The following is a 55992-nucleotide window of genomic DNA, read 5'->3' on the forward strand; positions in this document are numbered from 1 at the left end:
TATTCCCAACGAGGTCTACCACAGCTTACCTGCGCTCTCATCATCCGGTCTCAAGAAGTTTCGAGTGTCACCTGCACACTATTACCGCGAGTACATGTCAGATATCGAGCGGAAACGAACCACTGTACAGCAGCGCACACTGGATGCAGGCACCTATGGTCACGAGCTAGTACTTGAACCCGACGGATTTTATGACCGCTATTATCGCGGCATTGTCGAATCCCAAATGGAGAAAGGCGTTCTTTTTACTGCCGATGACTTAAAAAAGGAACTCATTGAGCTTGGTGCGCCACATTCGGGCAAAAAGGATGAGTTGGCCAAGCGACTACTCAAGCTTGCACCAGAGAAAAAGATCTTCACCGTCATGCAAGAGGAGCTTGCTAAGGCAAATCCTGACAAGCAACTGATTGATGGTGTGGTCTGGGATGATGCTCATCGCATTATGGATTCGGTTTACAAAAGCGTCGACGCCCCCGTCTTGCTTGAAGATGGCTTCTCGGAATTGACCGTGATCGCCACCTGCCCCATGACCGGTTTGATCCTCAAATGTCGTTTTGACCGCCTTCGCCGAGATGCTGTGGCATCGGATGTGAAAACCACCATGGATGCCTCACCCGAAGGGTTTCGCCGTCAGATTGAAAAGCTGGGGTATCACTTACAAGAAGCATTTTATACCCATGTTGCTCGCGCCGCCGGTATCCCTATCGAGCATTTTTGGTTCATTGCAGTGGAATATCAGCAAGCCGACATCTGCGAAGTTTACGAAATTGGCCCGAAGGGCAAACAAAAGTCGATGTTTCAATTCTTGCAGCATCTGAATGAGTTTAAGGCTGTGTCCGAAGATGAAGACTGGTACGGCTATTCGAAAGATCGCACAGCGAAAACCATTGAATTGTCACGCTGGGCATAACGGGAGAGAACAATGAATCAATCTATGGCACAAACCACAGCTCAACCGATGGCTATCATCGCTTCAGTACTTCGAGACAGTAAAGAGCGACACCTCGAAGCCAATGCCAGGCTCCCCATTCACTTGGACTACCGGCTTGAGGCAACCTACGCCCACCAACAAATTGAGCGTACGTTAGACCGGGGTCGCAACTCGTTGGTGAACGCAAATCCGGATTCCATTCGTTTTGCCTTTTTGGAGGCTGCAGGGTTCGGTTTGACACTGGAGCTTCGCAAGCAACGTGCGTTCTTAATTCCTCGCTGGGATAGCGCTGTCGGCGAACTTCGCTGCCACTTAGATGTCGGCTACCGCGGATTTCAATTTTTGGCTGCCAGAGCCGGTTTGACCCAGCTTTCAATTGAGTTGGTCTACGACAAAGATGAGTTCGAGTACAACGGCCCCGATCAACCTGTTGTTCACCGGTTCAAGTCCTTGAGCAGTGATCCCGAAAAACGCGGCGCATTGGCCGGAGGCTATGCCATGGCCCGATTTGGGAATACGTTGATCACGACACCGGTATCGCCGGAGCACCTCCTTAGCGTGCAACAAGATGCCATTCACAACGCCCGCGGATTCACGCCCTGGACAGGCCCTTATGTCAATGAAATGCTGCGCAAGACTATTTGCCGCAAAGCATGGAAGGACTGGGAACATCAACTGATGCAAAGTGACATCAAGGCCTGCTATGCCGATGTCATCAAGCACATCGATGAAGAGTCCCAATCAGCGCCATTGGATCACAATGCTGACCAGCTGACTCACGGTGCACAATCTTCGGCACCACAACAACGCGTGGAGGCTTAATATGTTGCCTGTTGCACACCAGCAAGTGATTGAAAAGACAGTTGGCCATTCCATTTCATCGGAGCTTTATAACCAGTTGAGCGCATGCTTTGCCCATGCGTTTGAGTCCAACAAGATGCCCGTGTCGCTGTGCGACGTGCCCTTAGACTCAGTGGCTTCTGTGTTACTCGAGCTCAAGAACATGGGTTGGTTATCAGAGCTAGGACGGATGTGGAGCCTCGGTGTCCGCCGTGCACCGAACGGTACCTTGACTGCAGTCGCGGAAGTGCGCGCCAACGGTCTCAGCTGGGCAATCGAACCTTGGCAGCAATGCAAAATGCAGGCTCGCTTGGTTTACTCCGACGACGAATTTGAATTCAAGGGCGCTGATCAGGTTCCAGATTTTACTGAAGGCCCCAAAAAAGGTTCTGTCGAAGGCGGGTTCGTTTCGATTTCTGTTGCCGATCGGGTAAATACCTACCAAATGAGTGCGGAGGAGATGACGGCAGCCCTGGCTGATACCATTGAGCAGAAATATGGCCATATCAAGCCCCCGATAGGTCGCCACGAGTATGCTATGTGCTGTCTAGTCCGCCGCGCACTAAAGTGGTTTGTGGAAACAATTCCCGAGCACCACACCGAAATCCGTCGCCGCATTTACGTTTTACTAGACTTGCAGAACCGCTACTTTGATGAGTTTCGGCGCCATCAAGATCGAATGGATAATTTGGCGTCAGCGCATGTATCGAGTCGGTCCATATCGCTTGATCAGGAAACGCCTGCTCAACTTCATCTCGCGAAACTAAGAGATGAGTACTACGAGACCCATGCCTATGGGAAGCGGACCCCATTAACTCAACCATCGACTACGCCGGTTATTGCCGTTGTCGAGGATCCAGTGCAAGCAGTCGAAATGATGGAATGTAATGTTCCTTCAGCTGTCGAGTTGTCGCCGGCCGAACAAACCATCGAGCCAGACCTGAACACTGGATTTGGAACATCTCTTTGAGACCTTTGGATGTCATATGGATCAGAACGCAGTATACAAACGATGGATTCTTCGACATGAAGGCAAGTCTCGACAATGCGAGGTGACCTTGCTCCGCAATGCGGAACGAGGAGGCTTCCAAGTGATACAACTCGCAGGCGAGATTGGTAAACCAATGCGTAAAGCACGGGACCGGCATTATGCACTGCTACCACATGCCTTGGTACTTGCTGAGGAAATCGTGGACGATTTGACCAGCAATCGCGGCTTTGAAGTGCATGACGAAATTGACGACCCTGCGGCGATCATTGAATTCGAGTGGTTGAACCGCTTGGACTGGCATCTGCGATCTAAACCGCCAAGTAACCAAACCCAATTTCACCGCTTCGACCTTCCGGTAGGCCATCGCGTGATGGTGGGTGTTGGTTTCCAACGCACCAATGCGGTCGATTGGTGGATGGAGCATGCCGATATTGGCTATCCCCCAGAGCCACTTGCAGCAGCAGTTCGCGCCTTGGCGGGTCAGCTCAACATACGTGACTTGGCACTCGAGGGGATCTGGGATGGCACCCAACTGCAAGTGTTTGACGTAGCTTGGTACAACGGCCAGCCCATGAAGCAAGGCGCATCCTTGCGCATGCAGCTACTAGACTCGCTGCGTATCGAAGAACATGGTTTGGGCAGGCTCAAGCCTTCACAGTCAGCAGAATCGTCTTCATCCATTGCGCTTTGGTTGCCAGAAGCCTACAAGACATCAGCCGACGGACCTAACCCAATCCTGTTGGTGTCGCCTTCTGAGATACATGTGCTCCAAGCGACCAGCGTCCCAGGCTCAACAATGATGGCATTCTCAACCTTCGATCAGTTTGGTCAGATCGTGGATTTAGGCCATTGGCCTCAATTCAATGGCGCCATCAAAAGTTGCATGGAGTACATCAAAGTCATAGGTTCACCGTTGACTGGACAATTTAAAGTGATAAAGCGTCATGAGCCGCGTCAAGCCATCCAGATCTATGTGGAAGATGCCTGTCCACCTCAACGCAAAGAAGTCAAAGTACCGAATGACTGGGGAGACCTGTAATCACGAACAGGTCAATTAAGCGTGAAAGCAGAGCCATAATTGACCTGCCCTTCTCAGCCATTGAGCTAGTCTGACTGGTGTCAGCTAGCTTCTGTGACACTCCCAATACTGCTTTCTTTTGGCCAGCCTCCCGGCTGGCTTTTTTTGTGACTTTGAAACAACGAGTTGCTATTCGAAGCTCGAAGTTTCTACGAGTAAAATTCCCGACAGAGGAAAGGTGAGTAAGAGATGCAAAGCGCTGTTGAGCGCGTTACATGTGATTATGCGTGATAACTGCTTAAGCTTCGGTAGAGGTGTTGAGCTGCGGATGCGAATTGCTGTGCCAACCGCTCATCTAAGGCTCCGATATGACATTCACTTCGAGCAATCTGCATTTGCTCAGCTATCCGCGCATATGCCTTATTTCTTGGTAATAAATTCTGCTTCCAAATCGGATCAAATACTTGATGGCAACGCTGCTTTGCTTTGCGTAGTTCGCTATTCGCCAGTCGACCAAGCGGCATGTGATCGTCTTGGTGAATACCTACGTAGCTGTCGCAACCTTTCCCATGGTTTTCACAAATGTACGCCAGCCCGAAGCTGCGGCCACCATACAACTGCGCACTGTCCTTCAAGTGTGCTTTCCCGTTGCAATAAGGGCACGTCAGGGTCAACTGAACAGGCACGGTCTTAAAGCCTGAACGGTAGTCATGCAGCAATCGCAACGAAAACCGGATATAAGCACGTTTTAAGCCGCGCCCAAAGGTGTGCTCAATCCATTGCTGAATAGCGGGAACATCCAATCGATAGAGCAGCATGCTTGGGTGCGCCTCACAAATGGCGCGGAGCGATTCGATGTACCGATAACGATCCACACGTTCCCATCCGCTGCGCTTGAGCTGCACGTTGATCACGTGCCAGATGTTCAATTCCCCAAGTTTCATACGCACCTCCGAAGTCAGTTTTCACGTTAACTCGGCTTTGATCTGCGGCAACCGGTTAATTCAACCGGCAACCTTTTGGAATAGACCAACTTGACGCTTGGCTTTGCAATTTTTGATTTGGGCTCAGTGGAAATATCCACCCACTCTTTTTCTCAATGTCGAGGACAGACACTCGATATAAATCTGCATGTCTAGCAACCGGCCGGTCGTCATTGGGCATCAGCCACGCTTGAGTTTGCCCGCCCTTTCGAACTAGCACCTTCCAAAGAAAGTCCGGCGTTGTGACACCATGACTTTCGATAAAGTGATCATTGCTCGTATCTGTTCCCCATATCACACCGGAGTAAACGGTGATGGAACCTTCTTCTCGATAGCATTCTGTGATTTTTTCCAAGTGCCGCCAGAGGCCACGTCGATTGAGTAGTGAGTTTTGCGGGACAATATTGGCCATCGTATTGCGCTCCCGCATTAACTCTTTGTTGTGATCAACAATATTCTGCTCTGCGAGATGGCCGCGATCATATTTCGGCGCAGCTGATGCAGGTCGTTTGTAGGATTTAGTTGAGAGCTGGCGACACCTTTCTGGTAGTCGAATTTCATGGTGGAATGGGCGATACCTTGGTTCATCACCAGCATCGGGCTCAGCACGAAAATGAACAAACTCTGCCCCTCGATGCTCGCAGTTATACCCTACTTCAAAGCTACCAAAGTCGAGGTAAATGATGTCGTCGCTTGGTCTAGCTACAGCACATGCGGCGAAAGCGGCTCCAGCAAGTACAATTAATTGGAAGCAATTCATCCGTAGAAGAACCGTTTCCTATCGGCGTAGCTAGCCGTCCAAAACAACACTCCGAGCACCAATGGAACAATCGCTGTACCGGCGCTACCTGACAAGCCAGCGTTTACCGCAACCGCAACAGCGGCAAACGCCAATATTTTTAGAATGAGCTGTAGACTTTCCATGAAGATCTCCTGCTTGTTGACAACCAGGCTACCGCGCTTTTGCTTCAGCGCAACGCATACGAAATCTGGGATGACTAACAACGCTCTCTCGCCAATCTGTAGCAACGAACGCAATTTCGTCTTCCTCGTAGTAAGTCGCACAGACATGGGCAGCAAACCCCAATAGTCCAATCATGCCCTGATCGGTTAACGCTTGGTGCCGAGCAATCAAAACCGTTCCAATTGGCACTTGCCAGAATAGGATTTCACCATCGATATCCTGAGTTGCGCAGGTCGCCTGATCTGGCCATCTTCCCACGGCAATATCTACCATGGATTCAAGCGTCATATCCTTGGTGCAGGCAGGCTCACTCGTTATGTCAAGGTTGATCAAAATATCGCCCATTAGAACTCCGAGAACATTAACTTTCTCGAACATCATACGGATCCGCCAACACCGAGTACGGTCAGTTATGGGCTTGATTTGGCGCAATAGTCAGCCGAACCCTTTTGGGGTTGCTAATCCATTCCGTCTGCTTGCCGAGAGAAATGAATTTTGGCGCAAAAAAGTAAGTGATCACTACATCGTCGTTCACTGACATTATTGACGTGACTAGATTGTAGCAAGGTTGCGGGGCTTCCTCGCCATAATACATTGAAACTCCTACTCGGAGGTTCATTTATGCTATCAACACTACTATCGAAGCCCGTCTGCCAACTGACTGATCCGCAACTAGTCAATGTAATTACCCAACTCAACATCTCCTATCGCCGTGGTCAGCCATTGGTGTCCGATGATGAATTTGACCAAACTTATCTCAGTGAGCTTCGCAGTCGAAATCCTGAGCATGTATTGCTCCGCACAGTCCAACCTGATGCCAGCGCAGCGGCATTGACCAGTAAAGGTCGTGTAGCCCACCCTGCCCCGATGCTTTCAACCAACAAGGCTTACACAGAAATGGAGTTGCGAGCATTCATTCAACGCTGTGAGCAGGCAGCAGGGCGATTAGCTATACAACCCAGCACATTACTCTATCGCATCACACCGAAGTTCGACGGTATTGCTATTCGCTTCAACGCCACTGAGAAAACGTTCACGACTCGCGGCGATGGCCTGCAAGGCAATGATGTTAGCCATTTGCTGAAACGCGGAGCAATCATTGTTGGTGATGCTTCACAAGACGGTGTGGGCGAGTTGGTTATCTCGACTGACTATTTTGAAAGCTCGGAGCTTTCGCAAATATTTGACCATCCTCGGAACATGGTCGCAGGTATGGCTGCATCCGACACGATGAATGAACATGCCCAAAAGGTTCTAGCCGATGGCAAGTTGCATCTAGTTCTCTATCGAGACTGGGACGCGCCCACCCTCACCGCAGAGCAATTGTTGGCAGACTTCGGCTCGATTGAGCAATCCATGTACGACCAAAGCCCTTACCCGCTCGACGGAATCATTATTGAGGCCATTGATCCTGCCTTAAAATCTCAAATGGGACACAGTAGCCACCACCACCACTGGCAATTGGCTTTTAAACGTCACTCCGAAACTGCCGAAGTTCAAGTACTGAACGTCACCTATCAGACGGGGCGCTCTGGTCGGGTATCTCCTGTGATTAACATTGAACCTACTGCATTATCGGGCTGCACCATCTCCAATGTCACAGGTCATCATGCCGGTCGAATCCGTAGCGAAGGCATTGGCCCTGGGGCAACTATCACTATTACGCGGCAAGGGCTGGTGATCCCCAAATTACTGCGGGTCAATAAGCCAGTGGAGCCTATGTTGGTCGATAACTGCCCCGCCTGCGGTAGTGAGGTGCATTGGGAAAATGATTTTCTGGTTTGCCAAGGCGACAGTTGCTGCGCTCAAAAGGCTCGCGTTCTTCAGCACTTTGCTAAGACGGTCATGCTTGAGTACATCGGCCCTACTGCTGCCGAGCAGTTAGTTGCCGCGGGGGTAGACTCGGTCGAAGCAATGCTCGACTGCAATGAGTCAACCTTGCTAAGAGCTGGCTTTGGTCACGGGCAAGCTGCAAACATATTGCAGGAGATCCAGCGATTGCTCAGCGAGCCGTTATCAGATCACTTGCTTTTAGCATCGTTGGGGATCAGTAAACTTGGTCGGGGGGCGAGCAAGAAGATATTGCTAGAGCATCCACTTGATCATATACCTGCTATCACCGCCAATGAAATCGTCGCGATCCGAGGGTTTGAGCAAAAGTCTGCCAATATCATCCTCAGCGGTCTTTCAGCCAAACGCGACACGCTACGTTACCTACTTAGCGCAGGATTCAATCGAGTCGCTGTCAGTGCGCCTGTAGCCTCATCACATGCACTTTGTGGTGTACATGTGGTATTCACTGGCAAAATGGAGTCTCCTCGTTCCGACATGGAAGCGCAGGCAGCTGCATTTGGTGCCATTGTGCAGAAGTCCGTCAATAAGAAAACACAGCTATTGGTGACTGGTGCGAATGTTGGTGCGGCTAAGTTGAATAAAGCCACGGAGCTTGGTATTGAGCAAGTTAGTGAACAGGCTTACCAAAAGAAATACGTAACAGCCCAATAATCCTGAGCTGCTCAAAAGATGGCTGCATCGCTAACTTGCTCTTTTCAATTAAGTTCGCGATTGCAGTCCCAGATTAAGCAGAGGTTATCCACAAAAATTGTGGATTAGTTTTTAACTGAAGGACGTTCGAATTACTATTCGCAGGATCTTAAATTCTGGTTGGGTTTGTTTGTCTTTTAAAACAAAAAACAAAAACCTTGCTTGGTGCTGTGGTCAACGTGGGTAACTGCGAAGCCGTTATCCACTTGTCCACAGTAACTATTAAGATTTATTTAACTATTGATCTATAAGTAAAGTATTAACCTATGTATCTATTAAAACTATAGGCGTGGTAACTGACTGGTTTTAATAGGTTTATTTTCATTTCCATTACACTATTACGGCATTCATGATCGTTGGCATGGCGTTGATGATCGCTGAGCTGGTTCTGCTGATCGATTTGCCGTTAACCTGATCGATTCAACGGTGTCGGTGATCGCTTTAGCGGTGATTAAACATCGGTATTACGGCATTGGGATAACACTTTTCCGGTGCATGGCCGTTAATTGGATCACGTCGATAATGGCTTTGTTAGCGCGGCATCTTGATTGGCCACCAAGAGTATATCTCAGAGCTGTTCAGAACGCAGAAGAGCTGCTTTTCACGCTGTTAGGAGGAAGATTCCAATCGTATGATCCCAATCCCGGCTCCGTGATCACTTTTGCGGTATCTCGCACCTCTAAATAATGAATTCCGGCATGGTGATCTCTATTCCGGTATAAGTCCCATCAAAATCGTGAATTCCGGCCAAGTGATCGACTTTACGGCCAATGGTTAAGTGACTTTACGCGAGTACGAACTGTACCTGTGTGCTTTTCTCGCTGATATCGAACGGTTTTATCTCTATCACTCATTGTATTCGACTGAAGCAAGCGTGCGATCTGGCCAGAAATTGTTATTTTCGCTCTTTATCAATGTGTTAGATGATGGTCAGCTCTTGGCAACAGCTGCGCATCAACTACCGAAGGCATGGCAATAGAGCAGTAATTATCATTAGTTACAGTAGGTTATGTGTCTCGTACAACAGCTGCTTTAGTAGGTTGTTCAGCGACATCTTGCTGTAGCAGTGATCATTATTCCGGTGTATGGCCGGAATAGTGATCAGCCGATGCGATATTTCTAGAGTGGTGCTGCGTTTCAAGTCATTATAGAGCCCTTAGTAGTAGAAAATTGACCCTTATTACAGTGAGATAGGTATCTCTCCCTCATTCCTGATCGCTTTTCCGGCCAAATGGCACAAGCTTCATCAGTAAATAACATTTTCCGTTATCCTGATCCATTTTACGGTATGAAATACACTATTCCGGTTTCATGATCGCTATTCCGTTGATAAATACAGTTTTCCGGCCTAATGATCTATTTGTCGGCCAAGGTGATTATTATTTGGCCGTTCGCTTTGCTGTTTTGGGGCGGTTTTTCGGTTTGACGAGCGGTTAACTGACTTGAAGCGCGTTTATTGGATGAAATTCATTCAAACTTGGCGTGGCGTGATCCCTTATCCGGCCATGTGATCATGTTTCCGGTATTAAAAACGCTCGAAATAATGAAATGCGGCCCGAAGATCGGTTTTCCGGTGAAATTAAGCCGGAAATAACAATTTCCGTTGCATGGATCGTTTTTACGGTAATTCTGCTTAATTAGCCGGTATTGCTGATCGCTTTACCGGCATTCTAAGGTTGAAGGCAAAAAAGGCGTGCGATTTTCGCGGGGGTTAATAGTCGTCTGCGTTGATGTCTTTTTGTAGCTCTGCAACTTTTTCCAAAAGCTTATCGACATCTTCAGTACTCGTGGTTTCTTCATTGGAAGCTTCTTCAGCCGTGCGCTTTGCAATAGCTTGTGTGATTGCTTCCACTTTGTCCTCTTTGCCCAGGTACTTATAGGCAGATAGCAGTTGCTCTAGTTCGTCTATCTCTAAACGCTCTTTCTTGAGTGTGCGTTTATTGATTTCAAGCTCTCTGATGAGTCTAAGCGCTTCCTCTTGGTTGAGGCCTGCCACTGGATCTTTGGCCAACCAACGGTATAAAAACTCAATTTCAATGATGGTGTTGCCATCTTTTCTAACTCGATACCCCACGTTGCCTGTCTCATCATCCTTTAGAAATAGGATTTCTTTGGATGTACGAGGGTTCGTGCTGATCTCGGTAATGCTGTCCCGAATACAACGGGCCATCACAACGCCATTATTGGCATATGACTTTTTCTTAAGGTTGCCCTGCTGATCGAGTAAACCAAACATACCGCGCAATTCGTTTAGCTTGACGGGCTTCATCGACGTGCCGCCAGTCTTGAAGCGACTGAGGATCTCATACAGCTTTTTGCTATGTTCGCGGTTTAGGCCAAAAAAGTTCTTGGCAGTAATAAGCGCAAAACCCTGCTGGTAGCTGACATATTCCTGCTTCAATTCATCGTTCGGTACCATCACCAGTTTGGCGTGCTTGTACTTAATTCGCTTAAAGTAACCGGCATAATCGAACTCGGTGACCCCGTTTTCACCTACATTACGGACACCAATACTACGTTTAGATAGTCTGTCAGCAACAGGACTCAGCGTATCGGCAACATGACTAGAGTCCATGTCAAACCAGTCTGCTAGCTGATGGCAACTAAATTCATACCGTGGCGTCCCTTGGGCCCAATCAGTCTCCTTCATGTGAGCCATCATCAAACCGAATACATCTTGTTCTTTAGCGCTGAGATCTTGTCGTGCAAAGACCAGTTGATGTCCTTTTTTGATGTGCGTCGGAAGGTTGCCAGATGTTTGGGCGACGATGCCGTCCATGGTTTGATCAGTGTCTTTCATTTTTCCGATTTCTTGTCTTGCCAAAGAAAGGTTCAAGCTATAACAAATTCCGGCGTATTCCTACTGGCAAATAACAAATAATTGTTGATTAGGTCGCGGAATTGTTATTTTTAGCCTTATTTGGGCCGGAATGCATTATTTCGGGCCGGAACGCGTTATTTTTATGCCGATAATGTGTATTTGTAGCGAGATAGCCGGAATACTGTGATTTGCCTCCCACTCTGGCCGGTTTTTGTTATTTCGTGGGGCCATAGAGGTGTTGCGGTCGCTGATAACTGTGGAAGCCTGTTATCAGTCAGAGTAGTGCCGGAGTATCTATGAGGCAGGCAACCCAATACACCATACCCTCTCAGTTGAAACGTTTGTTTGGCAATGATTACGTGGCTTCGTCGAGGTCACCTATTGTGTCGGGTGACGCTACGCGAATCGCATCGCTTCGTCCGCAATTGCCCAATGAGCGGCGCGTGCTTGTCGATATCTGCTTCAAACAGGGCTGGCGCTACTGCATCTCCGTGGCTAATACTGACACGAAACATGGTTTTACCCTGTGGATTGGTCCATCAAAAATGGCGACTGTATTAGCCTTGCGTGTGGCCTATGAGACTCGGCGTGGGACGATTAACTTGTACTCTACCTCACAATTCCCAATTCTTGGCTTTCGAAATCCATCAAACTCCATGGGATATGTTTTAGGCGGTTCATTGTCATTGTCTCAGCAACTCATGCATGCCAATAGCTGCGGCGACTTATTCTTGGCTGATGTCGTTGAATCGAAACATGTCGAAGTGCTCTTTATCTGTTAATTGCTGCGGCGTATCATGGCATGCAGCGGTGCCCGGACAGTTACCCGACTCTTCCGGCAAGCATATTTAGTCGTTGTAGTAAGGATGCTATGAACTCCCGTTTCGATGACAATGTCCGTTTGCCCTATGGCATTGATCCCCAGACTGACCAGTTGGTTCATGTTAGCGATAGTGTTAGTGGGTTGGGATGTGGTTTAGTTTGCCCTAGCTGTGGCAGCAAGCTTGTCGGCCGAAAAGGTGAGGAAAGGACTCACCATTTCGCACACCACGGGCAAGTTAGCTGCTCTACGTGGGGCGAGACGCTGCTTCACCTACTCATGAAACAATATCTTGCACGTTGTTTGCCTCTGAAACTCCCACCGCGGTCATTCAGCCATCCTTCCGATGACAATCTTCAGTGTGTTACACCGAGCGAGATCACGTTCCAGACTTGCCAGTTAGAGCAGATGATTGGCTCCTATCGCGTGGATGCACTGGTGCAAACCGAGGCATTTGGCGCCATTGCGATTGAAGTCTGTGTCTGCCATCCGACCGAGCAAGACAAAGCTGATTACTTCAAGGCTATTAACCACCCAATACTTGAAATCGATATCGCCGCATGGGGTCAACAAGAGTTAGATGCCCTGCCCCATTCGTTAGTTTCCCCAATAAAAGCGATTCGATGGTTGGTGCCCGTTTCAAGTGAGACCAAGCCAATTGTTCGGCGCAAGGCACGCAATGAACCATTGTTTGATGTTCGGAGTATCCCGCTTGATATCCGCCCGAGGCCGAGACCGTCATCATTTACATTCGAGCCCAATATTCTTGACGGGCAAGTTACCGTGGAGCGACAAATCTTGCGCACCGGTGGGATTGTTACTTTGCCATCGATCCACCACGAAGCTTCACACGAATTAGCGCAAGGGACGTACATCTGGCGCGAGCTCATATTGCATGAAGACTCGGCGAATTTTTCGTGTTGTAAACAGTACGGGTCGGCGGGCCGATTACAATGTTGGTGGATGAAGGCTAACGCGGGTGATCTTATTGTCTATTTCGCCCCGGCGACGCTCAATGATGATGATGAGCAGTTGTTGAACGCAATACTGTCACATCCTAGGCGCCCTGTTCTAGAAGCTCGTGAGCTTAGCCAAGCGCCGCAACGTTATGCGCTGCAATGGGCGCACAACCCCGCTGTCAGTCTGCGACGACAACGTTACGATGATTATGTGAGTGCAAGAATGGACGCACTTGATGATGCCATGCCATTGCTCACAGGCATGGCTATCCCTATCGCTGTCACTGCCAGTCAGCGACTGTCGATGCCGTCTGCCCTCTTACAACTACTCAGAGCTGATCCGCGCGCCTTTCTATTCGCTGTCCGCTTACTAGCGCTTTTGTATCGTCGTGACATATCTAGCCTTCAATTCAACGACATTTTCCAGTCACTGTGCCTCAATGAGCAAATCAGTTTATCTGTCGCTGAACAGGTGGTTGCGACGTTGGCGGGTTATCAGTGGCTTGAGCCCAGAACTGGCATCGCTCCTGACTTTGATGAGAAAGTACAACGGGTGAGTGAGCTGAACCCTGCCCTATTTACTTTCGAGTCCCATCAAGCAATCAAATGGTCCGGCTTCATTAACGAACACGTTGCACTTTTACGAGGTCTTTAATGGCGACTAATAATCCCGATGCTGCGATATACCAAGTGATGAGCCATGCCGAAATTGCGTATGCTCTGGCTCGTGTCACGCAGTGTCATTTGTCACGAATGCCTTTCTTATTTGATTATACGAAGCGCTTCATTGCGCAGGCTGCGGATAAAGATGCTCGTTATGTTGCTCGGCTATTGAAAAAACAACTGAACCTGAAGCGGTTGGACTTGTTCGAGTTGTCGTGGGAGCGGCGTTACAACTTGTATCGCGACTGGATCGACACAATGACCTTGTGCAAGAACAAAACCGACATCGAGCGCTTGGAGATCGCCTTTGGTGTTTATGAAAAAAGAGGGGCGCTGCTCACGTCCTTGTTTGGGCCCGATGAACTGGTCATCGACAAGGAGCAGGAATCACGATTCGAACGCTATGGACTGATATCGCTGCACAATAAAGAACTTGCACATTTTGATGACGATAGCTGGATGATCAGTCCTGTCACAGTGAACCTGCTTGTTCCAACTATCGATGTTATGCGCAATGTTGTTGCCGACTTATCTGGGTTTGGCTTTAGCGTGGATGCCCCTACTGTATTTCGGCGCGCTCCCCAAACCAATGCAATTCGCCTCAACAGCTCGCGTAACAACGCATTCATTCCATTCGAGCCGGCCTTTTCTCCTACTTAGTAACACTGTTACTAACGTCATCTTTGGGCGGTTGCGGCACCTCAATATCACGAGATACTCAAGTCGATGCTATGCAAGGTGAATGAACCGCTGCAACGTGTTTCTAATTGACCTGAATTCAGCTTGCACGAACGTTACAGTAAAGCCGACTTACTTAGGATGTATCTAATGCCCAAACAAGAACTTTTTGTGATTCGTACACCTGGAAAGCGAGATCCTGTCCGTGGGATTACCCCGCTGCTGACGGCTCTCAAGAAATGCTATCGTGGACATCATGTGTCTGTCGAACGCCAACAACCAAGTGGCATACGCCACATCACCTTCGTGTCCATCTCTGCGGATGGTCAGCTCATGGATACTTATAACGAAAGCGAAATCAATCGACATACTTTTGCCGACGAGGACTGCGCAAATGCATAGTCGTCCTATTCGAGCGGAAGGGTTACACCAACCGCTGCTTCTTCCTTGCTTACCGGCAGTCAAGGCTGTACCCGTCGCTCCGCTTCGCGAGTTAATCATGCTGATCCCGCGGCCTTTGTGGAGTGAATTTACGCAAGTCAATGTGAGTGAGTCGTTAGGTTTTTGCGGCCAGCATGTGTTCGGGAATCTGCATGAGTTAATGTTTTGGCTGGGCTATGGCCAGCCTCCCCATGGGAATCGAGCTTTGCCATTTCAACTGTATATGCGGCCACTGCATCGTTCACTGTTCATTGAAGACTTATTGAGTCAGTGCGTAACTATTCCTGCACGAACACAATTACACCAATACTTACCTGAACGAGTTTGGCGACGTTTTACGGCAGCAGCCGAATCTCGGCGATAAAATACTCGCGCCCACATTCCCAGGACAACGACCGTTGTGCCAAGAAACGCCTTTACTCCCAACCCATTGAGTCTCGGCGCACTATCAGTGCTCTGGAAAGGCATAGAGCGATCTATCTTAGTAACACTGTTACTGCACTTGATTTATCTCATTGGTAACGCGGATAGCACCCTAGATCTGCTGTCTTAGTAACACTGTTACTAATCGACAGAATAGTGTTTGTCCGGCCCCGACCCTTCTCCTGAGTATTCGGTGTGCGCGGTTGCGAGCCAATTCATTGGTATTAGGGTTTTCATCGACCAATGATGACAGGAGACCTCTAATGATTGAACAAATTTGCACCCTGCTTAATGATGCGCAGGCTAGCTCGATGCACATCGTGATCCGCCCCGATGGCCAAGGCAATGTGTCCTTGAGCTTCCTCGTGCAAGGCTGTGAATTGGCAACGGATGATGAAGCCAAGAAAAACGCCAAGGCATTTAATCTACGCGCTGCACTGGCTAAACCGCTGCTGCTCAATGGCGCGATAGGCGAAATGGACGTAGAGGCTATCTCGGCACTTATTCAGTACGCCGATTCCTACGTGCCAGCGCAACAAGCGTTTCATGCAGCGTCAACCAATCTTAATGAGGTCTTTAGTACGCACCGCGCTGCAACCCCTAAAGACAGCAAGAAGCCAGAGAGTCACGATACTGATGGCGGTACAGGGGCTTCTGCGGATAATGCAGCACCTGCCCAACCAGCTAGCGAGCAGGACTTCGATGACGAATCGCTATAGGAGTTGACCATGATTCAAATACAAACCGCGCAATCCTTGCCGATCAAATTTAAGCTTGGAGCGACCTTGCTCGATGATCCTGCTCCGCATGAGTCCTTAGCCAAGAAGCAAGAGCTACTGGCTCAGCAATTTCCGCAATTGCGGTTCACACACATTTATGAATCTGATGCGGTGATTGAAAGCGGCACAAAGGTTTATCCCATCCTTGTACCCCCCCCAAAAGTAAACGGCTAAGCTTAGTCCGCTGCTGTTCGGTTCGGCAGCGGCTACGTTTCCCAATTCACAGTACCCACCCTACCCTGTCGCGTACAGACAGCCATCGTATTCTTCACGATTGCACCAACCTAGTTTTCGATGATTCTGTTCGTAGTGAACACTACTAACGGAACTTAGCTATGAGCACATCAGTTAGGAGCAAGCTTGCAGCGTGGCAACAATCTGCCCAGTTACACGGTCGAGAAGCAGAGCATCGCGAGCAACAACAACGTGATTCAAATTATCAGTCGCAGCCACAACGCAAACGTTACTTGGAGAGTCAATTATGTCAGCAGCTCTATCGCCTCAGCCAGACGCATTCCCACTGCCATTTAGCGGCACACTTGATGCCGCCTATGTAGCTCCGGTTGCTGCGCCTTGGTATGAGGCAATGACGGGCGCAGCGATTCGAGCGCCTTCGAAGCGTGTTGCTCGTACTATGGGGATACGTTCAGAGAGCAGCGAACCTGTCGAGTTGGCGACGCCCTACCAAGAGCTGGCAGTGCTCAGACAATCCGAAGCTATCGCCAAACTATGTGTCGAGTTGCACCATGCATCACTGCTCGGTGATGCGGAAATAGATGCGGTTATTGACGCTGAAATGGGTACCGAAGCACAGCGATTGGCTGTATGTGAGGCTTTAAGCCTTGCTATGGAAATGCTGCAAACCAAGGTGGCCGAGGAACATGAAAAGGTGACATCTTTATGTTTGTCTCAGGACGTGTCGCTCTCTGACGATTATTCTCAATGGCTCAATCAGCAGCTCATGCCACACCTCATCATCGACAGTGAATCTTATGGCTCAGTTGAACACCTTGATTTACGGATTGTGCATCCTAACGTGCTGGCTGCTTGCGGTGTTGAGTTTTGTGGGTTGAGCGATGACCTCAAGTTACTTGTTTATCAGAGCTTGCAAGTGCTGCGGCGCTATAACTGCATGTCGATGGACACCGATCATGTTGGGTACTTCCTTGACTGTGACGAAATGAATGGTGTGGTTGAGGCATTGGGCGTGACGGGCTGTACGGCGATTGGTGACTCCGACGAGGATGAAACTCGAATTCTGGCTATTATCAACGACTATGCAGAGGATGAATATCGCGATCTGCTTGAGGCTGGTTACGATGATGAAGATATTGCTTACCGAGCGATTATGGCGAGTCAGTACTATTTAGAAGCCAACAAACCTTGGGCTATCGACATTGATCTGGCCAATCAAGACGAGCGAACTGCACTGCAAGGTTTGCAACAACGTTTGGAGCAGCACCAAACCCAAGCTGATGCTTCTGAGCGTGAGCAAGCCGCGATTGATGCTCTATCGAAAGTGTTAAAGACAGCCTTGATCGGTTTGACTGCCTCCAAAGCACATGACGCGATAGAAAGCGGTGCGTCTGATATCTGGCTAGGTGATGGTCGGATCATTGGTACAAGCGACTTGCCGGATATATTTGAATGGTTGAATGAGGGCATCATGCAGTCCGGCGAATACCCTGCGGCATCGCTGAATCTCGCACATCCGCAATGGCTCGAAGCAATTAACCACTTCATTTTGGCAGATGTGTTGGTTTGCTATCTGTCCGATACGATTGCGTGATTGTTGATGTGGGGTTTACTGATCATACAACGTCAACCCGTAGAGATAAGCCATGCAAGTTGCCACTCAAGTTGAAATTAATTCACAAACCCCTATTGGTGCGAATCGCAATATTCCAGATGACCCTACGCCCGAAAAAGCTTGGGTCTTTTATTCCGGCAACATCAATTATGATGTCAAATGCACAGGCATTGTTGAGCACTCGATTCGCAACGGCAAGTTAGGTGCTGCCAAGCCTTTGAACGAAGCGCAAATCCTAGAAGCCGTGAACCAGCTAGACGCTAGTTCGGCCTGTTCAACCAGCATGATTCCAGAGCAAGTATTGCTGAACACACCTACGCGCCTTGCTTGGTATTCGAAGCGCCGTGTTGGCGTGATGTGGATTCGTAATGGTGGAACGCACCACTTGATGGTGGAGTGGCCGCCGTTACTTTGGCGAGTGGATTTCCAGCGTCAGCCAGTACTCTATGTGCGAGCACTATTGCACAACACTCGCCCAAGCGAAAAAACGCGCACGTTTAAAGCGCCATTGATGAACATTTCAGACAATGGTGCCGTTTGCCAAGGCACGGCAACGCTGCCTCGCCAGATTGATATTGCTGCGATACCAGCGATAGAGGCGACTATCTACGAGTCTGTTTTTACGCATGTAAACGGTCGTGACACATTTGCAGGGATCGGCAATGACAATAGCCGCCATATCGCCAAGTGGCGCTCATTGGCGCAATCAACAGGGCGGGTACGCCGTGGCGATCTAACGCTTTGTGAAACTGTCGGGGAGTTCATTGGAGGTCGCGCATGAATCAGCATTTGTTTATGACTCCGCAGTCGTGGCTGATCCGAAAGGTGCCCATTGTGATCATTGGGGCAGGCGGTACAGGTAGCGAGTTAATTGCACAGCTTTATAAAATGCATTTCTTGCTCAAAAAATTAGGGCATGAAGGGCTTAATATTCATCTTATGGATGGTGATACAGTCTCGGCATCAAATGTCGGTCGACAATCATTTTGGCCCAATGACATTGGACTTCCGAAAAGCCAATGTCTGATTGAGCGTTTTAATCAATTTGGTCACACTCAATGGACATATTCGAACCAGTACGCAGAGGGTGACACTTTGAATTTGCGGGGCGATGATACGCTGCTGATCACTTGTGTTGACTCTGCTCCATTTCGTGTTCAGCTTTACGATGCTTTTCGAGACACTGACTGTAACCATTTGTGGATGGATTCAGGCAATGGTGCTCACGATGGTCAAGTGATCTTAGGCCACCTCGGACAGCCTAACTCCTGTCCCACACGGCTTCCTAACGTCATGGATTTGTATCCTAGTCTGCGTACCGTCAAAGATAATCCGATTGACAGTTGTTCACATGAAGAAGCGCTGGCCAAGCAAGATTTTGGCATCAATATTGATATGGCAAGTGCAATGCGTAGTCTGCTTTGGCAACTGATGCGCTATGGTAAAACCGCACATCATGGCGCATACGTGTCGCTGGCAGACGGACAAACGCAACCGCTGAAAATCGATCCATTTGTTTGGTCTACGTTCGGTTACGAGGACAAAAGCAGCGCATAATCGCGCCATCGGCCAATCCCTGTGTACAGTTAACCTATACATACCGACATTCACAAAACATGAGGGGTATGTATGTCTGTTATTACTGTTCTGCTCACTGGTGGCTTGGCTGGGGTGCTTGGCGCACTCGGTGGTTTTGCCGGTCGCTACGCCGCATTAAAATGCGCTCAATTGTCTCAATTCGATAGCCATCGCGTAACGAGCCGAACTCAACCACAGGCTCCAGGGCGCGATTGGATTTCAAACTACTTTGCTCGAACACTGCCAGCGCCTTTTGTGGCTGGCGCAATTTGTGCGTTGCTTTTTCACGATGCGAGTGAGTATGTCCGTATCGCGATGAGCATGACTTCTGGTGTGGTTGCTCCAACTGTCATGCGTCACTTGGCAACTGCGCCATTTAATGAGTTGGTTGGGTTGGTTGAGCTGCTCTATAAACTACGAAAGTGATGATATGTAGTGCCTAGTAACAGTGTTACTAGGCGCTCTCATACCGGCGTAGTAACACTGTTACTAACGTGAAATACCCGCTCTGTCCAGACCGGACAAATTCACCACACCATGTCTATTCGCCAGTTGCACCAACCTCAACCGCGCTGAAACTATCAGCGTAAACACACCCTTGGTTGTTGAGGAACTATGATGCTAGACACTGGAACACATTCAGAAGATACCGCGATTGGCATGAACGCGCACATTGCCACCCCAAGTGCTATTCAAAACGAGCAGGTTCAATCCGACGATTGCTCGATCTTGCGACTCGATTGCCTCATGCCATTCGCGCTAGGTAATACCCGAAAAGCACGAAATCCGGCAAAGTACGCCGAACTCAAGTCGTCCATTCGCCAACGTGGTGTCATCCAGTCTATCGTGGTACGCCCACATCCTGAAATGCATGGGATGTTTGAAGTGATTGCTGGCAATGGCCGCTACGAAGCATCATTGGAGTTAGAGCTAGAGACAATTCCGGCCTTGATCAAACACCTGTCCGATGCCGAAGCGATTGAAGTGCAACTCATTGAAAATTCGAATCGTGAAGATTTGAGTCTGATTGATGAAGCGGATGCTGCACAACGCTGGCTTGGGTTCTATGAAGGCGACCGACAAGCGGCGGCAGATCGGTTAGGGTGGGGCATCCGTAAGCTCTCAGAGCGGCTTGAACTGCTGCGTTGCTCAGACCCTGTCCAGCAAGCGCTGACAAATGGAGAGATCAAGCCTGCTCACGCGATTATCTTGGCTCCATTTTCCGAAAAACTCCAAAATGGAACGCTTGCGAAAATCATCGCCGAGAAATGGACAGTGAGCCAACTCAAACAGAAAGCCTCCACGCGGCAGCACTACTTGGTCAAAGCAAAGTTTGATACCGCGCAGTGCAGTGGTTGTCACAGCAATACCGAAGCGCAAGCCGGTCTGTTTGAACAAGACAATCATGCGAAGTGCTCCAACCCGCAATGTTGGGGGCAGAAAACGCAGGCTTGGCTAGACGAACAGCGAGCATTAGCTGAGGACAAGTATGGCAAGGTACTTTGGTTGAATGAGATTGCTGTGTCTGATCGCAATCCGGTTTCCGCATCCGAAGTCGGACAAGAGCAATTTCAAACAGGTTGTACGGGCTGCACTTCAAATGTTGCGCTGATGGACAACACTGACGGACGCGAGGGGATCATTGTTGCCAATCAATGTTTGGATAAGGGATGTTTTGCCAAGTGTGTCAAAGCGCAGCAGTCGGGTTCTGAACCAGACGCACCTACTAGTGCTATGACTCCGTCAACAGACAGTGCTTCAACCAGTACAACGAAATCATCATCAAGCGCAGCCACACAACCTGTCGTTACAAAGAAAGTTGCCAAAAAGGTCAATCGCAAGGTGCAGGAGATTCACCGTGGAGCTTTGCGTGACGCCGCAGTGGGTGTACTCACAACGGATGTCGGCTTTAATCAAGGTGTCGTTTTGGGGCTATTGTGCATTAAAAGCGGCTACAAACCTCCTTTTAAGGGCTGGCCAACCAACGCGCACGGTAGCGATTTGTTCAAGTTGGTACAGCTCACAATGGCTCAAGAGCCTACGCAAGTCCAAGCGCAGATCAAAGATGCCATTAAGCACCTCGCCGTAGAGTCGGAAAACAAAGACCGTTCGGGCGCTTCGGGCACAGTCAATCACCTCATGCTCAATTCACTGTCAGCATTGAACAATTGGCAGGAAACTGCGGTTGCAGCATGGACACCAACCAAGGAGCTATTTAGCGCTCATACAATTGGGGAATTGACCACGATTGCCACTGAATCTGGTTTCGTGGCGGCTTATAACACTGCCAATGGTGAGCGAGCATTTACAAAGCTTGCCGGAAAAGGTAAGGGCGGGTTAGTTAAGGTTATGCTTGAATTTGAGTTCGATTGGTCAGCCTACGCACCATCAACAGGTTACTTCGATTTGGTTTCACCTCCGGTCAAATAAGACGCGAACCACACCGCTTAAAATTGCGCCCAATAAGGGCGCTTTTTTGTTAGTAACACTGTTACTACATCGCACTACAGGCAATTGCGAGAGTCGTATTTCATGCAATTGTAACCCTACGATTCTCTTTGTAGACGCAATTATGGGTTACGAAACAGTGAATGCGTATGCCGGTATAGGCTCACGCAATACGCCAGATGACATCCTGTTGCTAATGCGCAAGCTTGGCAAGGCGTTGGCATTATCGGGCGTCATGCTTCGCTCTGGTGCCGCTCACGGTGCTGATTCAGCATTTGAATTGGGTTGCCATGATGCAGTGCCGGAAGGTGTCGCGAGTCTTGATCAGCTGATGGCGATTTATCTGCCATGGGAAGGGTTTAACCAACGTTCAAGTGCCGAATTGGGTGTTTACATTGGCAACGACAGTCAGGCTCGGACACTGGCTAGTCGCTATCATCCGGCATGGCGATACCTCGACCACCGTGGGCGTTTGCTCATGGCTCGAAATGGCTATCAGGTACTGGGTGATCACTTCAAATATCATGTTCGCTTTGTGTTGTGCTGGACACCAGATGGATCGCTAACAGGTCGCGAACGGACAAGCGGTGGAACAGGGCAGGCGCTTCGCATCGCAAAGGCGTACAGCGTTCCCGTTTTCAATCTCTATCGGGAGGAACATCAAGCCAAGGCTGAGCAGTGGTTGTCAGCGCTGGATGGTTGCGCGAACTCCAGGTCGATGCAACCTAGTGGCATCAACATTCAACGGAGCGCCTCATGAGTGAAGTGATTGAGTCCTGGTATTTAGAGCATCACAATTCAACTGCCAATAAACACAAGTTCTATCGAGTCAACATTTGCCGAGCATCTAATGACGCTTACGACGTCTACAAAGAATACGGTCGTATAGGCACGAAAGGGCAGTCTCGCTTACATGCCAGTTACGCCACTATCAACGCTGCTCGCTCAGCCGCGCACACGTTAGTCGATGCCAAAACGCAAAGTAGTCGCGACCGTTATGAGTTGTTGCAACATACCTCGCCGAAGTCCGCTCCCAGCAAACCAACACCAAAGTCCACTCCCAAGAAAGCCGTAGCCCGTCATTTAGTCGCCGTTCGCGTTACTCTGTCTCACGTTGAACTAGCGAGTGTTGATGCTGGTGATTTTCAACGCGCAATAACTGTTGTGCGGCCAGCTTTTAAGGTTGGGTTGTTCGATGTTGTATCTGTATCTGATGAGCCAGATTCGGAGATCATTGAGGTATTGGGAAAGTACCACGACCAGCCTGACTTGGTCGCGGATGGCGCTGCAGCTTAAGTCTGCCTAAGAGGATAATTCGAGATGAAAACAATGGAACAATTGGGCGATACAAAACCGCTAGAGTTGTGGCGAGAGGGGCAGAATGCCTACTTACAATGGCTGTCTGTGGAGGACTGCCCGCATCATTGCCCGAAGCAAAAACAGATTTGGATCGGCGGCTATGCCTGCCAAGCGGAGCAGGACAAAGCAAGGCAATACCTGCACTAGTCGGTTGCGCCATCTCTAAACCGTTAGACCATGACTTCACCCGTTCTATTGGAGGAGTCAATATGGCACACAAAGTTAATTGGTGTTGGGTTTTTATAGGGGAGTACTTGCATCAGCGGTTGACGGACAAGCTAGCCGATGAGCAAGACTCATTCGATTTTGAGCAAGCTATATGCGGGATGTCCGCAACGTTATTTTTAAAGGTCACACCAAAAGCGGCGGTACTTTCTGGCATTAGCGGTGTGTACTTGCAAGTGCCCACAAATGGGCAGCTTCATTGGCGAGCAGAGCGCCCGAAGTCCGTTACTGATGGTCAGCCTTCTCAGTCATATGGACTCGGTGAACACGGCTTTGGTGAATCCTACCGGCTCGCTGTTCATGCTCGTGCGGCCTGGCTAGGGATAAACCTGGACGAATTGCCTGCTATTAAGCCACCACCACGAGCGTCGGTGTTGGCTTACATTGAGCAGGTTCGGGGTAGGGAATGGTTGAAACGTAATACGGCGTTGGTTGATCGCCTATTGGGCGATTAGGAGAGCTTATGTTAACTGAAACTACACGGCGCCTGTTATGGCAAATCGGCATGCTCAAGAAAAACTCGTTGAGCGAACAATCTGCAGAGCAAGCCCGGATTGCAACCAACCGGCGTTATCGACGTAATACCGAGGCTAGAAAGCAATCCGTCTCGGAGTAAAATTGGACTGGTGTCAGATCAATCTGACACCAGTTTTTCTACATAAGCGAGCAGCTTGCTGCGTTGCTCAGCGCTTAAATTGGCCACTTTCAATTCTGTTTGTCCGTCTGCGACTCGAAAGCTCGCTCGGTTTGGCACCAGCTCTTTGAATGCCTTGTTATTTGGCTTGCTATCGGCCGGGGCTTGTTCAAGAAGTTCTTTGGTAATGCACTGAGTGACTTGGTCGGGTGTACCATACTCATCCAACTCAGCCATGGTTTTTGATGACCACTTGTTCGCTGTAGTCACAACGCGTTCGCGCTCGGCATCATCCAAACGCTCCCAGAGCGTCAACAACAGTTGAAGGCGAGGGCGCCCGAGTAAATTCAAATCAGGATACGCCTGCAGCAAGTCGTGAGGTAGATTCTCTGCTGCTCGCACTGCCACGTTGATGATGGGTTTTGATTTGTCGAAGATCACCACCAGCTCATCTTGAGTCAGTGGTGGTAGTGGGTTTCCTTCCTCATCTTTTCGTTGTTCATGAGCCGATTTGTGGCTAATGATGTCCGCGCCCAACTCAAGCAACGACAGCGGCTTGGAGTGGCGCGTAAATGTTTTGACGACATACCGTGCTTCTTCAGGCGTTAGTTCTCGCTCCGCCACCAGCACCTTGAACGTGCTTGCAAGAATATGCTGCCCTTCGCGGCGCCGAGAGCCGTCGAGCATATCAAAGTACTCAATACCGTCTTCGGTCACCGGGTGAGCATATGCCGCCTTGGTTTGGCCTACGTCACGTAGGTCGGGCAAAATATCTCTGAGCGAATATTCCGACAAGAATTCGTTTCGACGCGGGTTGTATTCAGATACCCGCGTTTTGCTCTTAATGTCCTCTGGCGCGACTTCAACCAGCCCGAACAATACTGGCCCGGTTGGTAATTCGAGTACTTCTGTATGGTCATAGGTTGGTTTGGTCGACATGCGACGGCCAATAGCTGCTTTTTTCATTGGGTTGCTCCTATTCGCTATCGCGGATGTATTCGATGCGGTCAAAGACTGACTTTGCAAACTCTTCAGCTGCTTCTTTCGCTTGTTTGAGCGCTTCTTTGGATCCTGGATAGTGCTTTGGATTGGCACTGATCACCGTGTCAAAGGATTCGCCACATCGCTCAAAAGCATCAAGTCGGGGTATCCACTTGTCGAGCATGTCGCCGCCAAACACTTCTTTGGCCATCGAATGCACCGTGACATGGTCAGGCTTTTTCTCGATGAGTTTGGACATAAAGCCCAGATTAATCAGAGGCCGGGGCTCAACACCATCTTCCTCTTGGATTTGAAACAACTCTGGAAGTCGCTCCAGGTATTTTAGCGTGCTGTGAAAGTCGACTTGAGCTGGCGGGATAGGGGTCATCAATAAGTCGGCTGCAGCTAGTGAGTTGTTTAGGAACGCATCTAAATGGGGGCCTGAATCAACAAAAATGAAATCATAGCGATCTCTGACGATATCAATGATTTTGTCTCTGAGAACCGTATGTGGGTTTTGGCCCGGCAAATGCTCTTTGCAGAGGTCTTCCCAGTCCGATGCCAAAAACGCATCTTCAATGCTCGCCGGCATGACATCTACACCTTCAATACCGGAAGAAAAAATGAAGTGACCGATCTCTTCTTCGGTTGGCTCACGAAGCATCGCTTGTGCCGCGGTGTATTCATTGGACTTCGAGGCGTAGAGGTGGTTGAGGAACATGGTGCCAGATGCTTGCGGATCGAGGTCGATAACAAGTGCGCGGATGTTTTCTTTGATAAGCATCGGGTGAACGCGAAAGGCATGAGCGACCGTGACGCTAGTGACCGTTTTGGTCACGCCGCCTTTGAGGTTGCCGATAAAGATAACGAATGCATCGCCAAATCGCTCTTTATAGGTCTCAATACCGCGATGTTTGTAGATGTCACGGACCTGATCAACGGTAATGCAGTAAACTTCGTTTTTGCCTGCCTGCCGCTTGCCAAACGTGTAGCCTTGCTCTTCCATCTCCCTGACTGCTTTCTCAACAATAGCCTTGGTAAATCCGGGTAAATCGTAGAGCTGAGACCGGCTAAAGGTTCGATAGTAGCCGGATTCACTGAATTCCTTGCGCTGAGCTTCAATGTCAGACGACAGTAGTTTGACCTTGCTTGCTGCACGGCGAGCGATTCGAGCAATTTGAGCATGTGGATGAGCCATGTCCGGTTTCCTTTGAATATGACGCTTTTGTGTTGTTATGCTCATAATGCGTCATGTTTTTGCGTTTGTCTACCTGTGTCGCTGAATGACACCTTCGGCATCACAATCCGTTCCTTTGTTTTCTTGCGTAATGACCGCTTTCTTGCCTTGAAGTGGATTTTTCCACAACCAACGCCTTGGTTTTACGGGTGGTTTGGGGTGGTTGCGCTTCATATTCGATTTATATCTGACCCTTTTGCTCCTGCTATCGCGGCAATAATGAGGCGGTGATAAGTAGAGTGAAGTCATGAATATACTGAACTATTCCCAAGAAATGTTTGAACTCGCCATTGAAGGACGAACTCAAGGGGTTTGGTATTGGGCCTCAGTCTATGCATTGGTCGTTTGCTCGTACTCGTTGTGGTTCCAAATTCGAACACGAAAGTGGCCAACCACGAAAGGAAAGCTAGTGCAGATGGGAGTGAAGAAATTCGGAGCAAACGTCGCGGTCAGGGCAAATCAGGATTATGTTGGCGATGCTTTGTATATCTATTCAGTTCTGAATAAACACTATGAGGGATCCAGAATTTCACCTTGGGTGTTTGTCGCCAGCCATAACGCGCGGTTCATTCTAGAAAAGCAACAAGCTCAAGTTCAAATAGGTGCTGATGGGGGAGTAAACGTTTACTACAACCCGAGGAACCCTAAAAAAAGCTATCTGATTGTAGCTGGAAAGACAGGCATGGTAATTACCATATTGTTGGGGGCATTGCCCTCAATTTCATATTGGATGAAATACTACGTGTAAGTTGCCTACAAACAAAGATGCTGGACAGTACCTGTTCAGTTAGGACTGCATGGCAAATGATGGGGAATTAGCGATGCCTAAATCTAAAACTAAGGGGAAAAATGGACGCAAGCGCGCCAAGGTTCAGCCGCAGGCCGCAACGAAGCGAATACCAGAGTTGAGCGAAAGAAAGCACGTTGGTGATGCAGGATTCTTTCAATCGTTCTTAAACGACAACATTTAGTTGGAAAATCAGATTGCCAATGATCACCTGTCCCGCGTGCGGCAAGCGAACCAATAGCGCGCTTATCGACCATGATCAGGATGGTAAATGCTTGGCGCTGTGGGAAGACGGTCGATATGTAAGAGGTTGCGGCTACGACAGCTGCGATGAACTAGGGAAAGTCTTTGCTAAGGTAAGGTAAGCCCTAATTACCCTCCCAAGCTAAACACTTTTGCATGTCTTAGCTAGACAACCGTCGTCCACTCGGCCGATGGGGTAATTGCGAGAATCAGCCCTCCACTTATGGTGTTACTTCGCTACTATCTTCGCGGAGATCGCCATGAATCAGTCTCTCTCATATGACTGCCATACTGATGCCCAGTTGTTACATCAAATCGCAAACGCGATGACCCATTCGCGCTTTTTGCCAATGTTTAATTCAAATCAAACACGGTTTGGCGAGCGCGCGGCGCTATTGAACAAGGTACGCTTCGATGTGTTGCTTCGATGGGTGAGTGCATTGCCCTACGATTATCTTCAAGACCGCAGACGTGCTGAAATACCTCCGGAAGTTGCAATTTCAGGTGCTGCTGAACAGCTTCGGATCTTCGCCAACCAACTAGCAACTGTACCCGTCTCAAAACGCAAATTCGCTATTCCACGAGGTCAGTCTTGGACTGGTGCTTTCACCACTATCCGGCAAGCATTACCTGAGCTGCGGCGGCGTATACTGCGCTTAGGCGATCCGTCGTCGCCCGTATTTAACATTCGCCTCAAAACAGGCGATGTAACCGAAGTGCTCTATGGCATTTTTGTGTTGAGCGAAAGTGTCGACACCCTGCAGGTGCCAACAGCGCATTCCCGTTTCGAGATGCTGCTCGCTAAGTTACTCGATGGCTCCGATGAGTACTTTCGACGTGGTTATCCGTTTGATCTGTTGGTACATGACAAACTCGATTTGCAAACTGAACCCTCCCAAGTCGAGGCCATCTATTACCCCGATGACTACATCGCATCAGAGCTCGTTCGAAAAGGCCACCCAGCATATATCGGGTATCGCAACCAAATGGCTATGAACTAAGCAAGCTATCCATCCAACCAACCAGGTCACATGGACGTGACCACCTTACTAACCATTGCTTACCGCAAAAGGAAGGTCTTGTGAGCAATAGGAGCATGCTATGTGGTTCAACATGTTGGGTCGCCTTACTGCAACTGCCCATTCGATTGGTCGGTGTAGGGTTGACTGTGATGGCATTGGATCGTGCCTGTCAGTTTTTGCGCGGGGCAGGCTTAGACGCGTGGGTTCCTTGGTTGATCATCGTTGTGTTGGCGCTTTGTGGGCTTCGATTGTTGCGATAGCTGGGTCGCAGCTGGACACCAGCGATGGGTGGGCAGCTTATGCCAGTTGCCGGAGTCAGGAACGCGCTTAACGTGTTCATACACCACAACGAATTGTACCAATGGAGTTATGTATGACCGGCATTCTCACCACCGAAGACTTCACCATAAATTCAGACAGCCAAGTGACTGATGGCTGCGATGTGTTTTGCGGCAACTATCAAAAAATTCATCGTATTGGCCATTTGATCATTGCAGGAACGGGTCGCCGCGTGACCAAGTTTGCGTTTCTTCACGCCTTAAAACAAGCGCTAGCCAAACGGGCTGAGGCAACAGACATATTCACTCTACTATCGGGCGTGGTTGTCTCGCTGGACTTGGGCAAGTGGGTTGCTTTAGTGCTGGATATGGATAGCAAAACGCTCTATCACGTTTCCAACGAAGGAATTGCACCGGTGATCCCGCCCATTGCTATCGGCAGTGGTGGCACCGAACTGATTAACGCCTATCGGGCTTTGAGTGCTGTCGAAAAGCGCGATGGTATTGAGATTGCTGACAAGGTTGCTGTCGCGTTTGAAGTGGCTTCAGCGGCCGATGTGCTAACAGGTGGCGAAGTGCAATCAGTCTCGCTGGAGCAGGCATTAGCGCTGCAAGAAGTCTCTTTCTGACGAGTTCTCTCTGGGGTTGTCACCCTTTGGGCAAGTAAGGTTGTTACCTTGCTTGCTCTTTTTTATTTGGTTGTGCAAATGCACGGTATTATCTATAATTGTGCGTGTGGACAATGTTGTTTAGGTGTGCATCATGAATTACGCGCATACAGTAGCGAAACCCGATCCAGCCGATGTGCTTGGGAAAAGTACCCTTAATGCTGGTCGTCATCTTGGATTATCTGCGGAACAAGTCGGCGAGATTATCGGTCGTGGACGGACAAGCATTACCCGTAATGGGATTGACCCAACATCAAAAGCAGGGGACTTGGCAATGCTACTGGTGCGACTGTATCGCTCGGTGCACACGCTCATGGGTGGTGATGATGCCAATATCCGACATTTTATGACGACCAATAACCGAGGTACGCAAGGTCGCCCTATCGACCAAATCTTTCGAGTTGATGGTCTGGTACGCGTGGTGTCATACTTGGACGCGATGCGCGGTCGTGCATGATCTTTCCTGCTATTGATCAAGAGCCATTAAATGGAACGCTCTGGCGCATTGTTGAATCGCAAGAGAGTGCGGCAACACTTAGCATTTCCGATAATTTGGCAGAGCAGGCGGTTTTAGAGGAGCTATTGGAGCAGCGCTCTAAACCACCGTATCCAGACGATTACAACCGCTATTCTTATCTGCTCTCAACCCCGTTTCGCTATCCACCACTCGACTATGGCAGTCGATTTGGCTCTACCACTGAGGCCAGCCTCTTCTATGGCTCAGCGAAGCCAAATACCGTTTTGGCGGAGTGCGCCTATTACCGGCTTTCCTTTTGGGATGACATGGAAACTCCGCCGCCAAACCCCATTGTTACGCAGCATTCTTTGTTCACCGCTGATTATGCAACAGAGCATGGTGCCAATTTGACTATCGCTAGTGCTGAGCACCGCGCTCTGATCAGCCATGCTAGTGATTATTCGTTCAGTCAGGCTCTGGGCTCTCATTTGAGAGATGCCGGTGTCAAATTACTTCAATTCTATTCTGCACGATGCCCGGATCAGGGAATGAACATCGCGCTTTTCGATCCATCTCCGTTCACTTGTTCATCGCCGACGAGCAAACAAGAATGGCTCTGCGAACTGACGGGTGACACCGTGTTCTTTAAACGTGTCCAGTACTTGGATTCGCACGCCTTCTTGCGCGACCAGTTCATCGTCGAGGGTGAACTACCTCGACCAGCGTAACTCACTGCTGACCGTGAAGCGGATCAGGCTAAGTCTTTAATAACTCTCTGTTGTCCGGCTTGGACACGGCTCATTTATCAGTCGTAGCGCTTGGTTGCGTGATCTGCCTTCTGCCATACGATGACCCTATCGATTTGGCAGGAGATTTATTATGACTCAACTAACCGGAACAGTTCGTCGCATCTGGCATGACCGTGGTTACGGCTTTATCTCCGTGAACGGCCAAGATCAAGATGTCTTTTTTCATCAGCATCAATGTGGTTTCTTCGGTTCACTGCACCCATCTGAGCTAGTGAAATTCATCGTTCGTAAGTCCCGCAAAGGTCTAGAAGCGGTCGACGTGCAGCGTGTTTCATTGGCTGGCCGTGAGCGAGTCATCGTGCCGCTTAAAGAGTTTGTTATGACGCGCTCTGAAACACCCCGTTATGGCGAGGTGGCCAAGCGTACTGCTTGGCAAAGCGGTTGGTATCGCGACCCGCAACAGGCTCGCGACGAACTCAAAGCCAAGGCCGAGGAGCTGGGTTATAACGCAGTGCTCAATCTTACGTGTCAGCGCAAGCCTAAGCATGTTGGTGGCAACTATTTCATCACCGTTCATCAGTTTACCGGTGATTTAGCGGTCGTTGGCCAACGTCAGTGGGTCAGCAAGGTTCGGGCTGCAATTTGCAGAAAAGCCTGCGAACCGGCAGAGCCAGTGGCCGAGGTCAACACCGCTTCTGTCGAAGGTGCATCGCCATCGGCGATCACGGCTATTTGCTGTGTAGCATTTGTTGGTATGGCCGTTGTGGCTGCGCTGGCAGGTGCATAACTTTGTCCGGCATGGACGCTGGGCCTCTTTCTACTCAATAGGTACTCACTATGGCAAACCATTTACACCAACGTTTCCCTGTCGGGGCAGTCGTCAAACTCGCAAAACCTTGCATGGGTAATCCTGCAGGTTCCCTTGCGTTCGTCTATGAAAACTATCGTTTAGGCGCATCGCGTCAAGGGATTAGTCTGCTGTTTGCAAACGGCAAGTACGATGGTTTTGGTCCAGAATGTGTCGCTTTGTTTGGCCTGACGTTAGTCCGCATAGAGTCGACCTTGCAAGACTATCAATTTAGCAATGTTGGCCAACTCGATATTGACCGCCAGCGAAAGGTGTTTGCGCCCGCTTTTGCTTAGCGACTACGTTGGGGCAGTTACCGGTGTAATTGTCCCGTTAACGCGCCTCTTTCGAGTGTTTGCTCCTTCTACCATGTCTAAGATTTCCCCAATCTTCAGGAGCTTGCATGCTACCTTCTTGCTTAGCATTTGATGTCACTCGATCTGCGCCAGGTTCGGCCGATATATTACAGCGTAAGGCCACACTTGAAGCTGCTATCCATAAGGCTAAGACCGCAGAGGCTGCGTTATTACTTGGCGCGATTTTACTGGTCGTTATCTACAGCCAATTGAGCGGGCCACAGCAGTGGTTTCTCGTTGGAGTGGGTATGATGTTGTATTGGCCGGGGCAATGGGTTGCTCGTAAAATTTCAGCATTAATGAGGCTGCGTGATTGGTGGTCGGGCAATGCTTTGGCCGGTATTGCCATCGGCGTCACTGTGACCACTATTCAGGCATGGAGTCGCTTCCCCCTCGAAGTTGTCATGTTGTTGGTCGTACTTTTGTTGTCTCTTCAGATCTTGCCGAGAGATGCACGCGTTGCTTTTCGCGATCAGCTTCATCTGTTTGAGACTGCGACGGACTCGCACTTGCTCCAGATCCGAGAGAGTCTCGCCAATCCAGTCATTGCTAATTACATTGGCTCGCTGAACCAGCAGCAGCGTCCAATGATTGTTGCCGAGTACCTCGCACTTGCAAAGCACCTGAGTCGCCAGCGCTCAGAGCAGGCTCGACAGCGACACGAACAAGACATCTACGCCGCCAAAGAGGCGCTTAATGCCGTACAGCATTCGGATGCCCAATGAACATCGGCTTTAACTTTCACGAGTTCAATGGGCACAGAGCTTTGGTGTTCTTCCTTACTATTTTTATCAAAGGCTGGTTGGTCGCCGCGGTGGCTATGGCGTGGTACCTAGGCAGCAACTTTAGAATCCAGCTCATGTTCTCACCCGTCATTTGGTTTATTCCATTGTTTGTCGCGATACCTGGCGCGGTGTATCAAGGGATTAGGTGCTCGCATCATCAAGGGATGGCCACCAATTGGCGCGCTCAGCCTCGCTGGTTTCAATACACCATGTATGTTGCAGGAGCATTGTTAGGGCTGGGTGTGTTTGTCGCGCCGATGATGGAGGCACCACCGCGAGCTGTCGCTGAGCTGCAGCAATCCATTAAAGCCGCAGGCACCAGCGACTTGCAGCAGTCATATAGTGATGCCATGGCCGATGGCGCTATTTCCCGATATGAGCTTGGCGTACTGCGTCGTGAGCTATTTCGAACAGCAGTGCGCGACGATCATGATAAACAGAGTGGCGTGAGACAGTCTGCTGAGTAACAGGCGCAGCGGTAATTCCATGTTTACCGATATCTCAGATTTAGAAGTTGAATTCCTTGAGGAAACAGAACGGTGACCTTATGAAAACGAGTGAATTTGAACAAGCTATCGCGTACGATCCGTCAACGTCGTACTGGCTAAAAGAGCAGCTTGATGTCACTAAGCAACGCGACCCAGTGGATGCGCTGAATGATGCCGAGGCGCTGGTAACAGCGTTAAAAGCGCGGTTGACGCTGCTGACAGAGGCTTCGTCACCTTGATGTCGTAGCCTGCACTGGCGTCTCTAACTTCGAGGGTTCATCAGATTGACCACAACTTGTTTTACTTGTTTGTTTAAGTTGCCACAGTCAAATGAGCAAGGCGCTTGCCATCAACTCCTGCCACTCCCCACGATCAACTGCAAACGGTATCAACCTGCCCGTGCTCGCTTGCTCCAAAAAAACTTCCGCGTCATATATGCGCTCCACAACCAATTTGGCAATGCGGCGGCAAATGCTTCATGCTTTTGTGATTGTGCACCGGGGTAGTGGATCAGCTAAGGTGTTCATTTCACCCGATCACCATTACCATCAAACCAAGGATGTCACTACGCGACAGTTGTACTAATCGCTCTGGGAAAGCATTGATGGATGTTCGTTTACCTGCCGCTCTTAGTCTCGACACCGGCCAACTGGTCGATGTCAATGATGTCCCACGAGGACGAAACTGCGGATGTATTTGCCCTTCATGTGGTCAAGGCTTGTTGGCACGGCAAGGCGAGTGGAAGGCTTGGCACTTTGCTCATGAGCACGATTCCCCCATCCCTCCTAAAAACCCTTGTATTATCTCATTTGATGTTGTGGCACGAGACTTAGCGGTGCAGCTGCTTTTATCGGGCAACATTAGCTCATTGCACCTGCCCGAACTCACCCTTGATCACCAACGAACCGGTTTGACCGAAAAAGTCGCCCCAAAATCAGAGCATCACGCGCTGCACTTTGAGAAGGGTGGGCCGCTCCAGTTGTTTACCAACATTAAAGGGCATCGCTTAGATATTGGGGTTGGTCAGTTGGATGATGGGATTAGCGATGCGATTTACCGCCCAGGACTAGCGGCCATTGGCATAGCTATTGATGTCGCCACTATCCGCTCTCAGTATTTTAGCCGTAACAACAAGACGACCTTCACCGAGCTTCTGGTAGGTCAGATCAGTGACGTGACAAACATCCGATGGTTGTGCCACCCGCGGCTTGAAGCAGCCCAGGATCGACTCAAGGCGCGCGTCCAAGAGCAACTTTCAACAAAAACAGGTAGTTTTCCCGGCCTGTTGTCTCCGAAGGATGATGATCGAAGTGCGGGGTTCTTGGGAACTTACACGTGTTCTGCTTGCGATCACCGATGGCCGGGACGACAACTCAGTCCGCGCGATTTTGAATGCCCAAAATGCGGGGCAGGGCTGGGTCAAACTATGTTCGATCACCGACGCATGGAGTAAAGTCGCCGTCGGGGTGCCGGCTTAGGTCGCGACATGACAGAGGTCTTCTGGTGTCGTCGACGATTCTCGTATGTGCCCCGTCATTTATTTGAGGAACATATCCGGTGAACACGCTGCCTTTTGCTCTTTACCATGGGACATCATCGCTCTTTCTAGAATCCATCATGACTCAAGGATTGGGCGCAGAGAGGCCGGTGTTGCAGCACTCTGTCATAGAAATGATTGCTAAAATGGTGGATGCGTTTGAAGCGCGGTTTCCAATGAACAAAGAGTGGATGGATTATTCTTGGTTCGCTAAACGTATGGTGGCCAATGAAGATGGCCAACGGTTCTCGTTTCGATACGGGGGAGGGGCGTATTATTCGGTTTGCCCCGGTCGAGCTTTGGGGTTCGCGAGAAAAAGACACGGATCGGAGGCCATTTCAGCTCTGGTTGAACTGCATGAGATCTTGCACCGGTTGGCGCCCGATCTGGCCGACTCCATCTATCCCTGTGATCACGATTTGCGCGAGTTTTTAGCTCAACCCGCCTCACCCGTGATCTTGAAGGTTTCCCGCATCGACAAGGGCGACCTTCGAGCCGAGAATGGTGGCCCCATAGGCGAGACTTTGGATTATATGACCGAAATTTTTTTCATGAAGTCTAAGGGAGTTCAAGCCGTGCAGCGGGAGCAAACGAACTTCGAGTGCTTGGCCGTGGTTCCTCCGGAGCACATTGAAGTGTTTCATGCTGATCGAATCGCAGAGTTATTCGTGTAACTCAGGCAGGTTTCTGCCAGTTCGGATCACCGAAGTTGATAACGAGTTAGCTACACGTTTCTGCTCGCAGTCGGAGTGGCTTTGTATGCACGAATGGTTCGCTCCATGAATGACTGTGTTTGTTCACTGACCCGATCTAAGCATTGATGAAGCGTGGCAACATACTCCTTCATAAACTCTGGTTTGATTTCCACCGCTGCTCCTTCGCGCCCGCTGAACCACTCGTATTTATTTACAATTGCTAAGATCTTTTTGTCTTTGATGGTTCCACCAGCGTGAACAATGATATTGCGGATCTCTTGGACGTCAGCAATAACAGATTGCTCTTTTTGCAAGGAAGAGAACTCAAAGTCCGCCACTTTCTTGAGGTAGCTCCATGCTCGCTTAATGCCTCTGTCGTTGAGATCGGTGAACTTTATTTTGCTCTGCATGGCATTTGCCACATCGCGGCATAGAGCATTAAGGCCATGTTCCAATTCGTTTTGCAGAACGATCAGCATCGCCTCTCGATGAAGCTGCTCTAGCTCCGCTATTCGCATGAAATCCATCGCGAACGACTCGTGCACGTCTTGCAGCCGCGACTCGGCATTTTTACTCACAGCAGGCGCCTCAAGTGCTTGTTGGTAGCCCTGTTCGATCTGGTTCGAGCGTTCATGCCATGTTTGCTCTACCACGGAGTAGGCGCTTAGCACGTCGCTCAATCGGTTTTTTACCTCATTACAACGCATACATAGGCCCGACCTGAAAAAATCGAGGTGCATCGGTAATAGTTGATTTGTTGATGACATATCCATCTCAAAAGTTGAAGGTTTGGTGCCTCCGATGCGATGTCGAATGCACGATCTTAGTCCGGAAAAGTGTCTAGTAATCCTTTGTCAGCTTACCTGTTGTGCCAACGGATTCGACGATCTGTGCATCATCTAGACCACAAAACCACTCACCCTTCAGTCGCTTCTTTTTAAACTGCTTGTGCAGACGCTGTTCGAGTTTGGCGGCGCTCCCTTCCACCTCAAACACAAGCGATAATTCCAAAGCCATTGCATTGGATGTTTGCAACGCTTTAAGGCGCTTCCTAGGTGACTTGCTTATTCCAATTTTGCATTGATCGGTCTGCTTGATACGGACCACATACAGGTGTTGCTCTTGGTGAAGCTGTCCTGCTCGTAAGTAACCCGAGGGCGTGATTTGTCCGCCCGAACGGCGCGTCAACACAAGGCCTGCTGACTTGAGTCCGTCGTACACTCGCTTGACGTCATCATCTGCAATCCCATGTTCAGATTGTTTTGATAGCTCTTTGAGAAATCGCCCGTCGCTTGGCCAAGCTCCATCGGCTGCATCAAAGATCAAGTCGATAGCGCTGTGAATTCCGAATTTGCGAATGGTCTGTATTCGACGCGCACTGACTGCTTGGCGCTTGGCATCCGACTTAAGCTTTTGCCGTTCCTTTTTAGTCAGTTTAATGCGTGGGGCTGCAGGTTGCGCTGGTATGGCTTCTTCGTCCACAACAGGCGGCTGAAGGGTGGGTAAAAAGGCTTGGATCTCTTCAAGGTATATCTTGTTTTTGCCTGCTTTCACAAACGCAATAAAGCGACGCAAGGTGATTTGTTTCCCCACCAACTTCTTAAGCCAGCCTTTTTCGGCAGGGTATACACCTAGTGCTTTTTGCTGAGCGGTCGTGTAACCGCCGCGGGGAGTCTTTGCTTTGTTGAGGCGCTCTTGGGTCAATACGATCAGTCGATTCAAAACCACTCCGATATCGATAGCGGTATGGGTTGCCAAAGTTGATGCGCGACAGATACTCATACTGCTCGGATTTGAGCCGGTTAGATTATCACAATCGTACTGGGCGCCGAAGCACCCGATTAGCCATTGCTTACCGCGAAACGAAGGATCAAACGATGACACGAAATCCCTCTCAATTTTTGGTCGAACAAATCAAATTGGCGGGCTATGACCGCATTCATCCTGGCTCAAGCTTGCGCTTTATTCGAGCATTGCTCCCACAGCTCCCGCGACAATGGCAGAGCCTCAATAGCGATGCATTGGTCAAAAAAGTGCGTCAACAGTGTGAGATGGCCGTCAGTGCGAATTTGCTCACCCGCAAGCGCATGAACGGCATCACAGGCTATGTCTATTTTGTGGTGGCGTAGCTTGGTAGTCCTTCTGTGTCGGTCTTGGACATTGGTGAAAATAGGGGGTAGCCCCGTTAGGAAGTCGTCATAGGATGAATTCATACTAAAAAACACCAGAGAAACCACCATGCCTATTCGCTTGATTGTCCTTGCAGCTAAAGAAGCCAACCGGATCACGTATACCGGCAAACTGAGTTATGCCGAATTGTCAGCCAACTTTGAGCAACTTCCAACCGAAGGAGTTCCGTCTGAGCTGAAGCAGCAGCGGGACTTAACCAGTGCTCGTGCTAACGCGATTCGCAAGTACCTCACTGACAATGACGACTACTCATTTCCTGGTGTAGTTGCCATCATCAAAGGCTTCACCTTCTCCCGTGCTGATTTGACAATGGCAGGTCAACCGTATGGTCAAGCCCATGTCCAAGTGGGTGAGATGGTGATCCCGGACGATGCAGTGCGCTTTCTTGCCGATGGACAAGGGCGACTTGGTGGCATTAGCAAAGCATTGCCTCAGAAGCCGGAGTTGGCCGATAGCTTCATTGATATCAAAATCATTGAAGGAACCACCATTGAGCAACACCAGCGCATCTTTGTGGATTACAACCGCAATGCGAAGAAAACATCCGAAGCCATCAACCTGACAATGGATACGCGTGAAGTGAAATCGCGCTTCACCAAGGCTGTACTCAATTCGTTTCCAGAAGCGCTTCGCTCGCGCTTTGACATGGAAAAAACCGGTGTTAGCGGTTCGACATCGTTCCTGTGGACGATCAATCAGCTGGCATCGTTCTTGGTCAACTATACCGGCTTAACCGCCAAGCAAATGGAAGAGGTATTGGCTGATGAGGCGGCAATGTCAGTTTACATTCGCCATATTGGCCAGTTCTTTGAAAAGCTCATTGCCAATCCTCAAATTGAGGCCGCACTGAGTGGAAAGATTAGCGCCGCTAGTGTCCGAGAGGATTACGTGTTTGGTACCGCGGTCATGCTCGAAGCGCTTGGTCAAGTCGGTCATGCGGTGTCAGCTTACTTTCTGATGAATGGTACCGAAGACTGGAGCCGATTGGATGGCTTGGCTCACGTCGACTTTCAGCGACTGGCCAAGCACTGGCAAGGTCGCTGTGTCGGTGCGGAGGGTGAAATGGTCAAGAACAAGCGCGCCAAATGCCTCTCGGCCGTTACCATCATCACAAGCTTGGGGTTACCACTCACGCCTGAACTCGCTGAAACACTGTCGGCCGCAGCATAAGGAGAGCGCTATGAATCCGGTACTGTTCAACGCCCTGCATTTAGTCTGCCCTGAGTTTCAAATCCAAATGCGCCGCCATCTGGCCAAGCAGCCGGTCGGCCAGCTGGTTCATATTCAGACCAAAGCACCCAATGCTGAGCGTGATGTCAGGCTCTATGCTGCGCATTCCAATCATAAAGTGGTCGCCTGTCAGAAGGAGCAGACGGTTACCCACATCATGGTGAAAATTGGCGCCTCGTAGGGGTACAGTGCGGCAGCAGCCGTACCGGGCGGCGATAAAATAAATGGGCCCAAACTCTCAAGAGTCGCGCGGCAGCTGACTGCAGACATCGTAGCGGTTACTCCATGACGCTCCGATGCCCTAACAAGTAATGCGCAGCCTGCGCTGCTCTGTTGTGTCCGGTCGCGACACTGCTGAGCATGGCTCCGATTGCCGCAACAACAACCGGACGTATCGTAATAGCTAAGCCAACTGACAACGCTAGAGCCAACGATGACCACTGCCATTCCTGAAACCTTTGCCGAGTTCTACAACGACCAAGAAGCGGTCACTACGATTGATGGTACTCAAGCGCAGCTCGATGCTGATAAGCAGCTCTACAGCATGTTCCGCACCATGGTGGATGACATCAAGCTGCTCAAAGGGCAGGGCTACCAAACGACCGTCGCTTGGTCGAAAGGCAAAGACTCGACCTGTGTTCTGTTGGCCGAGCTTCAAGCTCAACGTGAGTTTCTGAGCGAAAACCCTACTTTTGCGCCAGCCAACAACCCTGTGGTGGTCACCTCCATTGATACCGGTGTGGAAAATGTCTGGATCCAAATTCATGGCCGCTATGAGGAGCAGCGGCTCAAGCGCTACTGCAGACGTGTGGGATTAACTCTTGAGCTGCTGACTGCTCGACCTCCTTTGGCAGAGCGCTGGACCAGCTTGTTTCTGACTGCCCACAAGCTGCCATCCGTCGGCCGCTTAAACAATGATTGCTCCGTGATCTTAAAGATTGACCAAAGCGCACGGTTGCTCAAGACCATCAATGAACGTTTCGGCTCCGATCGTGTGGTGACTTTGCTGGGGTCGCGCATTGAAGAGAGTCTCTCTCGCGCTGAGTCGATTCGTCGACACAGCAACGATGTTGCTGTTGATGAGGTGATGGCAAACGGCAAAAGTAGCAAGGTATTCATGCCGATCCGAGATTGGACCTATGAAGATGTCATGGGCCTACTGAGCCGTGCCGGCAGCAATCCTCAAAGTCGTCCTTCACCCGAGTATGCCATTCCGGGCTACGGCGAAAACTTCCGGATCTTGCGCGTGATTTATGGCGATGCAGATTCTGGTAGCTGTCCTGTCTCTGCCCACAAGATCAAAGGGGCTAACAAGCAAGCCGGTTGTGGAGGCAGTCGCTTTGGCTGCGGTTTATGCCTGAAAGTGCCGCGTGACCGCTCCGTGGAAAATCAGAATCAGAAGGTGCGCTACAAACACTTGCAAGGGGATTTGAAAAAAGTCCGCGATTACATTTTCTCGGTATCGCAAGACGTCAGGCATCGCACGTACCATGCCCGGGCCATCGATACGGAAACTGGCCATGTGGTGCTTCAGCCAAACGTCCTGAACGCCATGACGATTGAACGGATTGCACTGTATTTGATGCAGCTGACCGATGACGACGCCAAACGTGCTGAGCACTTCAAAGGGTTGGTCGCTCAAGGTCACGCCGCATTAATGACCGATCCGGGCTATGCCGACATCATGACCGATCCTGAATTGTCGCTTGAAGACCGTGATGAACTACGCCAGGTCTATGTCGAAGGCGCTCAACAGCACCTGATCAACATTCTTGGCGTTGAAGAAGCGGTCTACTTGGATGCCATTCATTCACGGGATGGCGTGCGACTGCCTCCGTATCGAATGACTGCCTTATTGGCAGCAGTCCATGCCGGTAAGCGCCTGCCATACCCTCGTGTCGATCTATCCAAAGTGCGAGTTGATGCTATTCCTGATGCGCGAATGATGCCGATTGATGAATTGCCAGTGACCCCCATCTTCCGTCCGACCGATATTATTGAGGCAGATTTTCGGAGTGGCTGTGTGTCGGTGAACAACGATGCCAGCGAGTCGTATACGTTAGTGGTGCGTCAATCGAGCGAGAATACGCCAACATGGTCACTGTCGTTCAAGGGACGCATCGTGCCGCTGCATGCACTATTAGAAGAAGATCTGGCGGATATCAAAGCTGAGATGCTTGCAGCGTTGGCTTCGTCCGAACGGAGCGAAATAAAACGCGTGATCAAGCTGCGCCATCGTCGGGAATACGCACTGCCCCAGCAGGTCAATAGCTCCGGTGTAAAAGCCGAACCATATCGTAATTGGTCGCGCCGAAAAGCCACTGTGAAAAAAGGTGTGATCAGCAAAGGGCGCTCCTCGGTGTTGTTCTATCGCTTCGATAGTCGCAGCCTGTTGGAGCGCGCCCATGTTCAGGCCAGACCGTTTTGGTTGCCGAGCTGGACACGAACCGAAGCCCGAATTTACAGTGATGTCCGCGATGTGACCATGTTGCCCGAACATCAGTCCAACGTTGGGTACGCCATCAACCCCGAAGCACTGAGCGACTGGCTGCAGTTTAGTGCCGAGCATGCCTTTGATGCACATAATGACGCCGTGCTAAGTGCCCAGAAAAAACGATACAGTCGCTTTCGCTACGCTGGTGTCGGTGTCTTTGAAGAGCTGCTGCGACAAGGGGTGCTGTGTCTTAACAGTGGTACTGAAGCCACCAGCCAAGCAATCAGTGACCGCACCGCCATGTTTAATCGCATGGGTCTGTTCGAGCGCAAAGACAATCGAACCTTAGCGCAAGCTGGGATCTCCATGAGCGAGTATCGTCAAATCAAAGCCAAGCGGGTCGCAACATTACGCCAAGACCGAACGGCGTCACGTCGCCGCGCGGCACAAATGCTGGAGAACGTGAAGGACAGTCCGGCAGCCTATGCCGCGACAGCTCTATCGGATGCCGCGGCTGTCCTGATGCAGCACTACCAGTCCATCTATTCCGAGTGGCTGGCCTATGCACTAGGCGTCCATCTCGGTCAGACCGGGTTCGATGACGTCAACTTTCAAGCTCGGGCGAAGGTGAGCCGGATTTGGCTGGATGAAACAGAGACAATGCTGGCTGATGTGGATGTGCTGAGCAAAACCGTGCTGCTCGATGAGCACCGGGCCGCGCTCAACTCCGACTGGCAAATCAAAGCTGCCATGGTGCGCGACCTTGCACAATATCAGCAGCAGCTTGAAACACTCCGTACCCAGGCACAACAGCAGCTGCAAACCCGCGTGTTTTCTCAACAGGAAGTGGTGCCGTATTGGTTGTTGCTCGTTCAGATGGTGCTCGCAGGCTTGCCACAGGCCACTGAACTGAGCGGTTGGCATATCGCTCGAGTTGAGCAAGCTCAGCACGATGCCCGTGCGTTCTTTTCGAAGCTCCAAGGTTTGGATGCAGCTCCGGAGCAACCAAACGGCATTGCCATAATGCCTGCCGCGCTGGTGGGTCGTCATAGCAAATTGGCGATGGCGAATGCGTTGGTGCAGAGCGCACAGCCATAATAATTCCTGGCGAAGTCGTTACCGGACAGCTCTAAGACGCCGTGTTATTTGCCTTGTTGCGGTGGGTGAGCGCGGGTGCATCATGCTACTACACCCTCTTTAACGACAGGAATTACGCATGGCTGATTACTATTCAAGTGCAAGTTTTGTTGTGGCAATGACCGCTGAGCAAGCCGCTGTTGCGGCGACCATCTTACATCTTGTTCAAGATGAAGATCATCCTGATTTGCTCGCGCGTCGTCCTTCCAGAGCCTTGCGTCAGGAGTACGCGCCCGAAGTGCTCAGTCGAGCCCGTCGCATTCGTCGGCTACTTATTAACAATGGCGATATGGAGCTGGATTACTTGGCGCTAGAGTTTGACTTCGAACCCATGACATCTGAGGGGGCCACGGGGCTTTGGGTCAGCGATTGTGGCGAGCATATCAACGGAAACAAAGCGGCGACCTGCATTCAAGAGCTGCTGCGACACTTTGGCTTGGATCACCCCGTCGGTTTTGAAGTCGCGTACCACTGCTCGAAAGCTCGCCTTGATGCATTCGGTGGGTGTGCTTTTTTTATAACTCGTAAGTCAATTCGCTGGAACTCGACCATGTGCTGGCTTGAACAACAGTTCCAACGCCTAAAGGCTCGAACTTCTACGACGGATTAATTGGCCTAATTTGTCGCGAATCGACTGGCTAGTTGGCCTGACCCTCATTGGGTTGACTGGCACAGTCTTTTTATACATTCAGAAGGACTTTTTTATGCAATCTATTCATAACTATCGTCAGCACGTCTTGAGCGCTTGGAAAGAAGGGTATCAAGCACGGTTGATTGTTCAGGCTTGCCTGATCGTCACAAGCCTCGTTGTCGCGCTGATGGCTTCTCCAATCTTTTATGGCGTAGGTGGGCTGTTCGAAAAAACGGTAGAGCAATGGATGATTGGCTGGTTTCAGCTTCATGTTCTCGCCGCAGCGGTAGCACTCGTGGTGATGCATTTCGCATGGCTCTATCACCATGCTGCCAACCGTCAGCAGATGTAGCTAGCCGACAAGTCCCATAGCTAGTCTGTTGCGCCAAGTCTGTCGAGCGCCATGATGAGTGCATTGAATCCATTGGAGATCACCATGACCCACTCAATGCCAGCGGGCATCAAAACCACCCGCAAACAAGTCTTTGACTTCGATACAGCCATTCGCAATGGCGTTGCTTACGATCAACACCGTGATGAGCACGCCATTGTGGCACATGGCAAACAGCATTTGATCACTGAACATGACCAAATCGAATATTGCTTCGATGCCTCCGGCCGACAGTTCAGCTCATTCCCAAAAGTTCAGCTGCAGTTCCCGTCAGTCACTGAAATTAAGCTTTGGCCCTATCTTATCTACAACACGCGAACCATGACCGTGGTTGAGATGCATCAGTCGAGCAAAGGTTATGGCGCGGCCAAGCGTAACGATAAATGGGAATGCATCAATATCACGCACCCTGCGAGCAAAAAGACGCTTGCCGCACTGGGTATTCATCAAACTACTTGGCTTGAACCGAAGGGCGGTCAGTGAGTATTTGCTGGCTCGCGACAGAGCCGCAAGAACGAGTCCATTGCAAATAAAGGAAACCTCTATGTCCACCAATGCTCAACAAACACAGCGCGTTGCACGGCTTATTGCAACTCTGAAACTAATAATGATCGTTGGTGGCATTGCTGCTTATGTCTATTGGGATTCCGGCTTTGCGTGGTCTGTCGATCATGGACAGGCACTATCACGATTTTTGTCCACCATGATTTTCTCGATCCCATGGGTACTTGTTGTTTGTTGGTTCGCCAACAGGACGGTTTGCTTATTCGGCTCCGGTCTGCGCCGCACAACGCAATGATGCTCCGATTGCGCTGCTATGACTCAGTGATACGTTCAGATGGTCCATGACTTTTACTCAAACGGGAGCCCATCATGACGCTGAAAGACAGATTGCAAGCCAATGGCATTGAAGCCGACCACTTAGACAGCCTGGTGCATCAGATTGCCACTGAACATGCGCAAGGCATTAACAATAGTGGGATAGCCTCCCAACTGCGCTATTTGGAGTCCCAAGGCGTCAGTGAAACTGCGATTTGTAAGCATCTCGCTATTGCAGTAAGCGAACCGCAACGATGAGCAATCTAAAACATGGCTTTGACAGCCTAAATCCATCCATCAACCCTGATAGTGTGATGCTCAACCGGGCATTGCTCGGCAGTGCTGAGTTACAACAACTGGTGTCGCTCTTTGACGAACAGCGGTTGAACGTGGGTCATTTACATGTGGCATTCAACACCAACGCACCAGATCCACGGCCGGATGGCGTTGAGGACTTAAAAGGTTGGTTATGGTGGCTCTGTGTTCAGGTTGAGGAGCAGTTCTGCTACGAATCGCCGCAATCGAAGTACGCCAACATTGCAGCGCTCATCGGCTCTGCCATCAATGAATTTCAACTGGATACAAGCCTTCGCATTCAAGACTTCATTATTGACGGCTCATCAAAACCTTTTCCGCTTACTGACATGCAAGTCCATATGCATTCATTGGTTAGCAAGCTCAACGCTCTTCGAGCGAAGTTCTAACGCCCTACTGTGTCCAGTTAGGACACAGTAGGGTTCACTTTGTACTGCCATTGTGGATGACTGATTGCTGGACCGATAATAACGGTTAACGTGCTGGTTTCTATAAACGCGCGGAGCTAACTCATGATGACCTCTTCTCTCGAACTTCGTATTCCACATGCTAGTCAGATCCACAGGGGTAAAGTTACGTTGATTGCCGCCTATTTGGAGCGCGGTAGCAGTGCCAAAACCCAATATGCTTTGAGCATTGATGGCGATGAGCTGGTTGTTTCGCCCCCATTCCGCACAGAGCAAGCCTTTAAGCATGTTCAGAACGGCATTGGTGACATTTTGGCAATCGACTGTGATGAGCTGGATAACCAAGGAGACACGTGCAGCGAGCACTATAACTGCTGTGATTGTGGCGGTAATCAATGTGGCTGCAGGGGCTGCTTTTCATGTAATGCCTGCCACCTATGTACTGGCGAAGAGCCCAACTCAGAGTAAAAGACCATTGAGAGCAGTCCTGTCGTGCTGGCTTGATTCGCTGACAAGTCGCTCAACGACACCCTTGCTGAAACTCCCGTGCTTCCTGATGCCGCTTAAAATGGGCTCAGTTGCCCGGATCCGAATGCTTGTTACGGTGCTGATAGTTTTCAATGCACCGTGGCTAGCGATATGAGTGAACAAGTCGAACTCTTTGCACTTCCTTCTGAATCCAGACCTATGCAAACGATGGCGCCGCCCAGCGCCTTGTTTGATTGGCGAGCCGAGCTGACGCGCCGCAGCACCGAGAAGGCGCAGTTTGATTTTAACGATGCCCAAGGCTTCACCTTGTATCGTTCAGGTAGCAGTAACTATACCGACGCCCAGGCGTTGGTTGATGCTTGTGCCCCCATTGGTATTTGTATCATCGACAGCTCTGGGCCAACGCGGACCTTGCTCGCTGAATATGCCTCCGATGGTGGGAAAGTCTTCATCGATAGTGGTGCATTCCGGGTGTTTCGCCGCCATCTAGCTGGGCACGATGAGCACCTAGACTTCAATGCTGTGCTGGCGCGCTATGCCGAAATTGTCGCGCAGTGCACTGCGCCCGAGCAGCTCCTGCTGGTGGCTCCGGATATTGTGGGCGACCAACACGGTTCATTCGAAATCTTTTGTCGTTACTTACCAGAGGTGCAGGCATTAGCACGCGCCGGTGCTCGCATTGTCTTGCCGATGCAGGTGGGGAAGCTCGACATGCTCGAAAACTACCAACGCTACTTGGATGTGATCAATTTTGAGCCGGTCGTTGGACTACCTGCCAATGCCAAAAGCATCAGCGCCGACGATGCCCTATCATTTTTGCGCGCCGCTCAACCGTCTCACGTCCATTTCTTAGGTTGCTCTGAAACCTGCCTGCTCCATCAAGCTGCTCATGTCGTACCCCATACTGACATTAGCAGTGATGCAATGACGATACGAAAGCACATTGGAACCAATAAATTATTGACTGAAATGTGTCGCCAACAGACTGACGATACGGTCATCGACTACGTGCATGGCGGGCTGACCAAGTGGGATGAGACAGAGTTTGTTGGGTATATCGATGCGATTGTACTTGAGATGAGCAACGTTGAGTTGAAACGCTTTGCGAACAGCGTGTCCATGCCCGTCAATGCGGTCCTAGATGCTGCTCAACGGGAATCTCTAATGGACAATTTGGACGAACTGCACTTTGGCTACGGCTACGAAATGGTTTCCGCGTTCTGGCGCAGTGAATGTCGCCAAGCCATTAGTCCCGAGATACGTCGATGCTCCATCACGACTTTGTATCGAGCGAAGCTGATTTAGCACTGACCGATCACTGACACAAAAGGGTTGCTAGTTGCTTGTTGACCCGTTGCGCGCTTTGCCGGCCATTGTAGCCTAGCTTCATTATCACTAAGGAGTGCATTTCATGACCTGGCTTCACCAATCCCAACAAGTACTCAGCAAGGGTTTGACCACGAGCAAGGTCAAGCGGATGGCTGATTTAGCGTCTCGCCGACAGCAGACCCAAAGCCAGTTCTTTACCCCTGAGTGGGTCGCATCGGGCATGTGGTCGATTGCAGAGCCCGCAATGAACGCCGCTTCAGGGATGGTCGCCGTTATGGATAACTCGGTTGGCTCTGGTCGTCTGATGGCTCAAGCTTGCCCTAATAAGCATCTCCTTTATGGCTGTGATACCGATGAGCGCGTGATCGCAGCATTAAGCGAGGATGCAACCAACGCCCAGATCTCGCACGAATTTAGCGTCAGTGGTATGGAAGACATTGAGGCGGACAGCTTTGGCGTCGGTCTGATTAATCCGCCGTTTAGTTTGACGCTTTCAAGCCCCAACATGATGCCCTTCGACTCCGCTCATTATGGTGAGTTTGGTCCGATGACCAATGCGCTAAGCCATGAATACAGCTTAGATCATGCCCTCTATGCTTCTGATGTGGTGGTCGCGCTTTTACCGTTGTCGATGAAAGACCGCTGTCATGCCTCGGATAGATTATTTGCTGAGATCCGACTGCCTGGCACCACGTTTATCGCCGAAGGGGCAAATGTCAAAACGGCTGTGTTTGTCTTTGGTCAGCATTCGCGAACGCAAGCAAAGCTATCGTCGGTGCTTGAATTCGATCTTGAGCAGGGCGACGATTGGCCGGAGATCCCGGGATTACACGTTCAAAGCATTCGGCAGCGCCGCCCTCGCTGGAAAGTTGGAGGTGTTGACGAATCCACGCCTACGATCACTTTGCCGGTAACCGGCGACGACACGGTTGAGCTGCATCACCATAACCGTTCGCTAGTGATTAAGTATCGCTGTGGCTTGGTTCAAGCCAAAGTAGCCAACGCTCTGATGCAAGCCCCTGTCGAGATTGGCGAGCGCCACCGATACCCAACCAATATGCGCTATGTCGGCTCTGGACGTCTTTTGCTGGATGTTTACTTGCAGCAAGACGATCCGCTTGAAGCGTTTGAAAGTACCATCGCCATCATTCGCCAAGCAGGCGGCACACCGCAGATCTCGCCATCACTCCAAGGCTACTTCGCTAAGTTGGTCAAACGCCACGAGCGCAATATGGTTGCCTTTCGAAAAACGGTCAAGCAAGCCACGGTTCCCACCACCACGATCACCGCGAAGCGAGGCATGCTCTTGCGCCAAGGTGACGTTAACAGCCCTGTGATCCGCAAAGGAGAAGTGCTTGAAGCAGAGGTGTTGGGGGGTGTCTTCCTCGTTCAAAAAGCAGGTATGACGGTCGAGTATCGACGCGATGCAATGCAAAAACTATTCAGCATTGACGATGATGACCGCAATCATACCCAGTGGCGCGTTGTGTTTGAGGGTAAAAACGAAGCGTTCCCAGATATCGCCCAAAACAATCGCGCTTTGATGACCCAAAGCGGTGTCGACTTCTTATGGCCGCCGCAAATGGATAGTTTGTCTGAGTTGATGATGACCGATGGCGCTGTGGCTGGATGGCAGCAAGGAACCGGTAAAGCCCGCCTTGCTGTCGCACTGTGCCTCACCTCAACAGCAAAACACAACCTGATCGCCGTCGAGTCCGGCTTGGTCGATGAGATGGTCAAAGAGTTTAAAAAGATTGGTCTGCAACCTGAGCTGTATAACATCATCCTACAATCCGATGACATCAAGACGCTCAAGAAAATCAACCTGATCAGCTATAACCGCTTAAAGTCGGCCTATGGTATGGGCAAGCAAACACTTGCTCATCGCCTGCGCCGCCGCTTTGGGGTCATCGCGGCCGATGAAGGTGGCATTCTGGCCAACCCAACTAGCCAGCAATCCCGAGCTTTGATGCGGCTTGCGCCTCGAAAATTGTTCTTACTCGACGGCACTCCCATTGGCAGCTACCCAAGAGATCTTCTGAATCTGTGCTGCGCAGTCAGAGGAAGCTCACGAGCCGATCAACCGTATGCTTTGCGTAATCAGCCCTATATTGCCCCGCAATTGTTGAAAAGCGCGAGCTATGCTCCTCGTGGCGTGGCGCAATTCAAAGATGATTTTGTTGTGCTTGATTGGGCCAGTCATGAATTCGCCGATAACTTACGCGAAGGGGCGAAGCGGGAGATCCCCGCGATTCAAGATGTCGCTCTGTTTCGTCAGTGGGCTGGCCTTCATGTCCAGCGCCGACTGCGCAATGAACCCGAAATGGAGGCGTATTCAGGCTGTGCCGAGCCTGAGCGAGAAACCCATGCTATCGCCTTCGACAAAGCTCACTTTAAGCACTATCTCAAAACAGCTGTGGAATTTAGCGAATGGTACATGCGCCATAAGCAAGATCGAGAAAGCGAAGGTAAGGGCTCTAATCTGGTCGCGGTCTTGGCAAAAATCCAAGCGGTGGTGAGCGCTGCCAACTCTCCCCATGTATCGGAGTCTGGATCGGCCGGGTTCTATTCGCCGCTCACATCAAAGCAACGCTTTTTCCTCAAAGAGCTAGAGCGCATTCACGCCACTGGTGATAAGGCGATTCTGTATGCGTACTGTCCCGAAGTCCTAGAGCGTATGAAGGTCGAACTCGACAAGCGCGGGATTAAATCTGTCTTGTTCACCGGTAAGCAAAATATTGCTCGCCGCAATGCGGAGTTGGATCGCGAATTTCGCGAAGGTGAAGCAACCGTGCTGTTGTCTTCGTGGGTCGGTCAACGGGGTTTAAATCTGCCGCAAGCAAATCATGTTTTGCTCTACAATCGCGCATGGACAGGTGACGTTGAGGAGCAGGCAATTGCTCGCGTTACCCGCCCAGAGCAAGAAAAAGAGGTCTTTGTCAGCTATGGCCACTTAAAGGGAAGCATTGACGAGTACATGGGGCAAGTCGTCGAATGGAAAATCAAAGCGGCCGATGCTGGGTTGGATTTTGGCGATGACTGCAACTCGACTGAAGAATTTAGGCACATGGATTCAGTACTTGAAGAATTTTGCAGAAAAACGCTAAACATGAGCGCTTACGAAGCACATCGCGAGATGGCCGCGTAATGTATCTGCTGGAAATTGTCGTCAACAGACACGCCTGAGTCTTGTGGTTTTCTGGTTGGGGTAGAGCCTGTTGCGCTGCGGTTAAGTCGCTTTACTTTGGCTTCATCAACTCGTTTGGAGAACTAGCCAATGACCGCAATCGATACAGCCAGCAACTACCGACTTCGACTTGAAACCTCACTCAAAGGCGCGCTCAAAGCGTGGGTGGATTATCAAACGGCTTATAGCCTGCTGGTTAACGGCTTTGATATCTACGATAGCAACCGCTCCATAACAGGCCTTGACGTTGTTGAGCAGGCGCTTACAAAGTGGCTATCGGCTATCTGCAACACATTAAGCCAGTCATACCAGGGCGACACCGGTAAGAGTTTTGATGCGTCGGACCTGCCAAGTAAATTGCGGGAGATCCCAAGGTCTTTACGTCACACCATGGTTGATAGTTATCGTCAACCTGATTTGACGTTGTGGTTGTCGTTCGCAGATGCGTTGATCGAGCAGTATGACTTTGAACAGTTGGTGCAAAAAGTCACTGTGTTAGCCGAGGGGCTGGAGCAATCCGGCATGCGAGAAATTGCCGATCGGTTGGTGTGCAACTTTTGGTTGCGCAACCATGGCCGCGATAATCCAATCAAGCGAACCAAGCGCCATGTGGTGATTGAATCGAGTCTCTACTCGGACGCTTTCTTTGGTGGGTACAGCTACGACACCAAGCAAAAAATGAGCTTGATGCTTGAAGCAATTCGAGTGGCTGCAACCGAGTCCGGCGATAATCGATTGGTACCACCGTTTGAAGAATTAATTGAAGCAGTGAACAACACACCGGATCGCCAGCTTATCAAATCGGGTACGGCGTTTGGCAACAAGAGCACTGTTGAAATTAAGGTTTATCAAGGCAAGTTTAAATGCTTTTTTAACCCTGAAGTGTTGGATGCTTTGTTGTCCTTCATCATCATTCATCGCACCCAAGAAGGTGAGCTCCACAATCTGCCGGAGGCTGCGTAATGCGGATTTGCGATCTGAATGCGACGACTTTGCGCGACACCTTAATCGCCCTTTTGCTCAAAGCTGGTGTTGACTACCTGCAATACTGCCGCCTTGCGAAGCAGCTCAAATCGATAGGAGTTGGTTTGCATCAACGCGACTATGACTTTCAATTGCGCGGCGCATTGGTCGCCGTCGAACAACATTGGCTAGCTCAATTGCTCGCTAAGCTGACCGTCCACTACGCGCACGGCTCACGTGCTGAACTGTCGATGGATGACATGCCTTCTGGGCTAAACCGAGAATTCCCTTGGGGCAAATGCGCTCCAGAGGATTTGGAGGCGGGCGTTCGCTACTGGATGGGCTTATATGATTTCGACCAACTGATCGCTTACTTAACCGAGCGCTGCGGTGAACTTGAACAACAGGGTAAGGTGCTCGCCGCTCGCGATTTAGGAATTCATCTTGCACTTGATGAAGCCAAGCGAACCCCTCGGCACTTGGTGGCAAAGGTAAGGCTAGCCCTTAGTGGTTGCGGCTATTATCACGAGTCGTCCACTCGCGCTGTAAAATCGCTGTCGTGTGCCTTCAAAATAGCCGCCTCGGAAATGGGATTGCCTTCATTGGCTGCAGCGATGAATAGCTATTATGAGGCCGTTCACTCGATGGCCAAGCATGATGTTGGGCTCAAGCAGGGGCATGCATCAACGGTGCTGATCACCAACCGCAAGCAGCACATCGAGTTCAAGTTCGCAGCAGACCAAGCCGATGCGCTATTGGCTTTCGTCAAAATGTACGCCCCGGACATGCTGGAGTGTGTGGCCTGAGCCTTTGGCAAGGGCTGCGTCATCTCAAAACAAGGGCAACCTAAAGACCTGCAAGCATCGTAAGGAGCAAAACATGAGCACGATTACTGTGAGCGTCAGTGCCCACCTAAACCCGGAGAAAACCCAAGCCACGATTCATTTTTCTGGTCGGAGTCATCCGATAGTTTGTGGTTGCCTGGGCGCCGAAACGAACGAACAAGGTGTTATCGAGACGATCTATTTGGATAGTTTGGTTCACCGTCACTCATCAAGCGTGAGCTATCAAGGATGGCAACCCGAAGGTGCCGTTAGCACTATTTTGCGACGACTCACCGCAGCTTGAGATGACTCGATGGCAGTGTCTGTCTGCGACACTGCTTACTACTGCTTTTTACCACTCCAATGCGCCAATTCAACTCCGTGAAATAGTAAAGCTGTTCCTAACTCAACCCACCGGAGACTCAACATGGGATGGACATCAAGCTCGAACTGGCAACGCAAAGAAGAGATCGTCGCGCACGTAACAAGCTCTTACCTTTGGGGCAATAATTTCAATATCCTAGAGCACTCCGTACGCGGCTCTCGTGTATGGGTGTTGGCAGAGTACACCGATAACCATCCTGAGCGAGCAGGGGAGCGCTTTATCGCGCTATTTTTGCTCGATAAGTTCCCAGAGGGCTGGGCTTACAAAGATATGGATGAGTCGATGGGCCCGTTCCACCACGATTGCCCGATATCGTTTCTGACCCGCGCCGAAGAAGTCGCAGGCCGACTCAGTGACACAGCAAAGAAATGGCGCCAGCAGGTTCGCGATTACCACACCGCTCAGCGCCAGAAGCAAAAGGCATTAGCTCAGCTCTCGCCGGATACGATCGTTCGTTTTCAGAACGTCGACTACAAACTGCTTGAGAAACTCCCTCGACGCCTTGGCTGGAAAGCACGGTCGATGAAAGATGGCCAAATCTACCGGATGATGGCCAAGCAGGTCTCACAAGCCGTCGTGATCCCGCCACCACAAAACCCACCACCTGCAGCACGACAAGAGCAGCAGTTGGCGTTTGTCTACTAGTGCCGCTCCATCCATTTAAGCAACGACCGGTTCATTTGGGAGAGCCGGTTAAATGCTACCGCAATCTCAACAATGGTCGCTGGTCACTGGTGGCTATGACGGGCTCACTGAAGAATAAGGTGATTGGGCATGCTGATACGGTAGTGCTTCGCGACGTCTTCTTTGTGGTCGGTCTTGCTGGCCGGAAAAGGGCTGTATTGCAGCAGGTGCGCAATGTTCATGCTTTTGCATGTGGTTTGCTGGTGTCGGTCAATGACACAGAAACTCATAGCTCTACTTTCGTCACGTATCGACCATTTGAACGCGACTGTTTCTACAGATTGGACTCGAACACGCCTGTTGCTCGGGCGGATTGGCTTTGCCTTAAATCAGGACTGGCGTCAATTCGGGACATTTGACAGCGAAGGGCTGGCAGTGGTGTTGCGGCGCCTCGGCCCGTTGATACCTTGAGTCCATTGAGACGAATTGGAGAAACGATCATGAGCATATCTTGTGAAACATGCGCCCACTCCCGCCACTGCGAGGTGGACTTTGAGAATGAGCAGGATGGTGACTGTATTTATGAACCTGTCGAGCAGGTGACCGGACGTATGGCCGGATCCATTGCATGCACTGAACGTTTCTGATCAAGGGCTCCAAAAGATGAACATTCGTATTAGCGTTATCGCACCACGTAACAGCAACGACTATGAGCAATACAAGTTTGAAGAAGAAGCACAGGTCTATTCAAATCACACGAATATCCCGCTTCATACCATTCAACAAGCGCTCAAAGGCCAAATCATCGATCCGATCATTGGTAATTTTCCACATGTTGCAGGGCGTGATGCGCCTTCGCTCGAACACGAGCATGGAAAGGGTCGCCCAGTGCGAATATTCAAGGTCGGGCTGACGAATGATGAGGACAATACCGGCATCGATGTCTCGGAAATTCTTAACAAGTTGTAGGCGTTAATCAGCGTCTGGATGGGCATGCTGGTGTGGAAATAACTAGTACAGCTATCACTGGCTTAGATAGAGAGCGGAGATTAATTATGAAGTGTGCAGTAATTGAATACGCATCAGGCAAAAAGTCGATGTTCCGACACCCTGACGGTGTTGCTTCGGTTTCGGTTGGCTATGAAGGTCGAGAATTTCTCGCAAAAGTGGTTTGTGGTGATGGCTCAGTAAAGAGGTTCCATAGAATCAATACGGCGTATATCGACGACGATTTGGAAACAGTATGCCGCCATGCTGGTATCCCTCTTTAGCAAACCGAGCTAGGAGACGCCACCTCATTGTTTTTGCAGATGGTGGTACCGACCTATGCAATTAGGGGAACAACTATGCCAAACTACGCGTTCGGTTTGCATTGACGTTCTCAACCCTAGTGACTATGCGTGTACGTGAAATCATTTGTGCCTCAAGTGGCAGCTATTACTCCAATCCGTTGAGCGAAGCAGAGATAACGAACTATCGTGAGCGATTAACTCATCTCTCAAGAGAAAAGTCGCAGCTTTACGGACCACTGATCGCGCTGGTTGGTGCAGCTCTGGGCCTTGCGTGCTTTCCTCTGTACCTACTGTTGACTGGGCAATCGCTGGTGGGTGAATCGACTCTCGTTCAGCGATTGTGCATTTGCGTCTGTTTGATGCCTATTGCTGTTGGTATTAGTTCGCATAAGGCAAACATAAGAAGCTTTATGATGAAAAGGGCGGGATTGTCGCTAACGGTCGCTGGCGTTGATGTCATCTGTCTCCGAAACGTCACCCAGTCAATTGCGCAACTAAAGCCAACTGAATTCCCTTCGGCGTGGCACAACATACCGTATGCTAAAAATTTTCTATCCGGACTGAAAGGCCGTAGTCCTCTGGCTTTTGAGGTGCGCTGGTTAGAGTATGCGATGCGCAGTCGCAATTTACTCCCAAACGGTGGCTAGTCGGACATAGCTCATGGCTTCGCCGGTTGCCCGGTAACCCATGTTTGTTACGTTGAACGTGTCTGAACAACAGAGGCATGACAACATGAATGAACACGTCAACTTGTTAGAGCAGAGCGGCAGCGAGCCTAATGCAATCACTATTGATATCAAGTGGGATGAGGATGGCAACGAGGATGAAGGTCGTTATGTGGTCACATTAAGTGGCACTCCTGCCGATGAGTTTGCAATCGATGAAGAGGAGTTTGACCGCGATGTTGATGCACATGCATTTGCGGAAGAAGTCTCGGAAACCACGGGCATCGCAATCACGTGGGGCTGCGCAAAGCCTGCTTGGGCGTAAGCACCGTTAAGGCGTTGCCGGCGTCGCTATCGAACCAAGGTATTTAGATCGTATGGCAAAGAATGGTTGAACCCCGGAGCAAGCACAACTACTCCATGAGTTCACCCATTTAACGGGCTTAGGTCTCGTTGGGGTTGAGGCGTTTGAGCATGGCGAGCTGAGTTTCGCGGAGCTTTGGCAGATGCAACTCAACAGTTTTCAGGGTGTTGCTGACTCAGTTGATAGTCTCGACACTAAAGCTCAAAAGCTGAAATAAAAGGACATAATTCTTGTTGTCCCGCCACGCTCTGAGCGGCGCTCTTTGTGGCGGGACACGTTGGTCGTTACTTGGCGAGTGTCAGTTGTTTTAGTTCGGCTTCTTTATGTTCATCCCACAACTGTCGTGACTGTGCTATCCATTGCTCCTCATCGGCGCAGTCGACTGCTTCAGCAATCATCGGCTTTATTTCTGCTGCGGTATGCGGAGTTACCGACTCCAATGCTAACAAAAATGGGTACATCTGCTGTGTCGTGGCGTTCTCTCGTAGTGAGTCAATCGTAATTGGCTCACGGCAATGCTTGGCCCTTAGTTCGGCGACAAACATCAAGTTATCGGCACATAAAGGACAATTGTGGGCAACAGATTCCATAAACAGGTTCACCTGATTGCCGTTGTTCGACATATCTGGTGCTTCGAGTGCAAGACTCGACATGCTCACTGTTGCCATGGCGACTGCTAAAAATGCTCGATACATGGTACATCCTCTTCTGATATCAATAGATTAACGCGACGCGACGATTTGACTGTCTTGCTGCGGGGGTGTCTTCATGGGCGCGCGGATAATGATAGGCTCTGCCGATGACCACCAATTGAGATGGTTTGACCCCATTGTCGATGAGGTACCGACCAACACGCTGCGCTCGGCGCTCACCCAATCCCAAGTTGTAGTATTCAGTACCTTCGTCATCAGTATGTCCTTCGACGACAAGGGAGGTATCGGGGTGTTGCTTAAGGTAAGCTGCATGCGCTCGCAATATCGACAGATACTCCGGGCGTAGCTGAGAGCTATCAAAATCAAACAGCACAATGTGCGTTCGGCGCTCTTTGGTCTGTTGTTCCAGGAGCAATCGTGTTGCCACCTGCGCATCGGTTTCGACCACTACATCTGTGGTGTCATGATCTTGCACGGTGGAGGGCGCTTCTGTGGTGCTGCAGCCGACCACTACAAGAGCCGTTATGGGTATGAGTAGATGTTTCATTTCGGCTCCTCCGTTTTAGTGGATGGTAGGCACGGAGCTCGCTGCTTGTGCTGCCATTTCTGTGGTCATGCCTCGGA

Annotated in this window: 67 protein-coding genes and 1 pseudogene (2 of these 68 running past the window's edge); 56 read left to right on the forward strand and 12 right to left on the reverse strand. The window is 50.2% G+C overall.

The window, feature by feature from the left end; genetic code table 11:
- The 4 genes from IC617_RS08270 to IC617_RS08285 form a co-directional block, all read left to right on the forward strand.
- A protein-coding gene (locus IC617_RS08270; RefSeq protein ID WP_191144525.1) for a PD-(D/E)XK nuclease-like domain-containing protein crosses the window boundary here: on the forward strand, window positions 1-910 show its 3' portion. The gene continues 131 nt to the left of window position 1, outside the view; the window shows 910 of its 1041 coding nt (coding positions 132-1041); its start codon lies beyond the left edge, outside the window; its stop codon occupies window positions 908-910.
- A gap of 12 nt (window positions 911-922) precedes the next feature.
- Window positions 923-1753: a recombinase RecT gene (locus IC617_RS08275; RefSeq protein WP_191144526.1), complete on the forward strand. Its 831-nt coding sequence runs from the start codon at window positions 923-925 to the stop codon at window positions 1751-1753.
- Between the two features lies 1 nt (window position 1754).
- The gene (locus IC617_RS08280) at window positions 1755-2741 is read left to right on the forward strand and encodes a hypothetical protein (RefSeq protein WP_191144527.1); all 987 of its coding nucleotides are present in this window, start codon (window positions 1755-1757) and stop codon (window positions 2739-2741) included.
- Window positions 2742-2862: 121 nt separating this feature from the next.
- On the forward strand, window positions 2863-3801 hold the full coding sequence (locus IC617_RS08285; protein ID WP_191144528.1) for a hypothetical protein: 939 nt from the start codon (window positions 2863-2865) through the stop codon (window positions 3799-3801).
- 260 nt (window positions 3802-4061) lie between these two features.
- On the opposite strand, the gene IC617_RS08290 is transcribed toward IC617_RS08285, so the two are convergent.
- Genes IC617_RS08290 through IC617_RS08305 form a run of 4 tightly spaced genes read right to left on the reverse strand, consistent with a single transcriptional unit; the run spans window position 4062 to window position 6072 of the window.
- Entirely contained in the window at window positions 4062-4724 is a 663-nt protein-coding gene (locus tag IC617_RS08290) for a zinc-finger-containing protein (RefSeq protein WP_191144529.1), read from the reverse strand.
- Between the two features lie 55 nt (window positions 4725-4779).
- The gene (locus IC617_RS08295) at window positions 4780-5523 is read right to left on the reverse strand and encodes a DNA/RNA non-specific endonuclease (protein ID WP_191144530.1); all 744 of its coding nucleotides are present in this window, start codon (window positions 5521-5523) and stop codon (window positions 4780-4782) included.
- Window positions 5520-5687, reverse strand: coding sequence for a hypothetical protein (locus tag IC617_RS08300; RefSeq protein ID WP_191144531.1), 168 nt, complete (start codon window positions 5685-5687; stop codon window positions 5520-5522). The genes IC617_RS08295 and IC617_RS08300 overlap by 4 nt, the downstream gene beginning before the upstream one ends.
- A 28-nt stretch (window positions 5688-5715) precedes the next feature.
- Window positions 5716-6072, reverse strand: coding sequence for a hypothetical protein (locus IC617_RS08305; RefSeq protein WP_191144532.1), 357 nt, complete (start codon window positions 6070-6072; stop codon window positions 5716-5718).
- A 276-nt stretch (window positions 6073-6348) separates the two neighbouring features.
- Between IC617_RS08305 and IC617_RS08310 the strand changes: the two genes are divergently transcribed.
- A complete protein-coding gene (locus IC617_RS08310; protein ID WP_191144533.1) occupies window positions 6349-8232 on the forward strand; it encodes a BRCT domain-containing protein in 1884 nt (627 codons plus the stop codon).
- 1750 nt (window positions 8233-9982) lie between these two features.
- Here IC617_RS08310 and IC617_RS08315 read toward each other — a convergent pair.
- The gene (locus tag IC617_RS08315; RefSeq protein WP_224745893.1) at window positions 9983-11071 is read right to left on the reverse strand and encodes a replication initiation protein; all 1089 of its coding nucleotides are present in this window, start codon (window positions 11069-11071) and stop codon (window positions 9983-9985) included.
- Window positions 11072-11388: 317 nt separating this feature from the next.
- On the opposite strand from IC617_RS08315, the gene IC617_RS08320 reads away from it, so the two are divergent.
- From IC617_RS08320 to IC617_RS08400, 18 genes and pseudogenes are all read left to right on the forward strand, one after another.
- Complete coding sequence (locus tag IC617_RS08320) at window positions 11389-11874, forward strand: hypothetical protein (protein ID WP_191144534.1); 486 nt, start codon at window positions 11389-11391, stop codon at window positions 11872-11874.
- 89 nt (window positions 11875-11963) lie between these two features.
- Window positions 11964-12149, forward strand: a pseudogene (locus IC617_RS19060) (competence protein CoiA family protein); the annotation flags it as partial.
- Window positions 12150-12320: 171 nt separating this feature from the next.
- Window positions 12321-13526 (forward strand): hypothetical protein, encoded by a 1206-nt coding sequence (locus tag IC617_RS08325; protein WP_224745898.1) that lies wholly within the window; start codon window positions 12321-12323, stop codon window positions 13524-13526.
- On the forward strand, window positions 13526-14194 hold the full coding sequence (locus IC617_RS08330) for a hypothetical protein (RefSeq protein WP_191144536.1): 669 nt from the start codon (window positions 13526-13528) through the stop codon (window positions 14192-14194). Before IC617_RS08325 ends, IC617_RS08330 begins: the two co-directional genes overlap by 1 nt.
- Window positions 14195-14362: 168 nt before the next feature.
- Entirely contained in the window at window positions 14363-14614 is a 252-nt protein-coding gene (locus IC617_RS08335) for a hypothetical protein (RefSeq protein ID WP_191144537.1), read from the forward strand.
- Window positions 14607-15017: a hypothetical protein gene (locus IC617_RS08340; RefSeq protein WP_191144538.1), complete on the forward strand. Its 411-nt coding sequence runs from the start codon at window positions 14607-14609 to the stop codon at window positions 15015-15017. The genes IC617_RS08335 and IC617_RS08340 overlap by 8 nt, the downstream gene beginning before the upstream one ends.
- A gap of 322 nt (window positions 15018-15339) precedes the next feature.
- On the forward strand, window positions 15340-15795 hold the full coding sequence (locus IC617_RS08345; RefSeq protein WP_191144539.1) for a hypothetical protein: 456 nt from the start codon (window positions 15340-15342) through the stop codon (window positions 15793-15795).
- A 9-nt stretch (window positions 15796-15804) separates the two neighbouring features.
- Window positions 15805-16029: a hypothetical protein gene (locus IC617_RS08350; protein ID WP_191144540.1), complete on the forward strand. Its 225-nt coding sequence runs from the start codon at window positions 15805-15807 to the stop codon at window positions 16027-16029.
- A gap of 307 nt (window positions 16030-16336) precedes the next feature.
- Entirely contained in the window at window positions 16337-17644 is a 1308-nt protein-coding gene (locus IC617_RS08355) for a hypothetical protein (protein WP_191144541.1), read from the forward strand.
- Between the two features lie 52 nt (window positions 17645-17696).
- Complete coding sequence (locus tag IC617_RS08360) at window positions 17697-18446, forward strand: hypothetical protein (RefSeq protein WP_191144542.1); 750 nt, start codon at window positions 17697-17699, stop codon at window positions 18444-18446.
- Entirely contained in the window at window positions 18443-19222 is a 780-nt protein-coding gene (locus tag IC617_RS08365) for a PRTRC system ThiF family protein (protein ID WP_191144543.1), read from the forward strand. Before IC617_RS08360 ends, IC617_RS08365 begins: the two co-directional genes overlap by 4 nt.
- A 72-nt stretch (window positions 19223-19294) precedes the next feature.
- Complete coding sequence (locus tag IC617_RS08370; RefSeq protein ID WP_191144544.1) at window positions 19295-19669, forward strand: hypothetical protein; 375 nt, start codon at window positions 19295-19297, stop codon at window positions 19667-19669.
- Between the two features lie 189 nt (window positions 19670-19858).
- Window positions 19859-21673, forward strand: a complete 1815-nt coding sequence (locus IC617_RS08375) for a PRTRC system ParB family protein (protein ID WP_191144545.1) — start codon at window positions 19859-19861, stop codon at window positions 21671-21673.
- A 142-nt stretch (window positions 21674-21815) separates the two neighbouring features.
- Window positions 21816-22451: a hypothetical protein gene (locus IC617_RS08380; protein WP_191144546.1), complete on the forward strand. Its 636-nt coding sequence runs from the start codon at window positions 21816-21818 to the stop codon at window positions 22449-22451.
- Window positions 22448-22987, forward strand: coding sequence for a WGR domain-containing protein (locus IC617_RS08385; RefSeq protein ID WP_191144547.1), 540 nt, complete (start codon window positions 22448-22450; stop codon window positions 22985-22987). The genes IC617_RS08380 and IC617_RS08385 overlap by 4 nt, the downstream gene beginning before the upstream one ends.
- A gap of 24 nt (window positions 22988-23011) precedes the next feature.
- The gene (locus tag IC617_RS08390) at window positions 23012-23197 is read left to right on the forward strand and encodes a hypothetical protein (protein ID WP_191144548.1); all 186 of its coding nucleotides are present in this window, start codon (window positions 23012-23014) and stop codon (window positions 23195-23197) included.
- Window positions 23198-23259: 62 nt separating this feature from the next.
- Entirely contained in the window at window positions 23260-23730 is a 471-nt protein-coding gene (locus tag IC617_RS08395; protein ID WP_191144549.1) for a hypothetical protein, read from the forward strand.
- Between the two features lie 8 nt (window positions 23731-23738).
- On the forward strand, window positions 23739-23891 hold the full coding sequence (locus IC617_RS08400) for a hypothetical protein (protein WP_191144550.1): 153 nt from the start codon (window positions 23739-23741) through the stop codon (window positions 23889-23891).
- A gap of 18 nt (window positions 23892-23909) precedes the next feature.
- Here IC617_RS08400 and IC617_RS08405 read toward each other — a convergent pair whose 3' ends face one another.
- Window positions 23910-24875 (reverse strand): ParB N-terminal domain-containing protein, encoded by a 966-nt coding sequence (locus IC617_RS08405; protein WP_191144551.1) that lies wholly within the window; start codon window positions 24873-24875, stop codon window positions 23910-23912.
- 10 nt (window positions 24876-24885) lie between these two features.
- Entirely contained in the window at window positions 24886-26088 is a 1203-nt protein-coding gene (locus IC617_RS08410; protein ID WP_191144552.1) for an AAA family ATPase, read from the reverse strand.
- A 286-nt stretch (window positions 26089-26374) separates the two neighbouring features.
- Between IC617_RS08410 and IC617_RS08415 the strand changes: the two genes are divergently transcribed.
- The 13 genes from IC617_RS08415 (at window position 26375) to IC617_RS08475 (ending at window position 35018) form a co-directional block, all read left to right on the forward strand.
- On the forward strand, window positions 26375-26875 hold the full coding sequence (locus IC617_RS08415; protein ID WP_191144553.1) for a DUF3592 domain-containing protein: 501 nt from the start codon (window positions 26375-26377) through the stop codon (window positions 26873-26875).
- Window positions 26876-26948: 73 nt separating this feature from the next.
- A complete protein-coding gene (locus IC617_RS08420) occupies window positions 26949-27098 on the forward strand; it encodes a hypothetical protein (protein WP_191144554.1) in 150 nt (49 codons plus the stop codon).
- A gap of 319 nt (window positions 27099-27417) precedes the next feature.
- On the forward strand, window positions 27418-28158 hold the full coding sequence (locus IC617_RS08425) for a hypothetical protein (protein WP_191144555.1): 741 nt from the start codon (window positions 27418-27420) through the stop codon (window positions 28156-28158).
- A gap of 394 nt (window positions 28159-28552) precedes the next feature.
- Window positions 28553-29086 carry an Ntn hydrolase family protein gene (locus IC617_RS08430; protein ID WP_191144556.1) on the forward strand — a complete coding sequence of 178 codons (534 nt, stop codon included), beginning with the start codon at window positions 28553-28555 and terminating at the stop codon, window positions 29084-29086.
- 133 nt (window positions 29087-29219) lie between these two features.
- A complete protein-coding gene (locus tag IC617_RS08435; protein WP_191144557.1) occupies window positions 29220-29582 on the forward strand; it encodes an MbcA/ParS/Xre antitoxin family protein in 363 nt (120 codons plus the stop codon).
- Window positions 29579-30310, forward strand: a complete 732-nt coding sequence (locus tag IC617_RS08440) for an RES family NAD+ phosphorylase (RefSeq protein WP_191144558.1) — start codon at window positions 29579-29581, stop codon at window positions 30308-30310. The genes IC617_RS08435 and IC617_RS08440 overlap by 4 nt, the downstream gene beginning before the upstream one ends.
- Before the next feature lie 151 nt (window positions 30311-30461).
- Window positions 30462-31118: a cold shock domain-containing protein gene (locus tag IC617_RS08445; RefSeq protein ID WP_191144559.1), complete on the forward strand. Its 657-nt coding sequence runs from the start codon at window positions 30462-30464 to the stop codon at window positions 31116-31118.
- Between the two features lie 50 nt (window positions 31119-31168).
- Window positions 31169-31474 carry a hypothetical protein gene (locus IC617_RS08450; RefSeq protein ID WP_191144560.1) on the forward strand — a complete coding sequence of 102 codons (306 nt, stop codon included), beginning with the start codon at window positions 31169-31171 and terminating at the stop codon, window positions 31472-31474.
- A gap of 107 nt (window positions 31475-31581) precedes the next feature.
- The gene (locus IC617_RS08455) at window positions 31582-32259 is read left to right on the forward strand and encodes a hypothetical protein (RefSeq protein ID WP_191144561.1); all 678 of its coding nucleotides are present in this window, start codon (window positions 31582-31584) and stop codon (window positions 32257-32259) included.
- On the forward strand, window positions 32256-32786 hold the full coding sequence (locus tag IC617_RS08460; protein WP_191144562.1) for a hypothetical protein: 531 nt from the start codon (window positions 32256-32258) through the stop codon (window positions 32784-32786). Before IC617_RS08455 ends, IC617_RS08460 begins: the two co-directional genes overlap by 4 nt.
- 80 nt (window positions 32787-32866) lie before the next feature.
- A complete protein-coding gene (locus IC617_RS08465) occupies window positions 32867-33046 on the forward strand; it encodes a hypothetical protein (protein ID WP_191144563.1) in 180 nt (59 codons plus the stop codon).
- Window positions 33047-33411: 365 nt separating this feature from the next.
- Window positions 33412-34260, forward strand: coding sequence for a competence protein CoiA family protein (locus tag IC617_RS08470; RefSeq protein ID WP_191144564.1), 849 nt, complete (start codon window positions 33412-33414; stop codon window positions 34258-34260).
- 104 nt (window positions 34261-34364) lie between these two features.
- A complete protein-coding gene (locus IC617_RS08475; RefSeq protein ID WP_191144565.1) occupies window positions 34365-35018 on the forward strand; it encodes a hypothetical protein in 654 nt (217 codons plus the stop codon).
- 50 nt (window positions 35019-35068) lie between these two features.
- Here IC617_RS08475 and IC617_RS08480 read toward each other — a convergent pair whose 3' ends face one another.
- Together IC617_RS08480 and IC617_RS08485 are read right to left on the reverse strand one after the other, a co-directional pair.
- On the reverse strand, window positions 35069-35719 hold the full coding sequence (locus IC617_RS08480) for a hypothetical protein (protein WP_191144566.1): 651 nt from the start codon (window positions 35717-35719) through the stop codon (window positions 35069-35071).
- Window positions 35720-35879: 160 nt separating this feature from the next.
- Window positions 35880-36743, reverse strand: coding sequence for a GIY-YIG nuclease family protein (locus IC617_RS08485; RefSeq protein ID WP_191144567.1), 864 nt, complete (start codon window positions 36741-36743; stop codon window positions 35880-35882).
- Window positions 36744-36916: 173 nt separating this feature from the next.
- Between IC617_RS08485 and IC617_RS08490 the strand changes: the two genes are divergently transcribed.
- The 20 genes from IC617_RS08490 (at window position 36917) to IC617_RS08580 (ending at window position 54676) form a co-directional block, all read left to right on the forward strand.
- The gene (locus IC617_RS08490; protein WP_191144568.1) at window positions 36917-37168 is read left to right on the forward strand and encodes a hypothetical protein; all 252 of its coding nucleotides are present in this window, start codon (window positions 36917-36919) and stop codon (window positions 37166-37168) included.
- Between the two features lie 109 nt (window positions 37169-37277).
- Window positions 37278-38399 (forward strand): DNA sulfur modification protein DndB, encoded by a 1122-nt coding sequence (locus tag IC617_RS08495; RefSeq protein WP_191144569.1) that lies wholly within the window; start codon window positions 37278-37280, stop codon window positions 38397-38399.
- A gap of 10 nt (window positions 38400-38409) precedes the next feature.
- Window positions 38410-38640 carry a sulfurtransferase TusA family protein gene (locus tag IC617_RS08500; RefSeq protein WP_191144570.1) on the forward strand — a complete coding sequence of 77 codons (231 nt, stop codon included), beginning with the start codon at window positions 38410-38412 and terminating at the stop codon, window positions 38638-38640.
- Window positions 38641-38892: 252 nt separating this feature from the next.
- On the forward strand, window positions 38893-41991 hold the full coding sequence (locus tag IC617_RS08505; RefSeq protein ID WP_191144571.1) for an adenine nucleotide alpha hydrolase family protein: 3099 nt from the start codon (window positions 38893-38895) through the stop codon (window positions 41989-41991).
- A gap of 118 nt (window positions 41992-42109) precedes the next feature.
- Window positions 42110-42640, forward strand: a complete 531-nt coding sequence (locus IC617_RS08510; protein ID WP_191144572.1) for a hypothetical protein — start codon at window positions 42110-42112, stop codon at window positions 42638-42640.
- A gap of 94 nt (window positions 42641-42734) precedes the next feature.
- Complete coding sequence (locus tag IC617_RS08515) at window positions 42735-43013, forward strand: hypothetical protein (RefSeq protein ID WP_191144573.1); 279 nt, start codon at window positions 42735-42737, stop codon at window positions 43011-43013.
- Between the two features lie 84 nt (window positions 43014-43097).
- The gene (locus IC617_RS08520; protein ID WP_191144574.1) at window positions 43098-43535 is read left to right on the forward strand and encodes a hypothetical protein; all 438 of its coding nucleotides are present in this window, start codon (window positions 43098-43100) and stop codon (window positions 43533-43535) included.
- A gap of 61 nt (window positions 43536-43596) precedes the next feature.
- Window positions 43597-43851, forward strand: coding sequence for a hypothetical protein (locus IC617_RS08525; protein ID WP_191144575.1), 255 nt, complete (start codon window positions 43597-43599; stop codon window positions 43849-43851).
- Window positions 43852-43925: 74 nt separating this feature from the next.
- Window positions 43926-44129 (forward strand): hypothetical protein, encoded by a 204-nt coding sequence (locus IC617_RS08530; protein WP_191144576.1) that lies wholly within the window; start codon window positions 43926-43928, stop codon window positions 44127-44129.
- Complete coding sequence (locus tag IC617_RS08535) at window positions 44126-44575, forward strand: hypothetical protein (RefSeq protein ID WP_191144577.1); 450 nt, start codon at window positions 44126-44128, stop codon at window positions 44573-44575. Before IC617_RS08530 ends, IC617_RS08535 begins: the two co-directional genes overlap by 4 nt.
- 123 nt (window positions 44576-44698) lie before the next feature.
- Entirely contained in the window at window positions 44699-45061 is a 363-nt protein-coding gene (locus IC617_RS08540) for a hypothetical protein (RefSeq protein WP_191144578.1), read from the forward strand.
- Window positions 45062-45232: 171 nt separating this feature from the next.
- On the forward strand, window positions 45233-46387 hold the full coding sequence (locus IC617_RS08545; RefSeq protein WP_191144579.1) for a hypothetical protein: 1155 nt from the start codon (window positions 45233-45235) through the stop codon (window positions 46385-46387).
- Window positions 46388-46493: 106 nt separating this feature from the next.
- On the forward strand, window positions 46494-49559 hold the full coding sequence (locus IC617_RS08550) for a DEAD/DEAH box helicase (RefSeq protein WP_191144580.1): 3066 nt from the start codon (window positions 46494-46496) through the stop codon (window positions 49557-49559).
- A gap of 129 nt (window positions 49560-49688) precedes the next feature.
- Window positions 49689-50561, forward strand: a complete 873-nt coding sequence (locus IC617_RS08555) for a hypothetical protein (protein ID WP_191144581.1) — start codon at window positions 49689-49691, stop codon at window positions 50559-50561.
- On the forward strand, window positions 50561-51367 hold the full coding sequence (locus IC617_RS08560) for a hypothetical protein (RefSeq protein WP_191144582.1): 807 nt from the start codon (window positions 50561-50563) through the stop codon (window positions 51365-51367). Before IC617_RS08555 ends, IC617_RS08560 begins: the two co-directional genes overlap by 1 nt.
- Window positions 51368-51440: 73 nt before the next feature.
- Complete coding sequence (locus IC617_RS08565; RefSeq protein ID WP_191144583.1) at window positions 51441-51689, forward strand: hypothetical protein; 249 nt, start codon at window positions 51441-51443, stop codon at window positions 51687-51689.
- A 123-nt stretch (window positions 51690-51812) separates the two neighbouring features.
- A complete protein-coding gene (locus IC617_RS08570) occupies window positions 51813-52415 on the forward strand; it encodes a hypothetical protein (protein ID WP_191144584.1) in 603 nt (200 codons plus the stop codon).
- 95 nt (window positions 52416-52510) lie between these two features.
- Complete coding sequence (locus IC617_RS19155; RefSeq protein WP_500793315.1) at window positions 52511-52813, forward strand: L5-gp82 domain-containing phage-derived protein; 303 nt, start codon at window positions 52511-52513, stop codon at window positions 52811-52813.
- A gap of 244 nt (window positions 52814-53057) precedes the next feature.
- A complete protein-coding gene (locus IC617_RS08575) occupies window positions 53058-53363 on the forward strand; it encodes a hypothetical protein (RefSeq protein WP_191144585.1) in 306 nt (101 codons plus the stop codon).
- Between the two features lie 1055 nt (window positions 53364-54418).
- A complete protein-coding gene (locus IC617_RS08580; protein ID WP_191144586.1) occupies window positions 54419-54676 on the forward strand; it encodes a hypothetical protein in 258 nt (85 codons plus the stop codon).
- Window positions 54677-54999: 323 nt separating this feature from the next.
- Here the strand turns inward: IC617_RS08580 and IC617_RS08585 are convergent, their stop codons facing one another.
- The 3 genes in view from IC617_RS08585 to IC617_RS08595 are tightly spaced (at most 19 nt apart) and all read right to left on the reverse strand, a layout consistent with a single transcriptional unit that may run on beyond the window.
- A complete protein-coding gene (locus IC617_RS08585; protein ID WP_191144587.1) occupies window positions 55000-55410 on the reverse strand; it encodes a hypothetical protein in 411 nt (136 codons plus the stop codon).
- A 19-nt stretch (window positions 55411-55429) separates the two neighbouring features.
- Complete coding sequence (locus IC617_RS08590) at window positions 55430-55915, reverse strand: OmpA family protein (protein ID WP_191144588.1); 486 nt, start codon at window positions 55913-55915, stop codon at window positions 55430-55432.
- Between the two features lie 15 nt (window positions 55916-55930).
- Window positions 55931-55992 carry the end of a S49 family peptidase gene (locus IC617_RS08595; RefSeq protein WP_191144589.1) on the reverse strand. 961 nt of this gene lie beyond the right edge of the window, so 62 of the gene's 1023 nt are visible here — the last part of the coding sequence; the start codon falls outside the window, past its right edge; it ends in the stop codon at window positions 55931-55933.

It is taken from the genome of Neiella litorisoli (assembly GCF_014773395.1).
Lineage (GTDB): Bacteria > Pseudomonadota > Gammaproteobacteria > Enterobacterales > Neiellaceae > Neiella > Neiella litorisoli.

Coding starts and splice junctions, on each gene's coding strand:
- IC617_RS08280 (WP_191144527.1), top strand. CDS start 1,755: ATGTTGCCTGTTGCACACCAGCAAGTGATTGAAAAGACAGTTGGCCAT.
- IC617_RS08440 (WP_191144558.1), top strand. CDS start 29,579: ATGATCTTTCCTGCTATTGATCAAGAGCCATTAAATGGAACGCTCTGG.
- IC617_RS08495 (WP_191144569.1), top strand. CDS start 37,278: ATGCCTATTCGCTTGATTGTCCTTGCAGCTAAAGAAGCCAACCGGATC.
- IC617_RS08420 (WP_191144554.1), top strand. CDS start 26,949: ATGCCTAAATCTAAAACTAAGGGGAAAAATGGACGCAAGCGCGCCAAG.
- IC617_RS08515 (WP_191144573.1), top strand. CDS start 42,735: ATGCAATCTATTCATAACTATCGTCAGCACGTCTTGAGCGCTTGGAAA.
- IC617_RS08290 (WP_191144529.1), bottom strand. CDS start 4,724: ATGAAACTTGGGGAATTGAACATCTGGCACGTGATCAACGTGCAGCTC.
- IC617_RS08385 (WP_191144547.1), top strand. CDS start 22,448: ATGAGTGAAGTGATTGAGTCCTGGTATTTAGAGCATCACAATTCAACT.
- IC617_RS08520 (WP_191144574.1), top strand. CDS start 43,098: ATGACCCACTCAATGCCAGCGGGCATCAAAACCACCCGCAAACAAGTC.
- IC617_RS08340 (WP_191144538.1), top strand. CDS start 14,607: ATGCATAGTCGTCCTATTCGAGCGGAAGGGTTACACCAACCGCTGCTT.
- IC617_RS08450 (WP_191144560.1), top strand. CDS start 31,169: ATGGCAAACCATTTACACCAACGTTTCCCTGTCGGGGCAGTCGTCAAA.
- IC617_RS08345 (WP_191144539.1), top strand. CDS start 15,340: ATGATTGAACAAATTTGCACCCTGCTTAATGATGCGCAGGCTAGCTCG.
- IC617_RS08525 (WP_191144575.1), top strand. CDS start 43,597: ATGTCCACCAATGCTCAACAAACACAGCGCGTTGCACGGCTTATTGCA.
- IC617_RS08410 (WP_191144552.1), bottom strand. CDS start 26,088: ATGGCTCATCCACATGCTCAAATTGCTCGAATCGCTCGCCGTGCAGCA.
- IC617_RS08430 (WP_191144556.1), top strand. CDS start 28,553: ATGACCGGCATTCTCACCACCGAAGACTTCACCATAAATTCAGACAGC.
- IC617_RS08310 (WP_191144533.1), top strand. CDS start 6,349: ATGCTATCAACACTACTATCGAAGCCCGTCTGCCAACTGACTGATCCG.
- IC617_RS08455 (WP_191144561.1), top strand. CDS start 31,582: ATGCTACCTTCTTGCTTAGCATTTGATGTCACTCGATCTGCGCCAGGT.
- IC617_RS08350 (WP_191144540.1), top strand. CDS start 15,805: ATGATTCAAATACAAACCGCGCAATCCTTGCCGATCAAATTTAAGCTT.
- IC617_RS08300 (WP_191144531.1), bottom strand. CDS start 5,687: ATGGAAAGTCTACAGCTCATTCTAAAAATATTGGCGTTTGCCGCTGTT.
- IC617_RS08305 (WP_191144532.1), bottom strand. CDS start 6,072: ATGGGCGATATTTTGATCAACCTTGACATAACGAGTGAGCCTGCCTGC.
- IC617_RS08530 (WP_191144576.1), top strand. CDS start 43,926: ATGACGCTGAAAGACAGATTGCAAGCCAATGGCATTGAAGCCGACCAC.
- IC617_RS08320 (WP_191144534.1), top strand. CDS start 11,389: ATGAGGCAGGCAACCCAATACACCATACCCTCTCAGTTGAAACGTTTG.
- IC617_RS08365 (WP_191144543.1), top strand. CDS start 18,443: ATGAATCAGCATTTGTTTATGACTCCGCAGTCGTGGCTGATCCGAAAG.
- IC617_RS08315 (WP_224745893.1), bottom strand. CDS start 11,071: ATGAAAGACACTGATCAAACCATGGACGGCATCGTCGCCCAAACATCT.
- IC617_RS08505 (WP_191144571.1), top strand. CDS start 38,893: ATGACCACTGCCATTCCTGAAACCTTTGCCGAGTTCTACAACGACCAA.
- IC617_RS08375 (WP_191144545.1), top strand. CDS start 19,859: ATGATGCTAGACACTGGAACACATTCAGAAGATACCGCGATTGGCATG.
- IC617_RS08460 (WP_191144562.1), top strand. CDS start 32,256: ATGAACATCGGCTTTAACTTTCACGAGTTCAATGGGCACAGAGCTTTG.
- IC617_RS08415 (WP_191144553.1), top strand. CDS start 26,375: ATGAATATACTGAACTATTCCCAAGAAATGTTTGAACTCGCCATTGAA.
- IC617_RS08325 (WP_224745898.1), top strand. CDS start 12,321: ATGATTGGCTCCTATCGCGTGGATGCACTGGTGCAAACCGAGGCATTT.
- IC617_RS08535 (WP_191144577.1), top strand. CDS start 44,126: ATGAGCAATCTAAAACATGGCTTTGACAGCCTAAATCCATCCATCAAC.
- IC617_RS08330 (WP_191144536.1), top strand. CDS start 13,526: ATGGCGACTAATAATCCCGATGCTGCGATATACCAAGTGATGAGCCAT.
- IC617_RS08405 (WP_191144551.1), bottom strand. CDS start 24,875: ATGAAAAAAGCAGCTATTGGCCGTCGCATGTCGACCAAACCAACCTAT.
- IC617_RS08425 (WP_191144555.1), top strand. CDS start 27,418: ATGAATCAGTCTCTCTCATATGACTGCCATACTGATGCCCAGTTGTTA.
- IC617_RS08545 (WP_191144579.1), top strand. CDS start 45,233: ATGAGTGAACAAGTCGAACTCTTTGCACTTCCTTCTGAATCCAGACCT.
- IC617_RS08465 (WP_191144563.1), top strand. CDS start 32,867: ATGAAAACGAGTGAATTTGAACAAGCTATCGCGTACGATCCGTCAACG.
- IC617_RS08380 (WP_191144546.1), top strand. CDS start 21,816: ATGGGTTACGAAACAGTGAATGCGTATGCCGGTATAGGCTCACGCAAT.
- IC617_RS08510 (WP_191144572.1), top strand. CDS start 42,110: ATGGCTGATTACTATTCAAGTGCAAGTTTTGTTGTGGCAATGACCGCT.
- IC617_RS08570 (WP_191144584.1), top strand. CDS start 51,813: ATGGGATGGACATCAAGCTCGAACTGGCAACGCAAAGAAGAGATCGTC.
- IC617_RS08500 (WP_191144570.1), top strand. CDS start 38,410: ATGAATCCGGTACTGTTCAACGCCCTGCATTTAGTCTGCCCTGAGTTT.
- IC617_RS08435 (WP_191144557.1), top strand. CDS start 29,220: ATGAATTACGCGCATACAGTAGCGAAACCCGATCCAGCCGATGTGCTT.
- IC617_RS08395 (WP_191144549.1), top strand. CDS start 23,260: ATGGCACACAAAGTTAATTGGTGTTGGGTTTTTATAGGGGAGTACTTG.
- IC617_RS08360 (WP_191144542.1), top strand. CDS start 17,697: ATGCAAGTTGCCACTCAAGTTGAAATTAATTCACAAACCCCTATTGGT.
- IC617_RS08400 (WP_191144550.1), top strand. CDS start 23,739: ATGTTAACTGAAACTACACGGCGCCTGTTATGGCAAATCGGCATGCTC.
- IC617_RS08585 (WP_191144587.1), bottom strand. CDS start 55,410: ATGTATCGAGCATTTTTAGCAGTCGCCATGGCAACAGTGAGCATGTCG.
- IC617_RS08295 (WP_191144530.1), bottom strand. CDS start 5,523: ATGAATTGCTTCCAATTAATTGTACTTGCTGGAGCCGCTTTCGCCGCA.
- IC617_RS08565 (WP_191144583.1), top strand. CDS start 51,441: ATGAGCACGATTACTGTGAGCGTCAGTGCCCACCTAAACCCGGAGAAA.
- IC617_RS08540 (WP_191144578.1), top strand. CDS start 44,699: ATGATGACCTCTTCTCTCGAACTTCGTATTCCACATGCTAGTCAGATC.
- IC617_RS08580 (WP_191144586.1), top strand. CDS start 54,419: ATGAATGAACACGTCAACTTGTTAGAGCAGAGCGGCAGCGAGCCTAAT.
- IC617_RS08490 (WP_191144568.1), top strand. CDS start 36,917: ATGACACGAAATCCCTCTCAATTTTTGGTCGAACAAATCAAATTGGCG.
- IC617_RS08550 (WP_191144580.1), top strand. CDS start 46,494: ATGACCTGGCTTCACCAATCCCAACAAGTACTCAGCAAGGGTTTGACC.
- IC617_RS08555 (WP_191144581.1), top strand. CDS start 49,689: ATGACCGCAATCGATACAGCCAGCAACTACCGACTTCGACTTGAAACC.
- IC617_RS08355 (WP_191144541.1), top strand. CDS start 16,337: ATGTCAGCAGCTCTATCGCCTCAGCCAGACGCATTCCCACTGCCATTT.
- IC617_RS19155 (WP_500793315.1), top strand. CDS start 52,511: ATGACGGGCTCACTGAAGAATAAGGTGATTGGGCATGCTGATACGGTA.
- IC617_RS08390 (WP_191144548.1), top strand. CDS start 23,012: ATGAAAACAATGGAACAATTGGGCGATACAAAACCGCTAGAGTTGTGG.
- IC617_RS08275 (WP_191144526.1), top strand. CDS start 923: ATGAATCAATCTATGGCACAAACCACAGCTCAACCGATGGCTATCATC.
- IC617_RS08470 (WP_191144564.1), top strand. CDS start 33,412: ATGGATGTTCGTTTACCTGCCGCTCTTAGTCTCGACACCGGCCAACTG.
- IC617_RS08575 (WP_191144585.1), top strand. CDS start 53,058: ATGAACATTCGTATTAGCGTTATCGCACCACGTAACAGCAACGACTAT.
- IC617_RS08335 (WP_191144537.1), top strand. CDS start 14,363: ATGCCCAAACAAGAACTTTTTGTGATTCGTACACCTGGAAAGCGAGAT.
- IC617_RS08445 (WP_191144559.1), top strand. CDS start 30,462: ATGACTCAACTAACCGGAACAGTTCGTCGCATCTGGCATGACCGTGGT.
- IC617_RS08590 (WP_191144588.1), bottom strand. CDS start 55,915: ATGAAACATCTACTCATACCCATAACGGCTCTTGTAGTGGTCGGCTGC.
- IC617_RS08560 (WP_191144582.1), top strand. CDS start 50,561: ATGCGGATTTGCGATCTGAATGCGACGACTTTGCGCGACACCTTAATC.
- IC617_RS08370 (WP_191144544.1), top strand. CDS start 19,295: ATGTCTGTTATTACTGTTCTGCTCACTGGTGGCTTGGCTGGGGTGCTT.